Source organism: Corallococcus sp. Z5C101001 (assembly GCF_007352635.1).
In the GTDB taxonomy this organism is placed as follows: domain Bacteria; phylum Myxococcota; class Myxococcia; order Myxococcales; family Myxococcaceae; genus Corallococcus; species Corallococcus silvisoli.
The window spans coordinates 1-55,698 of record NZ_VKLU01000025.1 but is presented as its reverse complement, the minus strand read 5'-3'; the positions used below and the strand labels follow the sequence as shown (position 1 = coordinate 55,698).

The 55,698-nt window shown below is 70.4% G+C and carries 51 protein-coding genes, 6 tRNA genes and 1 pseudogene (1 of these 58 only partly in view); 15 read left to right on the top strand and 43 right to left on the bottom strand.

All coding sequences use genetic code 11. From position 1 onward, the window contains the following. Nucleotides 1-1,468: part of a non-ribosomal peptide synthetase coding region (locus FOF48_RS35390; protein ID WP_143909287.1), annotated on the top strand (this coding region is incomplete at its 5' end). 2,885 nt of the annotated region lie to the left of the window's left edge; the window shows 1,468 of its 4,353 annotated nt. A 14-nt stretch (nt 1,469-1,482) separates the two neighbouring features. On the opposite strand, the gene FOF48_RS35385 is transcribed toward FOF48_RS35390, so the two are convergent. Both FOF48_RS35385 and FOF48_RS35380 read right to left on the bottom strand, forming a co-directional pair. Next, nucleotides 1,483-1,758 (bottom strand): hypothetical protein, encoded by a 276-nt coding sequence (locus FOF48_RS35385; protein ID WP_143909285.1) that lies wholly within the window; start codon nt 1,756-1,758, stop codon nt 1,483-1,485. 12 nt (nt 1,759-1,770) lie between these two features. Continuing rightward, the gene (locus FOF48_RS35380) at nt 1,771-5,454 is read right to left on the bottom strand and encodes a type I polyketide synthase (RefSeq protein ID WP_143909283.1); all 3,684 of its coding nucleotides are present in this window, start codon (nt 5,452-5,454) and stop codon (nt 1,771-1,773) included. 113 nt (nt 5,455-5,567) lie between these two features. Between FOF48_RS35380 and FOF48_RS35375 the strand changes: the two genes are divergently transcribed. From FOF48_RS35375 to FOF48_RS35365, 3 genes are all read left to right on the top strand, one after another. Next, nucleotides 5,568-5,828, top strand: a complete 261-nt coding sequence (locus FOF48_RS35375; RefSeq protein WP_143909281.1) for a phosphopantetheine-binding protein — start codon at nt 5,568-5,570, stop codon at nt 5,826-5,828. A gap of 87 nt (nt 5,829-5,915) precedes the next feature. Next, on the top strand, nt 5,916-6,524 hold the full coding sequence (locus FOF48_RS35370; protein WP_143909280.1) for a 2,3-diphosphoglycerate-dependent phosphoglycerate mutase: 609 nt from the start codon (nt 5,916-5,918) through the stop codon (nt 6,522-6,524). A gap of 113 nt (nt 6,525-6,637) precedes the next feature. Next, nucleotides 6,638-7,327: a DUF4476 domain-containing protein gene (locus tag FOF48_RS35365; RefSeq protein WP_143909278.1), complete on the top strand. Its 690-nt coding sequence runs from the start codon at nt 6,638-6,640 to the stop codon at nt 7,325-7,327. Between the two features lie 10 nt (nt 7,328-7,337). Here the strand turns inward: FOF48_RS35365 and FOF48_RS35360 are convergent, their stop codons facing one another. Then, nucleotides 7,338-7,814, bottom strand: a complete 477-nt coding sequence (locus FOF48_RS35360) for a hypothetical protein (RefSeq protein WP_143909276.1) — start codon at nt 7,812-7,814, stop codon at nt 7,338-7,340. 188 nt (nt 7,815-8,002) lie between these two features. On the opposite strand from FOF48_RS35360, the gene FOF48_RS35355 reads away from it, so the two are divergent. Continuing rightward, on the top strand, nt 8,003-9,475 hold the full coding sequence (locus FOF48_RS35355) for a chondroitinase-B domain-containing protein (RefSeq protein WP_143909274.1): 1,473 nt from the start codon (nt 8,003-8,005) through the stop codon (nt 9,473-9,475). A gap of 96 nt (nt 9,476-9,571) precedes the next feature. Here FOF48_RS35355 and FOF48_RS35350 read toward each other — a convergent pair whose 3' ends face one another. From FOF48_RS35350 to FOF48_RS36690, 3 genes are all read right to left on the bottom strand, one after another. Beyond that, nucleotides 9,572-9,967, bottom strand: coding sequence for a hypothetical protein (locus tag FOF48_RS35350; protein WP_143909272.1), 396 nt, complete (start codon nt 9,965-9,967; stop codon nt 9,572-9,574). Between the two features lie 46 nt (nt 9,968-10,013). After that, nucleotides 10,014-11,132, bottom strand: coding sequence for a cytochrome-c peroxidase (locus FOF48_RS35345; protein WP_143909270.1), 1,119 nt, complete (start codon nt 11,130-11,132; stop codon nt 10,014-10,016). Between the two features lie 198 nt (nt 11,133-11,330). Further along, on the bottom strand, nt 11,331-12,122 hold the full coding sequence (locus tag FOF48_RS36690) for a hypothetical protein (RefSeq protein WP_186002204.1): 792 nt from the start codon (nt 12,120-12,122) through the stop codon (nt 11,331-11,333). Nucleotides 12,123-12,263: 141 nt separating this feature from the next. Here FOF48_RS36690 and FOF48_RS35330 point away from each other — a divergent pair, with 141 nt between their 5' ends. Further along, nucleotides 12,264-13,349: an acyltransferase family protein gene (locus FOF48_RS35330; protein ID WP_255443033.1), complete on the top strand. Its 1,086-nt coding sequence runs from the start codon at nt 12,264-12,266 to the stop codon at nt 13,347-13,349. Nucleotides 13,350-13,359: 10 nt separating this feature from the next. Here the strand turns inward: FOF48_RS35330 and FOF48_RS35325 are convergent, their stop codons facing one another. Next, a complete protein-coding gene (locus FOF48_RS35325; RefSeq protein WP_143909268.1) occupies nt 13,360-14,544 on the bottom strand; it encodes a tRNA-uridine aminocarboxypropyltransferase in 1,185 nt (394 codons plus the stop codon). 109 nt (nt 14,545-14,653) lie between these two features. On the opposite strand from FOF48_RS35325, the gene FOF48_RS37410 reads away from it, so the two are divergent. Next, nucleotides 14,654-15,505 carry a 16S rRNA (uracil(1498)-N(3))-methyltransferase gene (locus tag FOF48_RS37410; RefSeq protein ID WP_143909266.1) on the top strand — a complete coding sequence of 284 codons (852 nt, stop codon included), beginning with the start codon at nt 14,654-14,656 and terminating at the stop codon, nt 15,503-15,505. Here FOF48_RS37410 and FOF48_RS35315 read toward each other — a convergent pair. The 15 genes and pseudogenes from FOF48_RS35315 to FOF48_RS35245 form a co-directional block, all read right to left on the bottom strand. Beyond that, nucleotides 15,402-16,793 (bottom strand): annotated as a pseudogene (locus tag FOF48_RS35315) (DUF2914 domain-containing protein); the annotation flags it as partial. The gene FOF48_RS37410 and the pseudogene FOF48_RS35315 overlap by 104 nt on opposite strands. Before the next feature lie 102 nt (nt 16,794-16,895). Continuing rightward, nucleotides 16,896-17,213: a Grx4 family monothiol glutaredoxin gene (gene grxD / locus FOF48_RS35310; protein ID WP_143909264.1), complete on the bottom strand. Its 318-nt coding sequence runs from the start codon at nt 17,211-17,213 to the stop codon at nt 16,896-16,898. Nucleotides 17,214-17,230: 17 nt separating this feature from the next. Continuing rightward, nucleotides 17,231-17,488: a BolA family protein gene (locus FOF48_RS35305; protein ID WP_143909262.1), complete on the bottom strand. Its 258-nt coding sequence runs from the start codon at nt 17,486-17,488 to the stop codon at nt 17,231-17,233. Next, nucleotides 17,488-18,033, bottom strand: coding sequence for a YqgE/AlgH family protein (locus FOF48_RS35300; RefSeq protein WP_143909260.1), 546 nt, complete (start codon nt 18,031-18,033; stop codon nt 17,488-17,490). Before FOF48_RS35300 ends, FOF48_RS35305 begins: the two co-directional genes overlap by 1 nt. 60 nt (nt 18,034-18,093) lie before the next feature. Continuing rightward, complete coding sequence (locus tag FOF48_RS35295; RefSeq protein WP_143909258.1) at nt 18,094-18,543, bottom strand: response regulator; 450 nt, start codon at nt 18,541-18,543, stop codon at nt 18,094-18,096. A 65-nt stretch (nt 18,544-18,608) separates the two neighbouring features. Then, the gene (locus FOF48_RS35290) at nt 18,609-19,421 is read right to left on the bottom strand and encodes an ABC transporter permease subunit (RefSeq protein ID WP_143909256.1); all 813 of its coding nucleotides are present in this window, start codon (nt 19,419-19,421) and stop codon (nt 18,609-18,611) included. After that, complete coding sequence (locus FOF48_RS35285; protein WP_143909254.1) at nt 19,418-20,302, bottom strand: ABC transporter permease subunit; 885 nt, start codon at nt 20,300-20,302, stop codon at nt 19,418-19,420. Before FOF48_RS35285 ends, FOF48_RS35290 begins: the two co-directional genes overlap by 4 nt. Nucleotides 20,303-20,683: 381 nt before the next feature. Further along, nucleotides 20,684-22,345, bottom strand: a complete 1,662-nt coding sequence (locus FOF48_RS35280; protein ID WP_143909293.1) for a peptide ABC transporter substrate-binding protein — start codon at nt 22,343-22,345, stop codon at nt 20,684-20,686. Nucleotides 22,346-22,522: 177 nt separating this feature from the next. After that, nucleotides 22,523-24,979, bottom strand: a complete 2,457-nt coding sequence (lon, locus tag FOF48_RS35275) for an endopeptidase La (RefSeq protein ID WP_143909252.1) — start codon at nt 24,977-24,979, stop codon at nt 22,523-22,525. 194 nt (nt 24,980-25,173) lie between these two features. After that, on the bottom strand, nt 25,174-27,393 hold the full coding sequence (locus FOF48_RS35270; protein WP_255443029.1) for a prolyl oligopeptidase family protein: 2,220 nt from the start codon (nt 27,391-27,393) through the stop codon (nt 25,174-25,176). 161 nt (nt 27,394-27,554) lie between these two features. Then, a complete protein-coding gene (gene clpX / locus FOF48_RS35265) occupies nt 27,555-28,838 on the bottom strand; it encodes an ATP-dependent Clp protease ATP-binding subunit ClpX (RefSeq protein ID WP_014394869.1) in 1,284 nt (427 codons plus the stop codon). Nucleotides 28,839-29,069: 231 nt separating this feature from the next. Then, complete coding sequence (gene clpP / locus FOF48_RS35260; RefSeq protein ID WP_143909250.1) at nt 29,070-29,690, bottom strand: ATP-dependent Clp endopeptidase proteolytic subunit ClpP; 621 nt, start codon at nt 29,688-29,690, stop codon at nt 29,070-29,072. 47 nt (nt 29,691-29,737) lie between these two features. Further along, nucleotides 29,738-31,015 (bottom strand): trigger factor, encoded by a 1,278-nt coding sequence (gene tig / locus FOF48_RS35255; RefSeq protein ID WP_143909248.1) that lies wholly within the window; start codon nt 31,013-31,015, stop codon nt 29,738-29,740. A 104-nt stretch (nt 31,016-31,119) separates the two neighbouring features. After that, nucleotides 31,120-31,201 (bottom strand) — tRNA-Leu (locus tag FOF48_RS35250). A 138-nt stretch (nt 31,202-31,339) separates the two neighbouring features. Then, nucleotides 31,340-31,412, bottom strand: a tRNA-Lys gene (locus FOF48_RS35245). Between the two features lie 329 nt (nt 31,413-31,741). Here FOF48_RS35245 and bet point away from each other — a divergent pair. Further along, nucleotides 31,742-32,797 carry a phage recombination protein Bet gene (bet, locus tag FOF48_RS35240; protein WP_143909246.1) on the top strand — a complete coding sequence of 352 codons (1,056 nt, stop codon included), beginning with the start codon at nt 31,742-31,744 and terminating at the stop codon, nt 32,795-32,797. Nucleotides 32,798-32,960: 163 nt separating this feature from the next. Here the strand turns inward: bet and FOF48_RS35235 are convergent. From FOF48_RS35235 to FOF48_RS35175, 13 genes are all read right to left on the bottom strand, one after another. Further along, nucleotides 32,961-33,034: transfer RNA gene (locus FOF48_RS35235), tRNA-Arg, on the bottom strand. A gap of 14 nt (nt 33,035-33,048) precedes the next feature. Beyond that, a tRNA-His gene (locus FOF48_RS35230) sits at nt 33,049-33,122 on the bottom strand. A 94-nt stretch (nt 33,123-33,216) separates the two neighbouring features. Then, a tRNA-Arg gene (locus tag FOF48_RS35225) sits at nt 33,217-33,293 on the bottom strand. Between the two features lie 43 nt (nt 33,294-33,336). Next, nucleotides 33,337-33,410, bottom strand: a tRNA-Pro gene (locus FOF48_RS35220). A gap of 71 nt (nt 33,411-33,481) precedes the next feature. Further along, a complete protein-coding gene (gene rdgB, locus FOF48_RS35215; protein WP_143909245.1) occupies nt 33,482-34,069 on the bottom strand; it encodes an RdgB/HAM1 family non-canonical purine NTP pyrophosphatase in 588 nt (195 codons plus the stop codon). Beyond that, nucleotides 34,066-34,770 (bottom strand): ribonuclease PH, encoded by a 705-nt coding sequence (rph, locus tag FOF48_RS35210; RefSeq protein WP_143909243.1) that lies wholly within the window; start codon nt 34,768-34,770, stop codon nt 34,066-34,068. The genes rdgB and rph overlap by 4 nt, the downstream gene beginning before the upstream one ends. Before the next feature lie 46 nt (nt 34,771-34,816). After that, nucleotides 34,817-35,623 (bottom strand): N-acetylmuramoyl-L-alanine amidase, encoded by an 807-nt coding sequence (locus FOF48_RS35205; protein ID WP_143909241.1) that lies wholly within the window; start codon nt 35,621-35,623, stop codon nt 34,817-34,819. 52 nt (nt 35,624-35,675) lie between these two features. Beyond that, nucleotides 35,676-36,734, bottom strand: a complete 1,059-nt coding sequence (gene selD / locus FOF48_RS35200; RefSeq protein ID WP_143909239.1) for a selenide, water dikinase SelD — start codon at nt 36,732-36,734, stop codon at nt 35,676-35,678. Between the two features lie 13 nt (nt 36,735-36,747). Next, nucleotides 36,748-37,692, bottom strand: coding sequence for an FHA domain-containing protein (locus FOF48_RS35195; RefSeq protein ID WP_143909237.1), 945 nt, complete (start codon nt 37,690-37,692; stop codon nt 36,748-36,750). Nucleotides 37,693-37,729: 37 nt separating this feature from the next. Continuing rightward, nucleotides 37,730-38,452 carry a lipopolysaccharide assembly protein LapB gene (locus tag FOF48_RS35190; RefSeq protein ID WP_143909235.1) on the bottom strand — a complete coding sequence of 241 codons (723 nt, stop codon included), beginning with the start codon at nt 38,450-38,452 and terminating at the stop codon, nt 37,730-37,732. 38 nt (nt 38,453-38,490) lie between these two features. Beyond that, nucleotides 38,491-39,195, bottom strand: coding sequence for a hypothetical protein (locus FOF48_RS35185; RefSeq protein ID WP_143909233.1), 705 nt, complete (start codon nt 39,193-39,195; stop codon nt 38,491-38,493). Then, a complete protein-coding gene (locus tag FOF48_RS35180; protein WP_143909231.1) occupies nt 39,192-39,962 on the bottom strand; it encodes an outer membrane protein assembly factor BamD in 771 nt (256 codons plus the stop codon). The genes FOF48_RS35185 and FOF48_RS35180 overlap by 4 nt, the downstream gene beginning before the upstream one ends. Nucleotides 39,963-39,974: 12 nt before the next feature. Continuing rightward, nucleotides 39,975-40,481, bottom strand: a complete 507-nt coding sequence (locus FOF48_RS35175) for a regulatory protein RecX (protein WP_143909229.1) — start codon at nt 40,479-40,481, stop codon at nt 39,975-39,977. Between the two features lie 35 nt (nt 40,482-40,516). On the opposite strand from FOF48_RS35175, the gene FOF48_RS35170 reads away from it, so the two are divergent. After that, nucleotides 40,517-41,254, top strand: coding sequence for a hypothetical protein (locus FOF48_RS35170; protein ID WP_143909227.1), 738 nt, complete (start codon nt 40,517-40,519; stop codon nt 41,252-41,254). Nucleotides 41,255-41,393: 139 nt separating this feature from the next. Here the strand turns inward: FOF48_RS35170 and FOF48_RS35165 are convergent, their stop codons facing one another. The 4 genes from FOF48_RS35165 to FOF48_RS35150 all read right to left on the bottom strand — a co-directional run bounded on the left by FOF48_RS35165 (nt 41,394) and on the right by FOF48_RS35150 (nt 46,074). After that, nucleotides 41,394-42,812, bottom strand: a complete 1,419-nt coding sequence (locus tag FOF48_RS35165; RefSeq protein ID WP_143909225.1) for a type IV pilus twitching motility protein PilT — start codon at nt 42,810-42,812, stop codon at nt 41,394-41,396. Between the two features lie 143 nt (nt 42,813-42,955). Further along, nucleotides 42,956-43,357, bottom strand: coding sequence for a 30S ribosomal protein S9 (gene rpsI / locus FOF48_RS35160; RefSeq protein ID WP_120526842.1), 402 nt, complete (start codon nt 43,355-43,357; stop codon nt 42,956-42,958). Between the two features lie 9 nt (nt 43,358-43,366). Then, the gene (rplM, locus tag FOF48_RS35155) at nt 43,367-43,813 is read right to left on the bottom strand and encodes a 50S ribosomal protein L13 (RefSeq protein WP_143909223.1); all 447 of its coding nucleotides are present in this window, start codon (nt 43,811-43,813) and stop codon (nt 43,367-43,369) included. Nucleotides 43,814-44,007: 194 nt separating this feature from the next. Beyond that, complete coding sequence (locus FOF48_RS35150) at nt 44,008-46,074, bottom strand: ATP-dependent helicase (protein ID WP_143909221.1); 2,067 nt, start codon at nt 46,072-46,074, stop codon at nt 44,008-44,010. A 34-nt stretch (nt 46,075-46,108) separates the two neighbouring features. Between FOF48_RS35150 and FOF48_RS35145 the strand changes: the two genes are divergently transcribed. Continuing rightward, the gene (locus FOF48_RS35145; protein WP_255443026.1) at nt 46,109-46,669 is read left to right on the top strand and encodes a hypothetical protein; all 561 of its coding nucleotides are present in this window, start codon (nt 46,109-46,111) and stop codon (nt 46,667-46,669) included. A gap of 28 nt (nt 46,670-46,697) precedes the next feature. Further along, nucleotides 46,698-47,195: a caib/baif family protein gene (locus tag FOF48_RS35140; RefSeq protein ID WP_143909219.1), complete on the top strand. Its 498-nt coding sequence runs from the start codon at nt 46,698-46,700 to the stop codon at nt 47,193-47,195. Between the two features lie 24 nt (nt 47,196-47,219). Here the strand turns inward: FOF48_RS35140 and FOF48_RS35135 are convergent, their stop codons facing one another. Next, a complete protein-coding gene (locus FOF48_RS35135; RefSeq protein ID WP_143909217.1) occupies nt 47,220-48,398 on the bottom strand; it encodes a class I SAM-dependent rRNA methyltransferase in 1,179 nt (392 codons plus the stop codon). Nucleotides 48,399-48,406: 8 nt separating this feature from the next. Continuing rightward, on the bottom strand, nt 48,407-49,663 hold the full coding sequence (locus tag FOF48_RS35130) for a metallopeptidase family protein (RefSeq protein ID WP_143909215.1): 1,257 nt from the start codon (nt 49,661-49,663) through the stop codon (nt 48,407-48,409). Nucleotides 49,664-49,767: 104 nt separating this feature from the next. Here FOF48_RS35130 and FOF48_RS35125 point away from each other — a divergent pair, with 104 nt between their 5' ends. After that, nucleotides 49,768-50,349, top strand: coding sequence for a nucleoside triphosphate pyrophosphatase (locus tag FOF48_RS35125; RefSeq protein WP_143909213.1), 582 nt, complete (start codon nt 49,768-49,770; stop codon nt 50,347-50,349). A 17-nt stretch (nt 50,350-50,366) separates the two neighbouring features. On the opposite strand, the gene FOF48_RS35120 is transcribed toward FOF48_RS35125, so the two are convergent. After that, nucleotides 50,367-51,329: a hypothetical protein gene (locus FOF48_RS35120; RefSeq protein WP_143909211.1), complete on the bottom strand. Its 963-nt coding sequence runs from the start codon at nt 51,327-51,329 to the stop codon at nt 50,367-50,369. A 367-nt stretch (nt 51,330-51,696) separates the two neighbouring features. Between FOF48_RS35120 and FOF48_RS35115 the strand changes: the two genes are divergently transcribed. Further along, on the top strand, nt 51,697-51,945 hold the full coding sequence (locus tag FOF48_RS35115) for a hypothetical protein (RefSeq protein WP_143909209.1): 249 nt from the start codon (nt 51,697-51,699) through the stop codon (nt 51,943-51,945). A gap of 349 nt (nt 51,946-52,294) precedes the next feature. Here the strand turns inward: FOF48_RS35115 and FOF48_RS35110 are convergent, their stop codons facing one another. After that, nucleotides 52,295-53,782 carry a PD40 domain-containing protein gene (locus FOF48_RS35110; RefSeq protein WP_143909207.1) on the bottom strand — a complete coding sequence of 496 codons (1,488 nt, stop codon included), beginning with the start codon at nt 53,780-53,782 and terminating at the stop codon, nt 52,295-52,297. A gap of 122 nt (nt 53,783-53,904) precedes the next feature. On the opposite strand from FOF48_RS35110, the gene FOF48_RS35105 reads away from it, so the two are divergent. After that, entirely contained in the window at nt 53,905-54,702 is a 798-nt protein-coding gene (locus FOF48_RS35105; protein ID WP_143909205.1) for a TatD family hydrolase, read from the top strand. A 29-nt stretch (nt 54,703-54,731) separates the two neighbouring features. Then, on the top strand, nt 54,732-55,625 hold the full coding sequence (locus FOF48_RS35100) for a ThiF family adenylyltransferase (RefSeq protein ID WP_143909203.1): 894 nt from the start codon (nt 54,732-54,734) through the stop codon (nt 55,623-55,625). Nucleotides 55,626-55,698: the final 73 nt, after the last annotated feature.

Genomic DNA, 55,698 nt, shown 5'->3' with positions numbered 1-55,698 from the left:
GCCCGCGCTGGAGACGCAGCCGGACACCGCGCCAGACGTGCCGCTGGACGCGCGAGCGCTCGCGTACGTCATCTACACGTCGGGCAGCACGGGCCGGCCCAAGGGCGTGATGGTGGCGCATGGAGCCCTGGACAACCTCGTCGCGGGATTCCACGCCGAAGCAGGGATCACTCCGGTGGACCGGTCCTCGGTCGTGATGGGGCTCGCGTTCGACGCGGCCGTCATTGAACTCTGGCCGCCCCTCGCCCATGGCGCCAGCCTCCACCTGCCCCCGGAGGAGGTGCGCACGGAGCCAGCGCGGCTGGTGCGGTGGTTCGCGAAGGAGGGAATCACGCTCGCGCAACTGCCCACGCCCATGGCGGAGGCCGCGCTGGAGCAGCCCTGGCCCACGGGGATGCCCCTGCGCCGAGCGCACATCGGGGGTGACGTGCTGCACCGCCGTCCGGGGCCCTCCGTGCCTGGCCAATGGCTCAACTGCTACGGCCCCACGGAGAACACCGTCATCTCCACCTCCGGCGTCGTGGAGTCCGAAGCGCCGGACGGCGTGCTCCCCTCCATCGGCGGTCCGGTGCCCAACGTGCGGGCATACGTGCTGGATGGCGCGGGGCAACCCGTGCCCGCCGGGCTGTGGGGTGGGCTCGCGTTGGGTGGCGCCAGCATGGCGCGCGGCTACCTGGGCCAGCCCGCGCTCACAGCGGAGCGGTTCAGACCGGATCCGTTCTCGGGCGAGCCGGGCGCGCGCGTGTATCACACGGGCGATGTGGTGCGCTGGCTCGCGGACGGCACGCTGGAGTTCAGGGGCCGCGCCGATTCGCAGGTGAAGGTACGGGGCTTCCGCATCGAACTGGGCGAGGTGGAAGCGGCGCTGCTCGCCCAGCCGCAGGTGAAGGAGGCCGTGGCGAGCGTGCGTGCGGACATGCCCGGGCAGCGGCGACTGGTCGCGTACGTGGTGCTCCGCGAAGGCGCCACGCTCGAGGTGGACACGCTGCGGGCCACCCTGCGCCGGTGGCTCGCGGAGCACGCGGTGCCCTCCGCCTTCGTGGTGCTGGAACGGATACCGCTCACCGTGAACGGCAAGGCGGACCGCAAGGCCCTCCCCGCGCCGGACATGCACCGGCCCGACCTGAGCGAGGGCTACCGCATCCCGGAGGCCGGGCTCGAGCAGACGCTGGCGACGCTGTGGGCGCAAGTGCTGGGCCTGGAGCGGGTGGGCGCGAGCGACAACTTCTTCGACCTGGGTGGCAACTCGCTCCTGCTCCAAGCCGTCCACGCGAAGCTCGCGCCCTGGGTGGGTCGCGAGGTCCCGCTGGTGACGCTCTTCCAGTACCCCACGGTGCGCGCCCTCGCAGGACACCTGTCATCGCCCACCGACGCACCGCCCGCCGCATCCGCGCCCGACACGGGAGCCCAGCGAAGGGAGAACATGCGGCGAATGGCGCAGCGGCGAGGGCGGCCCGGCGCTGGCTGAGCCGGGTCGTCCGCTCATGAGGTTTGAAGGAAGGGGAACCAGATCCCCCGCCAGGTGACCACGCCGATGTTGGGGAGGACATGGTTGTCTTCAAGCGTTCTCACATCCACGTCCTCGGTGATGCGCGCGAAGGGCGGCAGAGGTATCCCCGGGAAGAGCTGCTCCTGGATGAGCCCGCGGGCATCGTCCAAGGAATAGGCGGTCACGCCGCAGCCCATGCCCAGCCCCCGCTGGCTCACGACGGCCTCCTTGGGGAATTCGATCCAATAGCGATGGAGGAGCGCTGACATGAAGGCCCTCCTTCAGGGAAGCAATGCCGCGAGCCGGGCCCCCAGGCCCGCGGCGTTCTCGCCGGTGAGCATCGACAGGTGATCACCCGGCACCGTCTCCACCCGGACCACCGCCCCTGAGTCCAACCACTCGAGTTCCACATGTCTTGGCATGTGCTCGATGACGGTCGCCGCGCGGAAGAACTGAAGGGTGCCCCCCTCGAAGCGAGGCATCCGGTATTCGCGAAGGGCCGTCATGTTCGCCTCCCAGACCGTCACGTAGCGCCGCTGCTGCTCGGGATCCATGGCAGCCGGCTCCCCGGCGAGGCCGACACCGCCCGCCCGGGCCTTCTGGACATCGCCGGGCCCCGGCGTGTCGAGCATCGCGCACAGCGGCACCTCATGGCCCTCCACCATCAACCGGCGCGCCATTTCGTAGACGACCGCGCCACCGAACGACGCGCCCACGAGGAGATAGGGACCCGCTGGCTGCAACGCGCGCAGGCCCTCCAGGTAGGCGGTCGCCATCGCGTCGACGGACGTGTGCAGCGGCCCGTCCGCCTCCAGGCCCCGCGCCTCGAAGGCATACGCCGTCCGGTCCACGTCGATGGCCTGCGCGAGCTCGCGATAGAACACGGCCTGCCCCCCCGCCGCGTGCACGAAGAAGAGCGGGGGCCCGCGCGAGCCCTGCTGGAGCAACGCCACCCCCGGCGGCAGGGATGGGGCCTCCTCGCGCCCTCCCAGCTTCCGGGCCAACAACTCCACCGTGGGCGCGGTCAGCATCTCCTTCAGCGCGAGCTGCTGGCCGAAGCGCTCGGAGATCATCGCCAGCAGGCGGAGCGCGATCAGCGAGTCCCCGCCCAGCGCGAAGAAGTCATCGTGAATGCCCACGTCCTGGATCCGGAACACCTGCTGGAAGCACTCGACGAGCCTCCGCTCCGTCCCATCACGAGGCGCCACACGCTCACCTCGCCGGGGACCGCGCTCTCGCGGGGAAGCCCCCGGCGCCCGCGACCAGCTCGTCTGGACTGCCGGAGCAGGGCCCCCTGCCCCCGGGCGTCGCGCGTCCAGCGGGACATCGTTCAGGCTGTAGTGCTCGCGGTCGAAGCTGTAGGTCGGCAGCTCCACGCGCCGGCGCCGCTCGCCCTCCCGAAGGCGCTCCCAGTCCATGTCCACTCCCGCGGCCCAGGCCTCGCCTTGCGCGGACAGGGCGCTCACGGGGGCATCCCCCTTCGTGGGCAGCGTGGCCAGCGCGGGCTGCGTCTTGCGCGCGGGGTGCTGCCGGGCCAGCGCGGTCAACGTCGTGCCGGGCCCCACTTCGATCAAGGCCCGGTCGCCCGACTCCAGCAGGCAGCCCAGCGCCTCCGAGAATCGGACCGTGTGCCGCAGGTGCCGGACCCAGTAGTCCGGCGACGTCGCCTCGCGCGCCTGCAACCACCGGCCGGTGAGGCTGGACACGACAGGCAGCGTGGGCTCGCGGAGCTTCACCCGGCCCACCTCGCGCGCGAAGTCCTCCAGGAACGGCTCCAGCATCGAGGAGTGCGCGGCACGCGAGTAGCGCACCCGCTTGTGCTCGATGCCCCGCGCCGTCAGCGTCCGTTCGGCGGCGTCCAGGGCCCGCAGCGGCCCGGAGAGGACACAGGTCTGAGGTCCGTTGATGGCCGCCACCGACACGCCCGGGCCCACGAGCGCCTCCACCTGCTCCACCGGCGCGAGCACGGACAGCATGCCGCCCGCGGGCATCGCCTCCATCAGCTGGCCCCGGGCGACGACGAGCCCCAGCGCCTCCTCCAATGTGAACACCCCCGCGAGGCACGCGGCCACGTACTCGCCCAGCGAGTGCCCCAGCAGCGCCTGCGGCTTCACGCCCCACGACAGCCACAGCTGGGCGAGCGCCCAGTCGCACACGAACAACGCGGGCTGGGACCACCACGGCCGGTCCAGTTCGGCGGACGCGGCGTCGAACCGCTCGGGGCCCGCGAACATCACCTCCCGCGGGTCCCCACCCAGGGGACCGCGAAGCCACTCCGCGCAGGTATCGATGGCCACACGGAACGCGGGCTCGCGGAGGAAGGACTCGCCCATGTTCACCCGCTGCGCGCCGCCCCCCGGGAACAGGAAGGCCACCCCGCGCGACTCCCCCACCTCGAGGACGGTGCGCACCCGAGAGGACGCGTCCGCCCCCCGCGCCCCTTCCAGCAGCGCCGCGGCCTCCTCGGGCTGACCGGCCACGACGAAGCGACGCCAGGGGAAGCGCGCACGTCCCACCTGGAGCGTGTGCGCGGCATCCGCGAGCCAGCCGGGAGCCCCGCCCGGGCCCGCCTCCTCGCGCAGCCGCTCCGCGAGCGCCGCGGTCATCCGCTCCAGCGCCCCCTCCGTCTTCGCGGACAGCAGCAGCAGCTCCTCCCCACGCCTGGGCGGATCCGCCTCGGGGAGGGCGGGCGCCTCCTGCAACACCACGTGCGCGTTGGTGCCGCCAATCCCCAGCGCGGTCACTCCGGCGCGCAGCGGCCGGGGCCCGTCCCACGCACGCGGGCTCGACACGACCCGGAAGGGGCTCTCCTCCAGCTCCAGCATCGGATGCGGCGCCGTGAAGTTCAGCGTGGGCGGGAGCGTCCGGTGCTCCAGTGACAGCACCGTCTTGATGACTCCAGCCACGCCCGCGGCCGAGTCCAGGTGGCCGAAGTTGCTCTTCACCGCGCCCAGGCCGCAGGCCCCCCGGGGGGCACCCTGGAACGCCTGCTTGAGCGCCGCGACCTCGATGGGGTCTCCCAGCGCCGTCGCCGTCCCGTGCGCCTCCACGTAGGAGACCTCCGCGGGAGACACGCCCGCCACCGACAGGGCTTCCCGGATCACCTCCGACTGCCCGTGGACCGACGGCGCCGCGAACCCCGTCTTCCCTCCACCGTCGTTGTTCACCGCCGTGCCGAGCACGATGGCGCGGATGGGGTCGCGGTCCGCCAGCGCGTCCGCCAGCCGCTTGAGCACCAGCACCGCCACGCCATTGCCCACCACCGTGCCCGCCGCATGCACGTCGAAAGGCCGGCAGCGCCCCTCCGGCGACAGGATGCCGCCCTGCTGGGCACGGTGCGCCGCCACCTGCGGCGTCCGGATGGACGAGCCCCCCGCGAGCGCCATGTCGCACTCCCCCGCGAGCAGGGACTGACTGGCCAGATGCAGCGCCACGAGCGACGTGGAGCACGCCGACTGCACCGTCATCGCCGGGCCCGTCAGGTCCAGCTCGTACGAGACCCGCGTGGCCAGGAAGTCCCCCGACAGCCCCACTGACGAAACCAGCCCCGCGGAGACGTCCCGCCCCCCATAGGTCGTGAAGCCCGCCCCCGCGTACACCGCCACGCGCATGGGCCGGCCCCGAGGGCCGTACCCCGCGGACTCCATCGCGGCCCACGCGCACTCCAGGAACGCCCGGTGCTGGGGATCCGTCTGCTCCGCCTCGCTCCGGGAGTACCCGAAGAAGGCCGCGTCGAACCCCTCCGGATCCGCCACCTCCCCCGCCGCGGTGATCCACCCGTCCCCTTGCGGCAGTCCCGCCCGCGCGCGCCCCGCCGCGTCCAGCCGGGTGATGGACTCCACCCCACCCGCCAAGTTGCGCCAGAACTGGCGGGCGTCCTCCGCCCCTGGAAAGCGCAGGGCCAGCCCCACCACCGCCACCGCCATGGGCACGCCGTCCGCGCCCACCTCGTTCGCGTCGTCCATGCCCCCAAGCCTGCCAGGGAATTCCGGAAACATGGGGATGACGGAGACCTCTGGACGCGGTAATTCTTCTTTTCTCAGTTTTCGGCCAATCCGCCCGGGAAGAGGAGTCCGCCATGAGCACGCAGAGCGCATCCCCCACGCCGATGGAGGCGAGGCTGGCCGGCTACTGGCAGGAGCTGCTGGGCGTGGACGCGGTGCGTCCGGAGGACCACTTCCTGGAGGTGGGTGGCAACTCGCTGCTGGCGACGATGCTGGCCAACCGCATCGAGGACGACCTGGGGCTCCAGGTGGGGATGGTGGACCTGTTCAACACGCTGAGCGCGGTGGCGGCCGTCTGCGAGCGGCTCCAGCAGGAGTCCCCGGCCACCGGATGACCGGCGTGGCCGGGAGCCAACGGGCCGGGCGGGTGGACGGGGCTTGCCTCTTTTCCGCCTCCCCCCGGTTGGGCTAGCAGGGAGGCCATGCCCATCCTCGCCCTCGTCCGTCATGGTCAGTCCCTCTGGAACCACGAGAATCGCTTCACCGGCTTCGTGGACGTGCCCCTCACCGAGCAGGGCCGCGGCGAAGCCCGCAAGGCGGCCGACGCCCTGAAGGGCCTGAAGTTCGACGTCGCCTACACCTCCGCGCTCAGCCGCGCGCAGGAGACGCTGTCCATCCTGCTGGACACGCTGGGCCAGCGCCCGCCGGTCATCCGCGACGCGGCCCTCAACGAGCGCCACTACGGCGACCTCCAGGGCCTCAACAAGGCGGACGCGGCCAAGGAGTTCGGCGAGAAGCAGGTCCACGTCTGGCGCCGCTCCTTCGACGTGCCGCCCCCCAACGGCGAGTCCCTGGAGATGACCGCGAAGCGCGTGCTGCCCTTCTACGACCGCGCCATCGCGGGCGACCTGCGCCAGGGCAAGAACGTGCTCGTCGTGGCGCATGGCAACTCCAACCGCTCGCTGGTGATGCGCCTGGACAAGCTGTCCGGTGAGACGGTGGTGGGGCTGGAGCTGGCCACGGGCGTGCCCCTCGTCTACGAGATTGGCGCCGACGGGCAGGTCGTCTCCAAGCGCGGCGCGACGCCCTGACGCCTCCCGCCGGGGGTCCGGGGCCGGCAAGGATGCGTCAATGGGGGGTTGAATGCCTGGCCCTTCGTCCCGTCAGATGGGGCGAAGGACGAACACCCCCAAGGATGCACACCATGAAGGCCCTGACCCTCGCTGTCGCGCTGCTCACCTCCGCCGCATCGCTCGCCCAGACCGCGCCTCGCCCGGAGGACAGCGTCAACGCCGCGGCCTCCGAGCTGCGCCGCGCGCCGCCCCCCGGCCACTCGACGCCGCGCCCGGTGCCGCAGCCCTCGCGCAACCTGGCCATCATCGACCGCGAGCAGATGGAGCGCCGCATCGACCGGCTGGAGAACGCGCTGCGCGACGCGATGTCCCGCACGCGTGACAACAAGGGCCGCGAGGGCATCCGCGCCGCGATGGAGGAGCTGGACAAGCTGAGCGAGTACATCGACGACGCCGCGCCCTACGGCACGGGCCTGCCGCCGCCGGGCAACATCCCGCTCCCGCCGGCGCCGCCGCCCCCGCCGCGTCCCGTCGCGGAGGCGCAGTTCCGCAGCATCTCCCAGGCGATGATCCGCGAGTCCAGCTCGCGCGAGAAGCTGCGCATCCTCTCGCAGGTGGCGCCGAACGAGAACTTCCTCGTGTCACACGTGCTGAGCCTGCTGGAGCAGTTCTCCTTCTCCAGCGACAAGCTGGAGGTGGTGCGCCTCATGCGGCCCACGCTGTTGGATCCGCAGAACGGCTACCAGCTGTACCAGGCGTTCGCGTTCTCCAGCGACAAGGCGAAGCTGCAGACCATCCTGGATAGCGGCGGGCGCTACTAGGCCATCCGCCTCACCTGGAGAGCGCGGCCCAGATGGACCGCGCCTCCGGGGAATCCGCCGTACCGTGCATGCTCGCGATGACGTGGCCCCGAGCATCGAGCGCCAGGACATAGGGCGTATGGCTGGGAGCAAGGTCCAGCACCTTGCCCATGTCGCCGTTCTTGTCGAGCCAGGTGTCCTTCCAGTAGGCCCGGGGCACCTGCTCCTTCGCCTTGCCGCGCGCGGTGCCCTCGCTGACGAAGAACGGCAGATGGAGGGTGATGAGCGACTGGCGGTGCACGGACTTCGGCATCCGCCGGTCCGCTTCCGCGAACCACTGCCGCATCCCGGCGCCCGCGTCCTTGTCGGTGATGATGACCACCAGGGCGGGCCGCCCCTTCAGCTCGTCGCTCGCGTGCGGGCCGGAGGTCAGGTCGCGCGCGGAGAACTCCGGAAGGGGCGCTCCCCGCGCAGGCAGGGCGAACGCCGAGGGCGACGCCAGCAGCATCCCAGCCAGCCCTGCCGCCGTGATGAGGGGACGTCCCCGCCGCGAGAGTCTGGGATGGCATGACATGGCAGGAGAGATGTCCACGCGGGCGCCGGTTCCCTAGCGGCCAGAGTGCCTGGGCCCGTCAGGCCGCCTGCCTTCCTGGGGAATCCGCTAGGGTCGCTGCACCCCTTCCCCCGGGAGTCCCCATGCGAAGTGTCCCCCTCGCGCTGCTCCTGCTGCCCCTCACGGCCAGCGCCGCGCAGAAGAGCGTCTCCTCCGTGGACGGCCTCCAGGCCGCGCTCGCCACCGCGAAGGCCGGAGACGACATCGTCCTGGAGGACGGCACGTACACCGTCAACGCGAACCTGGGCTGCTCCGCGGAGGGGACCCAGGACCAGCCCATCACGGTACGCGCGCGCAACCGCCACGCGGCGCTCATCCGCTTCAACGCGGTGGAGGGGTTCAAGGTGTCGGGCCGGTACTGGACCTTCGACAGCCTCACGGTGGAGGGCATCTGCGCGCGCGACGAGGACTGCGAGCACGCCTTCCACGTCACCGGCCACGCGGAGGGGTTCGTCCTGCGCGACAGCCGCGTGCGCGACTTCAACGCGCAGCTCAAGGTGAACGCGGCGAAGAACGCCAGCGGCGTCTGGGAGATGCCCCACCGGGGCCTCATCGAACGCAATGAAATCCACGACACGCACGCGCGGGCGACCGCCACGCCGGTCACCAAGCTGAACATCGACACCGGTGACGACTGGGTGGTCCGCGACAACGACCTGCATGACTTCTCCAAGCAAGGCGGCATCGCCTATGGCGCCTTCATGAAGAGCGGCGGCAAGCGGGGCCTCTTCGAGCGCAACCGCGTGGTGTGCGTGAAGGACTCGCCCGGGGGAGACACGCGCATCGGGCTGTCCTTCGGCGGAGGTGGCACGGCTCCGGAGTTCTGCGCGCCGGCCTTCGACGCGTCCGTGCCGTGCACGCCGGAGCACTCGGACGGAGTGCTGCGCAACAACATCGTCGCGAACTGCTCGGACGTCGCCGTCTATCTGAACAAGGCCGCGAACACGCGAGTGCTGTTCAACACGTTCATTGGCACCACGGGCGTGGACTTCCGCTTCGCGGCCACCACGGGCGAGGCCCACGGCAACGTGCTGTCGTCCGCCATCCGCACCCGCGACGGCGCCAGCTTCACGGCGGGCACGAACCGGGCGAACGTGGACACCGCCACCTGGACGTCCTGGTACGTGGCACCGCTCCAGGGGGACCTGACGCGAAAGGGCGACGTGTCCTCGCTGATCGGCGCGGGCACGAGGAACGCCCTGGTGACGGATGACTTCTGCGCGCGGCCCCGGCCCACGGTGGCCGCGTCCACGCTGGGCGCGCTGGAGCACTCGCTGGGGGACTGCACGACGGGCACGGCCGACGCGGGCACCGGCGGCGACGCGGGCACCGGCGTGGATGCGGGCACCGGCGTGGATGCGGGCACCGGCGCGGACGCAGGCACGGCCGACGCGGGCACCGGCGCGGATGCGGGCGTCGCGGATGGAGGGACGGGGCCCGTGAAGGACCTGGAGGTCGAGGGCGGCTGCAGCACCAGCTCCGGGCTGCTGCTTCCCGCCCTGCTCATGCTCCTGCCGCTGGCCTCGCGTCGGCGCTCGCGTCCCACGCGTCAGTGACGCGGGGGCGGGCCCCACGCAGCCATGAGGACAGGCGCGGGCACCGGCCCCGCGAGGAGCCGGCCTCTTCACCGCGCCCGTCACTGGAACGGGCGCTCAGAACGCGGTGGAGACGAACAGGCCCGGGCGGATGGCCAGGATGCCGCCCACGATGAACGCCAGCGACACCAGGGTGCCCACCAGCGGCAGCACGTAGCCCGGCGGCGTCCGGCGGCGGTTCGCGGACAAGGGGCCCTGGATGGCCCCCACCGCGAGCACCATCATCACGATGTGGCCGATGAGCGCCGGGTAGTACCCGCGCGTCACGAGCACCAGGATGCCCACCAGCATCTGCAACTGCACGAAGCCGGAGTAGGACGCGCCGATGATGCGCCCCACCTTGTCGAACGGCCGCTTCGTGGCGACCGCGAACGCGAAGTACGCGAGCGCGATGACGCCGGACAGCAGCACCAGGTAGCGAAGGCCCGAGTGGAGATGGAAGAAGAAGGTCATGGGCTGGAGGATCTAGCACCCGCGGGGTGGGACGCGACGTTTCACGCTACGACGGATCCGGCTTGGGCGTGCGTTTCGTGCTGGGGGGCAGGGGCGGCGCGGCGATGCGCTCCGTGGGCGGGAGCTCCCCGGTCAGGCTCTTCAGGAAGGCCACCAGGTCGTCCACCTCCCCGTCCTTCAGCGTGCGCCCCAGCTGGTAGCGGCCCATCAGGCGCACCATCGAGGGCAGGTCCTTCACGCTGCCGTCGTGCAGGTAGGGCGCGGTCTTCTCCACGTTGCGCAGGGTGGGCACGCGGAAGTAGCCCCGGTCGTCCTCGTTCTTCGTCGCGTCGAAGCGGCCCGCGTCGGTGAGGTTCGGATACGCCTCCACCAACCCCAGCTTCTGGAACGACGCGCCGCCCACCGCCGGGCCGTTGTGGCAGGTGGTGCAGCCGGTGGTGACGAAGGCCTCCAGGCCGCGCTGCTCCTGCGCGGTGAGGGCGGCGTGCTCGCCCGAGAGGAAGCGGTCGAAGCGCGAGGGCGTGGTGAGCGTGCGCTCGAAGGCGGCCAGGGCCCGGGCCGCGTGGGCCAGCGTCACCGGCCGGGCCTCCTTGGGGAAGGCGGCGCGGAAGCGCGCGGTGTACTCGGGCATGGAGGAGAGCGTGACCTCGACGCGCTTCGCGTCCGGCATGGCCATCTCCACCGGGTTCATCATCGGGCCTTCGGCCTGGGCCTCCAGCGTCGCGGCGCGGCCATCCCAGAACTGCGCGATGTGCCGGGCCGCGTTGTAGACGGTGGGCGAGTTGCGGCTGCCCTTCTGCCCCCGGTGGCCGTCCGACAGCGCCTTGTTGTCCACGCCGAAGGTGTCGAGCCCATGGCAGCTGTTGCAGGACACGTCGTGGTTCTTCGACAGCCGGGGCTCATGGAAGAGCATGCGCCCCAGGGCCACCTGCGCCTCGGTGTCCACGGGCAGCGGCGCTTCCCCGCGCGGCGCCTGGAAGAAGTGCGAGGCCAGCTTCGCCACCGCCGCGGCGTCCGGCGCCGCGGGCTTCACCGCGGGCGCCTCCGGCGCGGTCGGCGTCACGGGCGGGGCCTCGCGGGCTTCAGGAGCGCGCTCACAGCCGGGGAGCGGGCCCAGGCCCATGACGGAGAACGTGAGGCCAAGGAGCAGTCGATTTCGCAGCACGTGGGGAGCCTTCCGCGAGCGACACACAGCGGGGCGCACCGTACCAGCGCCCTGGCGGGTGGGCGCCGGGGCAAATCGCCGCACCCACCCTCCTGGCTTTCCCATTCCATCAGTCCAGCAACGCCTGCCCGGGCAGCGGCCCGGCGGACAGAGGGCGCTTCCCTGCGGAACACCCCTGGCGCCGCTACCCCTTGTCCATCACGGTGCCGGCGACGACAGGCCGGGCGCTCGGAGCGGCGCATCCGCCTGGAAGCGGTGCGCCTCGGAGGACGACGGATGCAGGACGACGACACGGGCGACAAGGGGCGCGAGGTGGAGGTGCTCGTCTGCCGCAAGTGCCTGACGAAGAGCGCCCGGGGTGGCGGTCAGGACCTGCCGCGCTGGCTCCAGGGCGAGCTGGCCGGGCGCGGACTCGGGGGACAGGTGCGCGTCATGCCCACCGGATGCATGAACCAGTGCCCGCGCGGGCAGGTCACCGTGCTCGTCTCCGACACCGATGATCCCGAAGGCCGCATGCTGCTCGTGGAGCCGCGCCTGCAGCGCGACCTGCTCCTGAAGTTCGTGGAGCGCCGCGCCCGTCCGGACGCGCCCGCGACCGCCGCGAGCGCTTCCGGCGACGCTGGGGGGCGGAGGCAGGAGCACCTCGGTGATGAAGCGGTCCACGAGGAACGCGGCCAGTAGCCCCGTGGCGGTGCCCGCCGTGTCCCACGCCAGGTCCTTCATGGAGAAGACCTTGCCGCGAGCGCGGTCGTACACCTCCTTGCCGACCCCCACGCCCAAGCCCAATCCCACGCCCGTGAGCGCCCGCGCGCCCGGCGAATCAAAGAGGACCGCGCCCGCGCCATAACCCACGCCCGTGACGGCCAGACACGCCGCGAAGTGCTTGGGCTTGTCACTGCCAAACCAGTCATCCCCTGACGCGGCATGGGCGGCAGGCGGGACGGCGAGGAGTCCGAGGGCGGCGGTGGCGAACGCGGTGCGAATGGACATGCATCCATCCTGTAGCATCCCCCTCGCGGGGTGCGACCTGGGCTGAGAGTGAAATCCGGGGTCTTTTCCGCGCCTGCCGACCCCCACGGTTGGTGCGTTTTGGAGACGAGGCCCGCGGGTGGGCTTATGCTCGGTGCCGCTTTGAACGGATTCGGCCCCGCGCTCAGCTTCCGGCAGACCCGGCACCCCGCGCTCGATGGCGCACGGGGTCTGGCGGTGCTCGCCATGGTGATGGGGCACACGCTGGATGCGCTGCTGGCGCCCGCGCTCCGCGACCACCCGTGGGTCCAGCAGTACTGGAAGCTGCGCGGCATCACCGCGCCGCTGTTCCTGCTGGTGAGCGGCTGGGCGGTGGTGATGGCGCTGGGCACGAAGCCGGGCGCGGCGAAGGACTCCTTCGGCCGCCGGTTCCGCCGGGCGCTCCTGCTGCTGTTCCTGGGCTACCTGCTGCACTGGCCGGGCTGGGGCGCGGTGCGCGACCTGGGCTTCTCCGACGCCATGCTGGGCAAGGTCTTCCAGTTCGACGCGCTCCAGTGCATTGGCGCGTCGCTGCTCCTGGGCGCCGTGGCGCTGGTCCTGACGCCGCACCAGGGCGCGCGGGCGCTGCTGCTGAGCGGACTGGCCGTGGGCATCCCGCTGGCGAGCGCCGTGCTGTGGCAGGCGGGCGCGCACCTCCCGGTGCCGGTGCAGCAGTTCATCGGCAATGGCGAGGGCAGCCGCTTCCCCTTCTTCCCCTGGGCGGGCTTCTTCTTCGCGGGCGCCTTCGCCGCCCACGGCCTGCACTTGTTGAAGCCGGGCCCGGCCCAGGGCTTCGCGCTGCTGGCGCTGGGTGGAGCGCTGCTGGGGGTCACCCACTGGGTCCCCGTCGAGTGGACGCCCACCAGCCCCACGATGGTGATGTACCGCGTGGCGCAGGGCCTGTTGGTGCTGGGGGCCGTGAACCTGCTGCCGCGGCGGCTGAGTGGCGCGCTGGCGCCGCTGGGGCGCCTCTCGCTGTGGATCTACGTGCTGCACCTGCCGGTGGTGTACGGCTGGGCGGACATCGCGGGCCTCTCGCAGCGCATCGGGCCCCGGCTGGGCATGGCGGCGGCGCTGGGCGTGTCCGTGGCCCTGCTGGCGGGCTGCTACCTCATCGCCCGGTTCGGGCGCTGGGTGCGCGAGCAGGCCCGGCCCTGGCGCTCCGGTTCGACGACGCTGGACGTCAGCAGCGCCCGCATGGGCCCGTAGGGCTCCGGCCTCAGCGCTCGGTGCCGGTGCGGGGCAGCTTCGCGGGCGGCTGGGTGGCGTTTCCACGGGCCACCAGCTCGCGCACCACGGACTCCAACGCGCTGATGCGCCGCCCAGCGCGGCCCCGGGCCCACGTCCCCACGTCCGGAGACTTGAGCAGCGCCACCGCCTGCTCCACGCCGCCCGCCTTGCCCTTGAGGGCCCGCGCCGCGGCGAGCCGCACGTTGCGCGCGGGCCTGCGCGACAGGCCCCCCGCCCAGAGCAGGTCCAGGGCGAACGTCGTCCACACCGTCAGCTCGTCCTCTGGCCGCAGGAACGCCTCGAAGCGCGCGAGCGCCTCCGCGCGCGGCTCACCGGCGAGCAGCGTCTCCTCCGGCAGCTCGACGTGCAGCGACGTGCTGTGCGCGAGCGGCTGCTCCGGCGCGATGACCGCCTCGAAGCGCTCCCCGGTGGTGAGGCGGCACGCGACCAGGTGCACCAGCTCCGGCGCGATGGCCGCCTCCAACGGGTGCGCGTTCGCCTCCGCGTAGAAGAGCACCAGCCGGTCCGCGGCCTCCGCCAGCGAGCGCAGCTCCAGCGGCGGCCGCCACTCGCTCTTGTAGAGCCGGCGGCGGCCGGGCCCCGTGCGCGACTCCTGCCGGTCCAGCTGCGTGTCCACCATGAACTCGAACGCCCCCAGCATGCGGTCGAAGTAGTCCGGCTTGCCCTCCAGCTGCCCCAGGATCTCCGCGACCGCCTCGATGGTGGAGACGCAGTGGTCGGCGGGCTCCGCGCGGATGCGGTAGTTGCTCGGGCGGCGCGGCACGAAGCCGATGCGCGGCAGCGCCGCGAGCACCGGGTTGCGCATCACCACCTTCTTCGCCTGCGGCCAGGTGCCATCCACGACGATGAGCGTCTCCGGCGGGTTCGCCTGGGCCTCCTCCACGGAGATGGCGTCCTCGCCGGGGAAGAGCACCGCGACGCGCTCCGGGCGGCGGGCCAGCTCCTCCAGCCGCGCGTGGCCGGTGAAGTCCACGCCCCGGTGCAGCTCCGAGTTGGGCAGCGACAGGTGGGCCATGCGCGCGGTGCCAATGGCCACGCGCCGCTCCCGGGGGTGCTGGAGGAACACCACGCGCGTGCGCGTCTGAAGCTGGGGGACGTGCGCGCAGTAGCACGCGCTCTCGGGACGCAGACACCGGATGCAGAAGGAACGCACGCCCGGCCCTTTATCACGGCCCCGCGGGGACGGGCCGGGAGCACGCGCCCCCCTCTCCTGGGGCCGCCCCCTCCCCTGCCCGCCCGGGAACGGCTAGATGGGGCCTACCGTGAACCTGCTCCTGCTCTTCGACGAGGACTTCCAGCCGGACGGCACCGCCCGGCTCACCGGGCGCCGCGCCCAGCACGCCCGCGAGGTCCTCAAGGCCGAAGCCGGCGAGTCCCTGCGCGTGGGCCGCCTGGACGGCCCCACCGGCGCGGGCGAGGTCCTGGAGAACGCCCCCGGCCTGCTCCACCTGCGCGTCACCCTGGACGAGGCCCCGCCCCCGCGCGCGGGCGTGGACCTGCTCCTGGCCATCCCCCGCCCCAAGGCGCTCAAGAAGGTGCTGCCCGCGGTGGCCTCCCTGGGCGTGGACCGGGTGGTGCTGGTGAACGCGGCCCGCGTGGAGAAGAGCTACTTCGACTCCAAGGTGCTCAACGAGGCCTTCGTGCGCGAGCTGCTCCACCAGGGTCTGGAGCAGGCCCGCGACACCCGCCCTCCCCAGGTGCTGGTGCGCGAGCGCTTCCGCCCCTTCGTCGAGGACGAGCTGGACACGGTCTTCGGCACGGAGGCCCTGCGCCTGCTGCCCCACCCTCCGGCCCGGCAGCCCCTCCAGGCCGCGGGCGTCGCGGGCGCCCGGCGCGTGGTGCTCGCCATTGGCCCGGACGGCGGCTGGGTGCCCTTCGAGGCCCAGCTGCTGGAGGCCCACGGCTTCCAGCCCTTCTCCCTGGGCCCCCGCATCCTGCGCGTGGAGACGGCGGTGCCCGTGCTCCTGGGTCAGGTGACGCTGCTCAAGGCGCCGGCGCCGTCGGAGCCCCGGGCGCAGGGGCCCCCTGCGCGCCGGGAGCCTCGTTCGCGGGCGCCGCCACCGCCGCCGGAGGCTGCGTCTTCTCCCACTCCTCCAGCGGCAGGGGCTCGATGACCTTGAGCGTGGACACGTCCACCTTCACGGGGCGCGGCTCCGTGCGCGTGTCGGCGGTGACGGTGAAGCCCAGGCGGTTGATTTCGTGCCCGTCCTCCGTCTCCAGCACGACGCGCCAGTCGCCCGGCTTGGGCGTGGTGCCCGGCTGCGCGTAGTAGCGGTAGCCGCCCTCCGTGCCGTTGCTGCTCACCGTGGCGAGGTAGCCATTGCCCAGCGCCGTCCAGCCCTTCTGCGGGTGGTCGAAGAACCAGCGCACGCGCACGCGGTACCGCTCGAAGCCCTTGGGCGCGAAGATGCGGAAGAAGTACACGGGCTGCTCGCCGGGCCGCACCGTGAAGTCCTGGTCGCCGTGGTGCCACGCCGTCCAGAACCGCCACCACGGCCGCGCCTCCGACGTCAGGTGATACACGCCCGGGGAGACGCGCTTCACCGCGTGGTAGATGCCGCTGTACTGCACCGCCAGCGGCACCGGCGGAATCACGCCCAGGAAGTAGCACCCCAGCAGCAGCGCCTGCACGCCGAAGCCGGGCACCGCCACCGTGCGCAGCAGCACCGCCGCGTCCGGGCGCCACCGCCGCAGCACGCGCAGGAGCCCGTAGACGCTCCCGCAGCCCATGGCCACGGAGAGCGTGAAGATCCACCACCCCACCCGGCCCAACAGCACCGGCAGGAGCGACGCGAAGTAGAGCGTCACGCACAGGCTGAAGAGGGCCACGCGGATGACGGGCCCCAGCTGCCGGAAGCGCGGCAGCTCGTTCGCCACCAGCAGCAGGAACATCCCCCCGAGGAACAGCAGGGACGTGATGCCCGAGGAGCTCTTGAACAGGAACAGCGTGAAGGCGCTCAGCAGGCTGCCCAGGAAGAAGTGCAGCGCGTCCTCGCGGAAGCGCCACACCTTCACCAGGAAGCGGGGCGGCTCCACGCCTTCGGGGTAGCGCTGCTCCAGCACCAGCAGGCCCGCGAGGATGGCCAGGTAGGCGAAGTTCTGCACCTCCGTGAGCGCATCGTCGATGGGGCTCAGCGTGAGGACGTCGTAGAGGAAGCCCGCGAAGAAGAAGAGGGCCATCTCCTGCCGCTCGTACTTCGCGCGGAACGCCTGCACCCGGTCCACCAGCGTGGGCGTCTTCTCCGTGGAGACCAGGTCGTCCGGGTCCGCCACCCCCGCCGTCGTGGCGACCGCGACGTTCGCCCCCGGCGGAAGCGGGCCCCCGGCTCCGGTGGCTGGCACTCCCGGCACTTCGGTGGACGCGTCCTGCGGCTTCGAATCAGGCGGTGTGACGGTGAGCACGGCGGCGGGGACCCCTCTTGGCGACCGCCGCCCATTCTACGCGGGGGACGGGGCCCGGGTCTTCCCCGGGCCTCGCGGCCCCCCGCTCGAGCCACGGGGCGCCTACTTGCCGCCGGCGGCGACCAGGTCCTGCAGCTCGCCGCGCTCGGCCAGCTCCATCAGGATGTCCGAGCCCCCCACGAACTTCCCGTGGATGTAGACCTGCGGAATCGTGGGCCAGTTGGAGTAGTCCTTGATGCCCTGGCGCACGGCGGGGTCCGCGAGCACGTCCACCGTGTGCACCGGCCCCAGCGGCTGCAGCAGCTGGAGGGCGCGCGCGGAGAAGCCGCACTGCGGGAACAGGGCATTGCCCTTCATGAAGAGGACGATGGGGTGGGACTTCACCGTGTCGTCGAACTGGGCCTTGAGGGTCGGATCCATGAAACGTTGCTCCTTCTTCAGCGGGGCCCGAGCTTCTTCCACTGCTCGGGCGAATAGGTCTTGAGCGCGAGCGCGTGCAGCTCTCCGGACTTCAACCACGGCTGCAGGGGCGCATAGACGAGCTGGTGCTGCTCCACCATCGTCTTGCCGGTGAAGGCCGGGGAGACGACGCGCGCCTCGAAGTGGTCCCCCGTCCCCGTGGTGTCGTTCAACTCCACCTCGGAGCCCGGCAGGGCATCGAGGAGGTAACGGCGAAGCGTCTCGGCGTCGAGCATCAGTTCATCCCTTTCCCCATCACCAACATGGCCGGGTCCACCCCCAGGCCGCGCAGGGTGGCATCCCACAGCTTGGCCGGGTCGTGTCCCAGCACCGCGTCCGCGGTGGCGTCGGCATACAGCCACGAACCGGCGGCGATCTCATTCTCCAACTGCTTGGGCCCCCAGCCCGCGTAGCCCAGGCAGAAGCGCACCCGAGGGCTCGCCCGCTGCAACAGGGGCCCCAGCGCGTCCAGGGTGACGCTCAGGTACAGGCCGGGCAGGACCGGGTGCTTCTCCGGCACGGTGTCGTCGTCATGCAGGACGAAGCCCCGCTGGGGCTCCACCGGGCCGCCCACGAACACCGGCTGCGACACGCGCTCCGTCGAGATGTCCATCGACTGACCGCGCGCCAGCTCACCCAGCGTCAGGGGCGCTCCCCGATTCACGACGAGCCCCATGGAGCCCGTCTCCCCGTGTTCGATCATCAGGATGACCGACCGGTAGAAGTTCGGGTCTCCAAGCTGGGGCATGGCCAGCAGGAAGCCGGAAGCGAGGTTCTTCACGCAGGGGAGCATCGGCCGTCCGGCGGGGGTGTGCAACCGGAACCCGCTCCCCTGCCGACTTCAGTGCCAGCTGTGGTGCTTGGACTTGAGCGCCTTTGCCAGCCGCTCCGGATCCAACGGCTTGCCGATGAAGAGGTCCGCGCCCAGGCCCTTGCACTTGCGCGCGGTGGCCGCGTCGCTCATGGCGCTCACGCCGATGAGGACCGCCTGCGGGAAGCGCTCCCGCAGCCGGGACATGAGCGTGGTGCCGCTGCGGCCGGGCAGGAACACGTCCACGATGGCCGCGTCCATGCGCTTGTTGCGCACGGCGAACTCGGCCTCCTCGGCGCTGCCCACGGGCATGGCCTGGTAGCCCCAGCCGCTCACCAGCTCCACCAGGAACTCGCGGTGGGCGGCGTCGTCCTCCACCACCAGCACCGAACCCCGAACGGTCTCCTTGCGCAGACCGTCGTCGCGCGGACGCTCATCACGGGCAGGGGCAAGGGGGATTTCTTCCGTCGGGAGGGACATGGTGTTCACCAGGGGGTAATGGGTTTCCGTCCGTGGGAAACCTTTGCCCCAATGTGCGGCATTCCTCACACTTGGCGACGGGTACCTCCCCCCAACGCCTGGGAAGCGAGCGAGGCGCCGAGCACGAGCAGGACCAGCAGCCCCCAGGCGGGAATCACCACGCGCCCCCCGCCCTCGTAGATGAGCGCCGCGTAGGACGTGCCCAGGTAGCGGCCCAGCGACATGGGCTCCATGCGGGCGATGCCGAAGAAGCTCACCGTGGACTCGGTGAGGATGGCGTTGGGCAGGCGGCTGAGGAAGACCGCCAGCACGAACGGCCGCAGCATGGGCCACAGGTGCACGCGCAGGACGTGCGGCCCACCGCCGCCCAGGGCCCGCGCGGCGGCGACGTACTCCTGGCCCTCCAGCGTGGCCAGGCGGTCGCGGAACATGCGTGCGGGGCCCGCCCAGCCCACCAGGGCCAGCGACGTCACCATCAAGCCGAAGGGGCCCAGGCCGCCGCCCATGCCCGCGTCCATCAGCGACTGGCCGGCGAGCTGGAGCACCATCACCACGAGCACGTCCGGCAGGGCGAAGACGGCATCCACGGCGCGCAGGAGGACCTGCTCCGTCACGCCGCCGGACAGCCGCGCGAGCGCCGCGACGCCCAGCCCCAACACGGTGGACAGGGCACCAGCCGCGAGCCCCACCGCCAGGGACACCCACAGGCCGCCGAAGGCCAGCTCGCACACGCTGCGGTCCGGGCGGTTCAGGTCCCAGCCGAGCGGGCAGGTGTGCGCGAGGGCTTCGGGGAACAGGCGGCCGGCCACCAGGCTCAAGGCGCCCAGGCCCACGAGGAGGAGCAGGCCCACCCAGGCGCGAAGCGGGATGCGGTTCACGCGCGGGCCTCCCGGGCGCGCGGATCCACGAGCACGCGAAGCAGCTCCACCGTGAGGCTCACGGCGACGAGCACGGTGGCGAAGGTGGTGGTGGACACGACGACGACGGCGACCTGCTTGTTGAGGACGGCGAGCACGTAGAGCTGGCCGAAGTAAGGCAGGCCGAAGACGCGTTCCGCGGCGAACGAGCCCGCGAGCAGCGCGGTGGCGACCGGGGTCACGGCGTCCAGGAGCGCCGGCCACACGTTGGGGAGGACGTGGCGGCGCAGCACCGTGCCGGGGTCCAGCCCCTTGCTGAGCGCGGTGCGCACGTAGTCGCGCGACAGCTCCGTCTCCAGCGCGTCACCCACCAGCGTGCCCAGGAAGGTCCCGGGCCAGATGGCGATGACGACCGCCGCGCAGAGCTCTGGCAGCAGGTGGCCGCGCTCCACCACGGAAGGGGCCAGCAGCAGCGCGGGGATGAACACCGGAGTCCCGAACGCGATGGCGGGAAGCGCGTCGCCCAGCACGGCCCACCGCCCGCGCCGCCAGCGGGTGCGCAGGAGCGCGAAGCCCAGCGCCCACGCGAGCGCCAGGGGCAGCGCGACCAGGCCCACGCCGACGCTGCCGGAGAGTTTCTGCAGGAGCTCATCCCCGGTGATGCCCTGGGCACTGGTGCCCAGCCGCTCCCCCGCGAACAGCTTCTGCCAGGGGCGGAGGAACCCGAACGGCTCCCCGATGCCCAGGTCGCGCTGGTACGACGCCGCCAGCTCCGGAGACACCTGCCGCTTGGTGTCGCTCTCCGTGGTGAGCGGCAGCGCGGCCATGAGGAAGTACGAGGCCACCGCCACCACCGGCACGAGCACGAGCTGCCGCGCGAGGCGCGTCGCGATGAGGCGCATGCGCTAGGCCCCCCGCCTTGAGGTCCGAGCCAGACGCGAGCGCCACGGCCCGAACGAGCGAAGGCCCTTGTCGCACAGGGGCCACCGCGGCGCCGGAGGCGAACACGAAGTCCCAGGCACGCGCCGACGCCACCAGGCCCGCAGGTCCATGGCGCGCGGACACAAGCGCTCGCATGAAGTGTCCCGGCCCACGGACACCCGCGGCCGAGGCAGCTCCGAGCGCCCGGGCTCCGAACGGCGCGCTCGCACGGCACGCCTCGGAGGGCTCCTGTCGGTCGAGCATCCGGGCAGGGCCGGGCGAGTCCCGCGCATCAGCCAGGGCGCCTCGGGGCCCAGACCCCCGGCTCGCATCGAACTGTCGGGGCGCACCCTGCGCATGCGCTAGGGCTCCTTGCCTTCCGCCTGGGCCATGGGCGCTTCATCCGGCCCCAGCCGCAGGGCGCGCAGCGCGAGGAAGTTGAACGGATCCACGTCCAGGCCATGCAGCCGCGCCCGCGCCCGGAAGTAGCGGTCCGGGTGGTACAGCGGCGCGATGACGGCCTGTTCGCCCACCAGCAGCTCCTGCGCCTGCGTGTACAGCTCGCGCGCGTGCGCGGGGTCCGCGTCGCCGTCCGCCTCCTCCAGCAGCTGCTCGAAGCGGCGCATCGGCTCGCCCGCGCCCTGTGTCTCCCAGCCCGTCTGGTGATTGCCCTGCCGCTCGAAGAGCGTGAAGAACGTGTTCGGGTGCGCGTAGTCCGCGCCCAGCCGGCGCAGGTACAGGTCATAGGCGCGCGCCCCTTGCGGCGTCCTTCGAGCCACCTCCGCGGAGAAGTCCGAGCGCGCATCCACCACGACCCGCACGCCCACCCGCGCCAGCTGCGCCGCGATGCGCTCCGCCAGCGCCTCCTCCGGCACGAACGAATCCCCCGCCTTCACCACCAGCCGCAGCGGCCGGTCCAGGCCCGTCACCCCCTCCAGCTCCGCCTTCGCTCGCTCCGGCTCGTAGCGCGGCAGCCGGGCGGCCTGCTCGGGCGAGGCCGAGTCCGGGAGCTCCGGCGGCAGCAACACGTTCGTCGCGCGCGCCGCGGGCAGCAGCCCCGCGAGCAGCGCCTCCCGGTCCAACGCCCGCGCCAGGGCCCGGCGCACCTCCGGCCGGTCCAACGGCGGACGCTCGGTGTTGAAGCCCAGGAAGTACGTGGACAGCAGGGGCTCGCGCTTCAGGTCCGCCGCGCGCATCCCGCGCAGCGCCGCCGCGCTGTCCACGAAGACGAAGTCCACGCGGCCCCGCTCGTACAGCGCGGGGCCGATCTCCGACTTCATCAGCGTCAGCACCGGGGCCGGCGTCTCCCCGGGCTCCAGGGGGGGCGCGAACGCGCTGCGCGGGTTGTAGACGAGCCGCACGCGCTCTCCCGCGCGGTCCCACCGCTCGACGCGGTACGGGCCCACGGCCAGCGGACGCCCATCGCGAGGCCGGTCGAAGTAGTCGCGCACCGCCTCGTCGGACCTGCCCTCCAGGTCCGCCGAGGGCGCCGGGAAGAACAGGTACACGTTCGCGAGCCGCGCCAGGAAGTAGCTGCGGGGCCGCGCCAGCGTCACCCGCAGCGTCCGCGCATCCACCGCCTCCACGCCCACCCGCGCCAGCGCGGCCTTCACCTCCGCCTCCGGTGCCCCCCGCTCCAGCAGCGCGAGCACCGCCTCCGCGCCCTCCAGGTCCGCCATCTCCCCGCGCTCGCGGCCCCGCAGCGCCCGGTGCCAGCCGAAGACGAAGTCGCGCGCCGTCACGGGAGCGCCGTCCGACCACGTCACGTCGGGGCGCAGGTGGAAGGTGTACACATCGTGGCCAGCGGCGTCCGCCTCGCGCTCCCACCGCTCCGCCAGCCCGGGTTGCACGGAGTGGTCCGCGCCCAGCGTGGTGAGCCCCTTCTGCGTGGCGAGCATCACCGGGTAGTTCACCCAGCTCATCGGATCCGAATGGCTCCAATCGAGCGTGGTGGGCATCGCCGGCACCACCACCTTCACGCCCGGCTCCGGCTGGAAGCCGCAGGGCCCGCAGGCCGCGACCATCACCAGCACCAGGGAGGACGAAAGGATTCGCGCGCGGGGAGCCACTGCCCGCGTTGTACCCCAGGCACGGTCCGAAAATAGAGAAGCCAGGAGACCGGCGACTCCTGGTCGGCCGGCATCCTGGCTTGAACCCCACGCATCCCGGACCCCTGGAAGGGCCCGGGGCTCAGGCCGTCATCAGGCCGGCGCGGAAGGCGTGGACACCGTCTCCGACACGGACAGCCCCGTCTTCAGGTTGTCCCCGGCGCCCTTGCGGCCGAACTCCTCCGGCTTCTCCAGGAGCAGCGCCTCGCGAAGCACGTCGTCCACGAACTCCACCGGGACGATGCGCAGCGCCTTGCGGATCTTCAGCGGGATGTCCTTCAGGTCCTTCTTGTTCGCCTTCGGGATGAGGACCGTCTTGATGCCCGCGCGGTGCGCCGCCAGCGTCTTCTCCTTCAGGCCGCCAATGGGCAGCACGCGGCCGCGCAGCGTGATTTCACCCGTCATCGCCACATCCCGGCGGACCGGCACGCGCGTGAGCGCGCTCACCAGCGCCGTGGCCATGGTGACGCCCGCGGACGGACCGTCCTTGGGGATGGCGCCCTCCGGCAGGTGGACGTGGATGTCGTAGTTCTCGAACACCTTGCGGTCGATGCCGAAGCGCTCCGCGCGGCTGCGCACGTAGGACATGGCCGCCTGCGCCGACTCCTGCATCACCTCGCCCAGCTTGCCGGTGATGATGAGCTTGCCCTTGCCCGGCATGGACGTGGCTTCCGTCGTGAGGATCTCACCGCCCAGCTCCGTCCACGCGAGGCCGGTGACGATGCCCACCTGGTCCTCGCGCTCCGCCACGCCGTAGCGGAAGCGGGGCGTGCCCAGGAACTTCATCGCCTGCTTGCGGTCCACCTCGATGAGGTCCCGCTTGCCGTTCTTGAGCACGTCGCGGGCGATCTTCCGGAACACGCCGCCAATCTCGCGCTCCAGCGAGCGCACGCCCGACTCGCGCGTGTACCGGTGCACGATGGTCTTCAGCGCGTCATTGGTGATGTCGATCTTCAGGTCCGCGAGGCCGTTGGCCTCCTGCTCCTTCGGGATCAGGTAGCGCCGCGCGATGGAGAGCTTCTCCGGCTCGGTGTACCCCGCGATGCGGATGACCTCCATGCGGTCCTGCAGCGGACCGGGGATGTTGTGCATCGTGTTCGCGGTGCAGATGAACATCACCTTGGACAGGTCGTAGTCCAGGTCCAGGTAGTGGTCGTTGAAGTTGTGGTTCTGCTCCGGATCCAGCACCTCCAGCAGCGCCGCGCTCGGGTCGCCACGGAAGTCCGTGGACATCTTGTCGATCTCATCCAGGAGGAACACGGGGTTGTTGCTGCCCGCCTTCTTCAGGGACTGGATGAGCTTGCCCGGCATCGCGCCGATGTACGTGCGGCGGTGGCCGCGGATCTCCGCCTCGTCGCGCACGCCGCCCAGGGACAGGCGCACGAACTTGCGGCCCGTGGCCCGCGCGATGCTGCGCGCCAGCGACGTCTTGCCCACGCCCGGCGGCCCCACGAAGCACAGCACGGGGCCCTTCAGCTTCTTCACCAGCTGCTGCACGGCCAGGTACTCGAGGATGCGCTCCTTCGGCTTCTTCAGGCCGTAGTGGTCCTCGTTGAGCACCCGCTCCGCTTCGGTGACGTCCAGCCGGTCCTGGGTCTCGTCGTACCAGGGCAGGCTGATGATCCAGTCGATGTAGTTGCGGACGACCGTGGCCTCGGCGCTCATCGGGCTCATCATCCGGAGCTTCTTCAGCTCTTTCTTGACCTTGAGCGTGGCCTCCTTGCTCATCCGCTTGTTCTTCAGCTTCTCTTCAATCTCCTGGATCTCGTTCTTGAACTCGTCGCGCTCACCCAGCTCCTTCTGAATGGCCTGCATCTGCTCATTCAGGTAGTACTCCTTCTGGGTCTTCTCCATCTGCTTCTTGACGCGCGTGCGGATCTTCTTCTCCACCTGGAGGATCTCGATCTCGCCCTGCATCAGCTCGTAGAGCTTCTCCAGCCGCTTGGCCGGGGACTCCGTCTCCAGCAGCGCCTGCTTGTCGTTCAGCTTCAGCGACAGGTGCGCGACGATGGTGTCCGCCAGGCGCGCCGGGTCGTCGATGCTGGCGACCTGCATCAGCATCTCCGGCGGGATGCGCTTGTTGAGCTTCACGAAGGCTTCGAAGACGGAGTGGACGGAGCGCACCAGCGCCTCCAACTCCACGCTCTTCTCCAGTTGCTCTTCGACTTCATCCACCTCCACCATGAAGAAGGCGTCGTTCGGGTGGAACTTCTTCACCTTCGCGCGGCGCACGCCCTCCACCAGCACCTTCATCGTGCCGTCAGGGAGGGGCAGCAGCTGGATGAGGTGCCCGATGGTGCCGAAGTGGAAGATGTCGTCGGGCGAGGGGTCGTTCGTCTTGGCCTTCTTCTGCGCGGCCAGCAGGATGACGGCCTTGTCATCCGGACCCTTGTGGGCCATCGCGTCCTTCAGGGCCGCGATGGACTTCTCCCGGCCGACGAACAGCGGCACCACCATGTGCGGGAACACGATGATGTCCCGAAGGGGCAAGAGCGGGATGGTGAGTCCCCGCTTCTGGGCTTCCTTCTTGTCGTCACGTCCGAAGAACATGTATCCGCCACCCGCTGGCCTGCCAGACAGACAGGCCCTTCAAGAGTTGCCCGCATGCCCGCCGAACGCGCATGCAGGGTGAAATACCGCTCTATAACACGCCGGTCACAGGCCCCGTTCCCGTCACAAGATTGGGGGTCCGCACCCTGCCTTCAAGGGAACACCGAGAGGCGGAACTGTGTCCTGCCTGGATTCTAGCGGCTCTCGGCCGCCACCCCGGCGTCCGGCCGGGCCACGCCCAGCACCTGGAAGAGGAAGGCGTACATGTCCGCGCTGGACTCGATGGCCTTCGCCACCTGGTCCGCCCCGCCGTGGCCCGCGTTCGCTTCGATGCGTAGCAATGCCGGGGATGGATTGCCCTTCGCGTTCTGCACTTCCGCCACGAACTTGCGCGCGTGCATGGGGTCCACGCGGTCGTCGTGGTCGGAGCCCATCATCAGCAGGGCTGGATACTTCACGTCCTGCCGCACGTGGTGGTAGGGCGAATAGGCGTACAGGGTCTTGAACTGCCCGGCGTCCTCCGCCGATCCGTACTCCGGCACCCACGTCCGCCCGCTCCCGAACAGGTGGTAGCGCACCATGTCCAGAAGCGGCACCCCGCAGACCACCGCGCCGTACAGCTCCGGGTGCTGGGTCATCGCCGCGCCCACCAACAGGCCGCCGTTGCTGCCGCCGTAGATGGCCAGCTTCGACGCCTGCGTGTACTTATCCTGGGCCAGGAACTGGGCCGCCCCGGCGAAGTCGTCGAAGACGTTCTGCTTGTTCGCGCCCCGGCCCGCCTCGTGCCACGCGGTGCCGTACTCACCGCCGCCGCGCAGGTTGGCCACCGCGTAGATGCCGCCTGAGTCCAGCCACGGCAGGATGCTGGCGCGGAAGGTGGGCTGCATGCTGACGAAGAAGCCTCCGTACCCGTACAGCAGCGTGGGCGCCGTCCCGTCCTTCTTCAGGCCCTTCTTGTAGACGAGGAACATGGGCACCCGGGTGCCGTCCTTCGACGCGTAGAAGACCTGCTCCACCTGGTACGCGTCCGGGTCCATGGGCACTTCCACCTTCGCCCACAGGTCCACCTTCCCGCCCTTCACGGACGTCCGGTACACCTGCCGGGGCGTGGTGAAGGAGCTGAAGGCGAAGTAGGCGTCGTCCTGGTCCTCCAGGCCCGCCAGGTTGGACGCGGCGCCCACGCCCGGCAGCTGCACGGTGCGCACCGGCTTGCCCTCCAGCGTGGCGATCCGCAGCTCCGTGGCCGCGTCCTTCAGGTACTCCAGCGCCAGGTGGCCGCCCACCAGCGACACGCTCTCCAGCGCCGCCTGGGGGTCCTCCGGCACCAGCTCCTTCCAGTTCGCGCGCTCCGGCTTCTTCGGGTCCACGCCGAAGACGCGCTGGCGCGGGGCGCCCTCGTCGGTGACGACGTAGAAGCGGTCCTTCCAGGGGATGACGTTGTACTTGGCGCCCTTGCCCTTCACGAGCAGCCGCCAGTCCTTCTCCCCCGGGTGCTTCCAGTAGACGTCGTTCTCGCTCCAGCCGCGCAGGATGGAGACGAACAGGTACTTGCCGTCCCGCGACAGGTCGCCCTGGAGGAACGTGGACGGGTCACCGGTGCGCTCGTGCACCACCACGTCGCGCTTCGGGTCCTGCCCCAGCACGTGGAACTTGAGCGTGGTGTAGCCGGGGCGCGCGTCCACCGGGATGGAGGCGTCCGTGGGCAGCCACTCGTAGTAGAAGCCCTTGCCGTCCGGCGTCCAGTGCGGCTGGGCGTACTTGGCGCCCTCGATGACGTCCACCTTGGACCACTCACCGGTGGCCACGTCCATCACGTGCAGGACGGCCTCGTCCGCGGCGTTGGGCCGCTGCGCGAAGGCCACGCGCTTGCCGTCCCAGGAGGGCGCCCACGTGCCCAGGGACACCGTGCCGTCCTTGCTCCAGGTGTTCGGATCCAGCAGCACCTTCTCCGGACCGGCCTCGCCCTGCTTCCAGTAGACGATGGCCTTCTCCTTGTCCTTGTGCGTGCGCATGAAGAAGTAGCGCTCGCCCCGGCGCGCGGGCGCCGACACGGAGTCCACGTAGAACAGCTCCTTGAAGCGTTTGGCGAGCGCGTCCCGGCCCGGCATCGCCTCCAGCGCGGTGCGCGTGAAGCCGTCCTGCGCCTTCATCCAGGCCTGGACCTCGGGGGACTTCTCGTCCTCCAGCCAGCGGTACGGGTCCGCCACCTGCTGTCCGTGCAGCGTGTCCACCACCGCTTCGGAACGGGTCGCCGGGTAGGCCATGCGGGAAGGGCCCTCCTGGGCCGGAGCGCTGTCACCCGCCGCGGACCGGGCCCCCGAGGACGCGGACGCGGGCACCTCTTCGCGCGTGGCGTCCTTCGAGGAGACACAGGCCACAAGTGACAACAGGGCGGGCATGAGGAGCTTTCTCATGGGGGACAGCAGATACAAGAAGGCCCCGCCCCCGGCCCGGAAAAAATCGCGGCCCGCTCCCACGCCTGGGCTGCCCCGCGAAGACGAGGGGCGCGCCCGGGTCCGCGACCCGTGTCGCGGCGCCCATGACGCGCCCCGTCATGCCCGATGAGGCTCCGGCGTTACGCCGATTCCTTCTTGGGCTCCGGCGTCTCCTTGTTGTCCTGCGAGTGCAGCACGACGGGCTCGCTCTTCTTGAGGATGACCTCCTCGGAGATGAGCACCTCGCGGGCCGTCTTGCGGGACGGGATTTCGTACATCACGTCCAGCATGGCCGTCTCCAGGATGGAGCGCAGGCCGCGCGCGCCGGCCTTGCGGCGGATGGCCTCCGACGCGATGGCCTTCAGCGCGCCGTCGGTGAACTTCAGCGACACGCCGTCCAGTTCGAAGAGCTTGCGGTACTGCTTGGTGAGCGCGTTCTTGGGCTCGCCCAGGATGTTCACGAGCGCGCCTTCGTCCAGCTCCTCCAGCGCGGTGATGATGGGCAGACGGCCGATGAACTCCGGAATCATGCCGAACTTGAGCAGGTCCTCCGGCTCCACGTGCTTGAGCAGCTCGCTCAGGTTGCGCTGCTTGCGCGATTGGATCTCCGCGCCGAAGCCCAGGCTGCGCCCGCCCAGGCGCCGCTCGATGACCTGCTCCAGGCCGCCGAAGGCGCCGCCGCAGATGAAGAGGATGTTGGTGGTGTCCACCTGCAGGAACTCCTGCTGGGGGTGCTTGCGGCCGCCCTTGGGCGGGACATTGGCCACCGTGCCTTCGATGATCTTCAGGAGCGCCTGCTGCACGCCCTCGCCGCTCACGTCACGGGTGATGGAGGGGTTCTCCGACTTGCGGGCGATCTTGTCGATTTCGTCGATGTAGACGATGCCCCGCTGCGCGCGCTCGATGTCGTGGTCGGCCGCCTGGAGCAGGTTGACGATGATGTTCTCCACGTCCTCGCCCACGTAGCCGGCCTCCGTGAGGCACGTGGCGTCCGCGATGGTGAAGGGGACGTTGAGGATGCGCGCGAGCGTCTGGGCCAGCAGCGTCTTGCCGGAGCCCGTGGGGCCGAGGAGCAGGATGTTGCTCTTCTGCAGCTCCACGTCGTCCATGGCGACCTTGGACTCGATGCGCTTGTAGTGGTTGTGCACCGCCACCGACAGCGTCTTCTTCGCCCGCTCCTGGCCCACCACGTACTCATCCAGCACGGCCTTGATTTCAGAGGGCCGGGGGATGCGCAGCTTGGTGTCCTTGGTCTCCTCGCGGTCGATCTCCTCCGCGATGATGTCGTTGCACAGCCCGATGCACTCGTCGCAGATGTAGACCGTCGGGCCCGCGATGAGCTTCTTGACCTCCTTCTGCGACTTTCCGCAGAAGGAGCAGCAGAGGGTCTGGTTGTCTCGCTTCTCCACGTTCTTACCCGCCATGAAATCCCTCGCTGCGCCTGAAAGGCCCCAACCCGCTTCGCGTCCGGTCCCCTGCTCTCGCCAATCTAGTCAGCCCCCATCCGGAACGTCCACGCACCTTCGGGGTACTTAACAAGGCGAAAATGCCGGCGACGACAGAAACGAGAAGGCCGGAGGCGCGGGAGAGAGTCCCAGCACCCCCGGCCACCGGCCGAGTCCCTGCCACCCCGGTCCGTTGGGTTTTCCCGCTGTCTACTTCTTCTCTTCCGCCTTCACGCCCACGACCTTCCGGGGGTCCTGGATGGCGTCGATGATGCCGTACGCCTTCGCCTCCGTGGCGCCCATGAAGTAGTCGCGGTCCGTGTCCTTCTCCACGCGCTCGATCGTCTGCCCGGTGTGCTTGACGATGAGCTCGTTGAGCTTGGCCTTCATCCGGAGGATTTCGCGGGCCTGGATTTCGATGTCCGTCGCCTGGCCGCGCGCGCCGCCCAGGGGCTGGTGGATCATGATGCGGCTGGACGGCAGCGAGTAGCGCTTGCCCTTCGCCCCGGCCAGCAGCAGCACGGCGCCCATGGAGGCCGCCTGCCCCACGCAGATGGTGGACACGGGCGCCTTGACGTACTGCATCGTGTCGTAGATGGCGAGCCCCGCCGTCACGGACCCACCCGGCGAGTTGATGTACAGGTTGATGTCCTTGTCCGGGTCCTCGGACTCCAGGAACAGGAGCTGCGCGACGATGGCGTTGGCCACGTCATCGTCGATCTCCGTGCCCAGCATGACGATGCGGTCCTTCAGGAGCCGGCTGTAGATGTCGTACGAGCGCTCACCCCGGTGGGTCTGCTCGATGACGTAGGGGACGGGCATGAAGGGCATGTCGGATGGACCTCGAGAAGGGACTCAGGAACCTTGAAGGAAAAGCCTCAAGAATACTTCGCCCGGCCCTTGAGGAATTCAATCGTCTTTTCCTCGCGGAGTCGCAGAGACAACCCAAGGCGCTCGTCCGGACCCTTGAAGTACTTCTTCACCTGGGCGACGGGCTGGTTGGCCTCGATGGCGAGGTCCTCGATGCGCTTCTCCACGTCCTCGTCGGACGCCTGGATGTTCTGCTGCTGGGCGATGGCCTCGAACAGGAGCGTCCCCTTCACCTCCAGGACGGCCTTCTCGCGCATCTCGTCGCGCAGCCGGTTGAAGTCCAGGTTGAGCTGGCGCGGGTCGATGCCCTGGCGCTGCATCTGGCGGAAGGCGCCCTCCATCATGGAGTCGATGGCGCGCTCCACCATGGCGCGGGGCACGTCGAACGCGTTCTTCTCCAGCAGGGCCTTGATGAGGCCGTCGCGCTCGTCCACCTGGGCCTGGTTCTTCTTGGCCTTCTCCAGGTCCGAGCGGACCTTCGCGCGCAGCTCGTCCACCGTCTGGGCGACGCCGGTCTCCTTGGCGAAGTCGTCGTTGAGCTCCGGCACCACCGGCTTCTTCAGCTCCTTGACGGTGATGTGGAAGATGGCCGCCTTCCCGCGCACTTCCTCCGCCTGGTAGTCCTGGGGGAAGGTGTACTCGACGTCCTTGGAGTCGCCGACCTTCACGCCCGCCAGCTGCGGGATGTTGCCCTGGATGAGGTCGCCGTCCTGCACGCGCACGCCAATGCCGTCCGCCTTGCTGCCGGGGAACGCATTGCCGTCGACCTTCGCCTCGAAGTCGATGGTCACCTGGTCGCCGGCGGCCGCGGTGTCACGGTCGGTGACGGGCTCGATGCGGCCCTGGTTCTGGCGCATGCGCTCGATCTGCTCGTTCACCGCGTCGTCGGAGATGGCGGTGTCGATCTTCGAGAGGCTCACGCCCTCGTAGTCCTTCGCCTCCACGCGCGGCTTCACCTCCACGCGGGCCTCGAAGTTGAAGGGGGCGTTGGGCTTGAGGCCGGAGTTGGTGACCTGGGGAGAGGCGACGGCCTCCACCTTGTGCTCGCGGACGGCGTCCAGGTAGGCCTTCTGGACGACGCGCTGGATGACGTCGTCCTCCACCTGCTCGCGGTACTTCTGCTCGAGGATGCGGCGGGGAACCTTGCCCTGGCGGAAACCGGGCAGCTTCACCTGGCCGCTGAGCGCGGCGTACGCGCGGTTGAGCTCCTCCGCCACGCGGGCGTTGTCGACCTCGATGGAGAGCTTCTTCTCGATGGGAGAAAGCTCCTCGACCTGGACCTTCATGCGGGCCTCGCTCGCCGCCTCCACGGGCCTACGCGTCCCGGGGCGGCAACCGGAAAGTGGGACGTGCGGCTTTAGGGGATAGGCACGAACGGGTCAACGCGAAATGGGCGAGGAGGGACTCGAACCCTCACACCTTGCGGTACCAGATCCTAAGTCTGGCGCGTCTACCAGTTTCGCCACCCGCCCGACGCGTCGCGCGACCGTCCTACCGCGAAACGTCCGTGGGCAACAGGGGCTTTCCCGCGCGCCCTCTGGCCCCTGCCGGAGGGGCGGATGCCGGAAAAGAAACAGGGCCCCTTCCGTTTCCAGAAGGGGCCCTGCGAGTGAGAGCGGAGGGAATCGAACCCACAACCTATGGATTAAGAGTCCATTGCTCTGCCAATTGAGCTACGCTCCCGGCTTTACTGGGGCCGCGTTGGCTGCGCGACGTCCGAGGTGGCGCGGTGAATACCGGGCGCCGCCCGCCCTGTCAAAACGTTTTTGCACACCCCCGTTCATTCCCCGCGTCCTGGGCGGATGCCCGCCCTGCTGCCGGCCGGTCCACGGTCCTGGAAGCGATGCGAAGGGTCCATCCGGCCCGCATGTTGATCCACGCCGCGGTTCGCGCTTCAGGCCTGTAGCAGAGGTTCGTCTGGCCCCTGCTTCGGGTCAGGGGTGCGTCCCGGGCAACCAGGTGGGCGGGCGAGGGTCGCCCGTCCTTTTCGAGTGGTGCGGGAGAAGACAGTGATGGAAGCCAACGTGAAGGCGGATGGAGTGACGTCGCCGCAGGGCGCGGCCTGGAACCGGGAGCGGGTGGACCTGGTGAAGCGGACCATCTGCCCCCGGGGAATCAGCGAGGACGAGTTCGCGCTCTTCATCGAGCAGTGCAAGCGCAGCGGGTTGGATCCGCTCCTGAAGGAGGCGTTCTGCGTGGCGCGTCGGCAGAACGTGGGCAACCGGGAGCGGCCCAACTGGGTGACGAAGTACGAGTTCCAGCCCTCGGAGGCCGGCATGCTGGCCCGGGCGGAGCGCTTCCCGGACTTCAAGGGCATCCAGGCGAGCGCAGTGTTCGCCGAGGACGAGATCGTCGTGGACCAGGGCAAGGGGGAGGTGGTGCACCGCTTCAACCCGGCCAAGCGCAAGGGCGCCCTGGTGGGTGCCTGGTCGCGGGTGGTGCGCGAGGGGAAGCTGCCGGTGGTGGTGTGGCTGGACTTCGCCGGCTACGTCCAGCAGACGCCGCTCTGGGCCAAGATCCCCACGACGATGATCGAGAAGTGCGCCCGCGTGGCGGCGTTGCGCAAGGCGTACCCGGAGGCCTTCGGCGGACTGTACGTGCGCGAGGAGATGCCGGCCGAGGAGTACGACGCGCACGGAGCCCACGACGAGCCGGCCCCCACGTCCGGGACCTACGAGGTGCTGGGAGCGAGGCCGGGCCAGATGAAGGCGTCCTTCCCCACCCTGGCGCCCACGCCAGCCACCATGGAGTCCCGGCCCCCTGAGAAGGAGGAGCCGAGGCTCGACGTCGACGTGCCGCTGGCGCCCCTGGCCCAGACGCCCGAGCGGCCGAAGGCGAGCGCGGTGGTGGTGGCGTTCGGTCCGTACAAGGGCAAGACGACGTCGGAGCTGTCCGACGACGAGCTGAGCGAGACCATCGACCTGGCGCACGAGAAGCTGATGGAGCAGCCCCGGGCCCGGTGGGCGAAGGCCATGCGCGAGAACCTCACCGCGCTGGAGGCGGAGACGGAGTCGCGCTGCCGCGTGCCGTCCGCCAAGGACGGCGCCGGGACGAACCCGGAGGCCTGAAGGTCGTCGTAGCCCCGAAATGAACAACGCCCGCGTTCCCTGTCTGGGGGCGCGGGCGTTTATGTCTACGGTGTCTGTGATTGGCAGCGCGAAGGCAGCTACGTCCCAGTCATGGGGGCAACCCTGGCCGACTTGCCTTCGTGGATTCGGAGGGTTGAGGAAGTGCGCCCAGAGGGACTTGAACCCCCAACCCTCGGCTTCGAAGGCCGATGCTCTATCCAGTTGAGCTATAGGCGCGGGAAGCAAAGAAGGGCGAATGACCGGGATCGAACCGGCAACCTCCGGAGTCACAGTCCGGCGCTCTAACCAGTTGAGCTACATTCGCCGTCACTTCGCACGTCACGGCTTTGATGCGGCGGTCTCCTACCGTGGAAACCGAGGCCGTACAAGGCCCAAATACACCCCCCAGCCTGCAGATTTGGCGCCCCAGGCAGGGCTCGAACCTGCGACCCCCGACTTAGAAGGTCGGTGCTCTATCCAGCTGAGCTACTGGAGCTGGTCGTTCCACGACGACTGCTGCTTCAACACGGCACTTCAAGTCGGGGCGAGAGGATTCGAACCTCCGACCCCCTGCGCCCAAGGCAGGTGCGCTACCAGGCTGCGCTACGCCCCGAGAAGTGCTGCATTCTTCGCCTAACGCGGACGGACGCGCAAGCTCGCAGTTCCTGACGCCCGTCCGCCCGGTCAAAGCGCCAACAGATGGCGCCGCATCAGCCCGAAGGCCTTCGCCCGGTGAGACACCCGCGCCTTCTCCTCCGGCGCCAGCTCCGCCATGGCGCGTCCGCTGCCGTCCGCCACCTGGAACACCGGGTCATAGCCGAAGCCGTTCGTCCCCTTCGGCGCGCGCAGGATGGTGCCCTCGCAGCGGCCCACCTCCACCCGGGGCTCGCCCTCCCCCGTCACCAGCGCCAGGGCGCAGTAGAAGGACGCCGTCCGCTTCCCGTCCGGCACGCCCTCCAGCTCCCCGAGCAGCTTCTCGTACCGGGCCCGGTCATCCCCCGGCGCGTACCGCGCGGAGAGCACCCCGGGCCGTCCATCCAGCGCGTCCACGCACAGCCCCGAGTCATCCGCCAGCGCGGGCAACCCCGTGGCCTTCGAGTAGGCGCGCGCCTTCAGCACCGCGTTGTCCTCGAAGGTGGCGCCGTCCTCCTCGGGCTCCGGCACGGGAGGCAGGTCCTTGAGGGACACCACCTCCACGGCGTCGCCCACGAGCGCGCGCAGCTCGCGCAGCTTGCCCGCGTTTCCAGTGGCGAAGAGCAGCTTCGGCTTCATCCCAGCACCTTCGCCTGCGCGGCCGTGAGCTGCTGGATGGCGGCCAGGCCCCCGTCCAGCATCGCGTCCATCGCCTTGCGGTCGAAGAGCTTGTGCTCCGCGGTGCCCTGCACCTCCACGATGCGGCCGTCGCCCGTGGCCACGAGGTTCAGGTCCACCTCCGCGGTGGAGTCCTCGTCGTAGTCCAGGTCCACGCGCACCTCGCCGTTCACCACGCCCACCGACACCGCGGCCAGCGGCGTGAGGTTCTTCAAGAGGCCCGGCTTGTTGAGCGAGCGCAGGGCCATCACCAGCGCCACGTACGCGCCGGTGATGGACGCGGTGCGCGTGCCGCCGTCCGCCTGGATGACGTCACAGTCCAGCGTGAAGGTGCGAACCCCCAGCGACGGCAGGTCCACCGCCGCGCGCAGGGCCCGGCCGATGAGGCGCTGGATCTCCATGGTGCGGCCGGACTGCTTGCCCTTCGCCGCCTCGCGCGAGCCGCGGGTGTGCGTGGCGCGCGGGAGCATCCCGTACTCGGCCGTCACCCAGCCGGAGCCCTTGCCCATCAGGTGCGGCGGGACGCGGTCCTCCACCGAGCAGGTGACGAGCACCTTGGTGTGGCCGAACTCCACCTGCACGGAGCCCTCCGCGTAGCGGTTGACGTTGGGCGTGAGGGTGACAGGCCGAAGCTCCAGCGCACCACGTTGGAAGGAACGCACGAGGGAAAGCTCCTGACGGGAGGGGACGTGAAGCCCCCACGCTTTATCAGGGCCCGGTGGATCCGGCCACCGGTTGCGAGGGCGAGGTGTCCCGCCGGCGCGTCTCCCGCAAGAAGGCCTGCACCCCCTCCGAGATGGCCTCCGCCAGCGTCTCCTGGTACCCGGCCTTCCCCAGCCGGGCGCCCTCCTGCGGGTGGGAGATGAAGCCCACCTCAATCAGCACCGCCGGCGCCTCCACGCCCGTGAGGACGAAGAACGGCGCCTGCTGCACGCCCCGGTCCGCCGCGCCGCTCTTGGACACCAGCCGCGGGTGGATGGCGTAGGCCAGCCGGGACGCATCCGAGTGCGCCTCCGTGCGCGCCAGGTCATCCAGGATGAAGGCCAGCGTGGAGTGTCCGCGCGCGGAGCGGGCCGTGGGCGCCTCCGCGTTCTCGCGGTCCGCCACCGCCCGCGCGGCCTCACCCGACGCGTTGGCGGAGAGGAAGTACGTCTCGATGCCCTCGGTGCGCTCGCGCAGCCGCTTCGTGGGCATGGAGTTGGCGTGGATGGAGAGGAAGAGGTCCGGCCGCTGGACGTTGGAGAACTCCACCCGCTCCGACAGCGCCATCAGCGTGTCGCGGTCGCGCGTGAGGAACACCTCGCTGCCCGCGGCCTCCAGCTTGTCGCGCAGGCGCTGGGCAATCTGGAGGGCGACCTCCTTCTCCCAGAGCTCCCCCGGCCCCTTCGCGCCCTCCTTCGCACCGCCATGTCCCGGGTCGATGACGATGCGCGCGACGCGCTCCCCTGCCCCGGCCAGGGCCGGAAGGAGACACGCGAGCGCGAGGAGACAGATGGGGGAGCGGCGAGGCGACATTCGCGCCCCGGATGTTAGCGGAGCCCCGGGCCGGAGGCGAAATCCGGCCCGCTCAGCCCACCACGTCGATGCCGGGACGGCCCGCCTGGACCTCGCCGATGAGGGCCGCGTCCACGCCCGCCTTCTCCAACGCCTGGAGGGCCTTCAGCGCATGGCGCGCGGGCACGCTGGCCAGCAGGCCGCCATTGGTCTGCGCGTCCGCGAGCAACCACTGGATGTGCTCCGGCAGCCCGTCCGGGAAGCGCACGTGCTTCTTCACGTGGGCGAGGTTCGTCTTCGTCCCGCCCGGGATCACGCCGGCCTCCGCCAGCGCCGGCACCTCCGCGATGAGCGGGATGCGCTCCAGGTCCACCGCCGCGCGCGTCTTCGCGCCGGTCATCATCTCCAGCAGGTGCCCCAGGAGCCCGAAGCCCGTCACGTCCGTGAGCGCGTTCACCTTGAAGGCGCCCGAGGCGAACACCTCACCCGCGGCCTTGTTGAGCGTGGCCATCTGCGCCGTCACGCGCTGGGTCAGCGCCTTGGACGCGAGCCCCCGCTTGATGGCGGTGGTGGCGATGCCCGTGCCCACCGGCTTGGTGAGCAGCAGCACGTCCCCCGGCTTCGCGCCCGCGTTGGTGAGCACCTTCTTCGGGTGCACCACGCCGGTGACGGCCATGCCGAACTTGGGCTCCGGGTCGCGGATGCTGTGGCCGCCCAGGATGGGGATGCCCGCCTCGTCCGCCTTGGACTGGCCGCCCGCGAGGATCTTCTGGAGCGTCTTGAGCGGCAGCTCGTCCGGGAAGCACACCAGGTTGAGCGCGAACAGCGGACGCGCGCCCATGGCCCAGATGTCCGACAGCGCGTTGGCCGCGGCGATGGCGCCGAACTGGAACGGGTCGTCCACGAGCGGCGGGAAGAAGTCCACCGTCTCCACGACGGCCATGCCCGGCGCCACTTGGTAGACGGCGGCGTCGTCGCTGGTGTTGAAGCCCACCAGTGCCTCGCGGGGGGCGGCCTTCTTGAGGCCGCCCAGGACCTTCGCCAGGTCCCCCGCCTTGAGCTTCGCCGCGCAGCCCGCGCAGTGGCTCATCTCGGTGAGGCGCTTCGGCTTCACCGACTTGTCACCCGCCATGGTGTTCCCCGCCCTACTCCGCGCGCACGTAGTCGCGCTTCATGAGCTGCACCACCGATTCGGCGGTGAGCACGTCGTCGCCGTCCGAGTGGTCCAGCACTCCGCCCAGCGAGCCATGGTTGTGCACCAGTTGCAGCACGTCCATCAGCTCCGGCGTCAGCTCCTTGAGCGGCACCGTCAACGGCTGCGCGATCCGCAGCGCCGTGGCCATGGGAGGAAGCTGCGGCTGCAGGCGCTTGAACTCGTCCAGCTGCCGGAGCGCGTCCATCAGGAGCGCTTCGGTGGACGAGTCCAGCTCCACCATGAACTCCTGGCTGTCCGCGGCGCGCAGCTCGAAGTCACCCTCTTCCCAGGTGACGATGCGGTTGAAGCTCTTCTGCGGGCCCAGGTTGTGGTTGTCGTCGATGACCGCGTAGTACACGCGTCCCTGGCGCAGGTAGATCTTCCCCTCGTGGGCGTTGTTCACCACGAGCACGCCGTTCTTCTTCGACGTGTGGAAGAGCTGGAGCAGGTCCGGGAGGGGGATCTCCTCGATCTTCCCCGTCATGGAGCTGGCCTTGGTGGTGCGCGCGGCCTGGGCGGCGGCGGCCTCCTCCAGCTTCTGCTTCACCACGCTCTCGTCCACGGCGGCGCTCTCCGCGCCCTGGTGCACGAGCTTGAGGATGGAGGTCCCGATGAGGATGCGGTCTCCCTCCTTCAGCTTGGCCTGCTTGACCTTCTCGCCGTTGACGAAGGTGCCGTTGGTGGAGCCCAGGTCCTCGATGGTGATGGCCCCGTCGGAGTACATGATCTTCGCGTGCTTGCGCGAGACCATGTCCTCCACGAGGACCATGTCCAACTCGCTCGACCGTCCGACGACGATCTGCTTGTTGGCCTTCAGCGGGAACTCACCGCCCTGGTACTTCCCGGAGATGAACTTGAGGGCAAAGGACTTCGCCGTACCGCCAGGAGTGCTCACGGTGCCGCGACCTCGATGATGGAAGTTGCCATGGTGCTCAACCCGTCACTTCCGCCTTACCCGGGTCCTTCACCAGGTTGAGGTACATCTGCGCGCTCTTGTTGCCGGGACTGCGCACGAGCACGTCTTCCCAGACCTTCACCGCCTCGTCACGGCGACCCGCCGAGTAGAGGGCGATTCCATAATTGATCCGCCCGGGAATGTACGACGGATTCTGCGCGATGACCTGTTCGTACTCCGCCAGGGCCGCCGCGTTGTCCCCGGCATCCCGCAGGGCGTTGCCCAGCTTGAGGCGGATGTCCACGAACTCGGGGAAGTGCGCCAGCGCGCGGCGGTACTCGTCGATGGCCTTCTGCCACACGCCGCTGGAGGCGAACACGTCGCCGATGTCGGCGTACATGTTGGCCACCTTCTTCATGACGTAGGGGTCGAGCTCGCCGGGGGCGCCCTTCTGGCGGGACAAGGCGGCCTGGTAGACCTCCTTCGCCTCCGCGTACTTCCCCATGTCGTTGTAGATGACCGCCAGGTTGAGCGCGGCCTCGGTGTACGCGGGGTTGAGCCGCAGCGCGGACTCGAAGGCCCGCTGCGCCCGGGCGAACTGGCCCTGGTCGTGGTAGATGATGCCAAGCATGTTGTAGACGTCGGCGAAGGTCGGGTTCTGCTCGACCACCTTCGTCAGGAACTGCTCGGCCTGGGCGTACTGCTTCTTCTCGAAGGAGCCTCGCCCGAGGGTCAGTAGCTGCTTGAGGGCTTCGTCCATGACTCGGCCCCGCGCGGGCCCCTGCCTCCTCGGGTAGCCTACATGAGCCCGGGCGAAAACAAGAATTGATCGCCCTCGCGCACGAGCAAAAGCGGACGCTCTCCTCGGGTGTCCACCGGCCGCGCCGGAAGGTCTCCTTCCACCCGGTAGTGCTCCGTCACCACTGCCTCGTCCCGCTCCAGCCGCGCGTACCACGCCTGCGCCGTCACGCGCCGCCGGCTCAAGGGGGCCACCTCCTCCCACGTCCGCCCCGCCCCGCCGTCCGAACCCGGTCCCGCCAGCCGTGACAGCGCCTCCGGCCGGCCCGCCGCCAGGGCCTGCCGGCGCGCCTCCAGCGCGGCCACCACCGCCACCAGCCGGGGCGCCACCGAGGGCGAGGCCTTCCACCGTCCGGACTCGCGGGTGAACGGCACGACCTCCACACCGGCGGTGCTGACGGTGGTGACACCCAGGGTGCCTTCGAAGTCCAGGGTGGCGAAGGCCTCCGCGCGCTGTCCCGCCGGATCCACCGACACCGCGATGCGGGCGTACTGGAGCTTCCGGGAGACGAGCGGCAGCGCGGAGCCGGGCACGGCGAGCGACACCCCGTCGTGCTCGGCCTCCTTGAGGGCGGTGATGATCTCCGCCTCGGGCCCGGCCGCGGCGCCCAGCAGGCGCGGCCCCAGGAAGAGGAGGACCCCAGCGGCCGCGAGCACGGCGATGCCGATGCCCCCCAGCCGCCCCCAGTCCTCCAGCCGTCTCACGAGCCCAGCATCTTCTGGGCGCGCTGGGCGGCGGGCGTGCCCGGCAGGCGCTTGAGGACCTCGCGCAGCGTGTTCTGCGCGCGCTCCGTGTCGTTGAGCTTCACGTACGCCTGATGGAGGTCGAAGAGGGCCTCCTCCTCCAGCGACGTGCCCGGGTAGTCCTTGAGCAGCCCCTCCAGGCGCTGGGCCACGGCCTTCCAACGCTCGCGCTTGGCGTAGAAGGAGGCGACGTACAGCTCGTGGCGCGCGAGGCGCTGGCGGGCGTCGTCCGCGTGCACCTTGGCGTCCTTCACGTACTGCGAATCCGGGTACTGGCGCAGGAAGAGGTTCATGGCCCGGAGCGCGTCGTACATGGGCTTCTGCTCCTTCTCGTACGAAGGCGGCAGGGCGAAGAACTCCGAGGGGAACTCCTGCACGTAGGACAGGGCCAGCCGGTAGGCGGCGTAGTCCACCTTGGGGTGCGTGGGGTGCAGCTTGATGAAGGAGTCGAACTTCTCGCGCGCCTCCGCGTACATCTCCCGGGCGAAGTCGAGGTCGCCGAGCTTCAGCTCCGCCTCGCGGGCCGCCTCCAGGTACGGGAACTTGGTGCGGACGTGGTCGAAGTACTTCTCCGCCTTGAGGAAGTCCTTGTCCTCCAGGGCGGCCTCCCCCAGCGCCAGATTCTCCGCGGCCTGGTTGGCGTAGTTCGGCTCACCCGCGGGCCCCTGGGTGAGGGAGGCACAAGCGGACAGCAACAGGACGGACAGGACGAGGACGGCGGAGCGCATCACGCCCCCAAACTATTCGTCCTGCCCGGAGGGGTCCAGCGAAGGTTCTCCCACCAGTTGGGTCACGATGTCCGGCGCGAAACCCCGGCTGAGGAGGAGCCGCCCTGCCCGTGCCTGTTCCTTCGCGTCCAGCGGGCGGCCAGCCAGGCGCCGGCGCTCCAGCACCTGACGGGCGGCGGCCAGCGCGTCGAAGCCCACCGCGTCCTTCGCCTCGGCCAGCGCCCGACGGGCTTGCGTGCCCTCCAGCCCGTGCGCCTGCAGCCGCTGCAGCACGGCGCGCGGCCCCAGCTTGCCCTTGCCCAAAAGGGCCGTGGCGCGGTCGCGGGCGAACTTCGCGTCGTCCAGGTAGCCCCACTCGGAGAGCCGCGCGAGGACCGCGTCCCGGACGGCCGCGGGGTAGCCCTTGCGCTCCAGGGCGAGCGTCAGCTCATGCCGGCTGCGGCCCCGCGCCTTGAGCAGGCGAAGGCAGGCGTCGGTGGCGCGCTGGACAGCCTCCGGTCCTTCGGGCTCGTCAACCATCGCGGAGTCCCTACCATGTGGTAACAGGCCCCGCCATGCACCCCATCCTCGCCCGCTTCCTCACCGCCGATGCCGCCAGGGAGACGCTCCGCAAGGAGAAGGCGGGTGAACCGCTGACTCCCGAGGAGCAGCACTTCGTGGCCGCCGCGGACGCCCATCCCAAGCAGCGCGCGATGCTGCAGGGCGTGAGTGGTCGCGCGCTGTCCTCGGACGCCCAGGCCGCGCTGGTGCTCCTGGCCGCGCACGCCTCCGCCCGGGCCCTGTCGGAAGACCCGAGCCTGGCGCCCGCCCTCCAGAAGGCGCGCGAGGCGCTGAAGGAGGAAGGCGCGAGCGACGAGGAGTCGGACGCCTTCATCGCCTCCATCCTCCTGGAGGAGGCCTTCGGGTACGAGCAGGAGGTGGACCACTTCGACGCGGACTACGTGAAGGAGTCCCTGGGCGAGGTGCCCGCCCTGGCCGCGCTGTCCAAGGAGTCCGTGGACGCGCTGTTCCTGGCCTTCGCCAAGGCGGCGCCCAACGACGCGGACCGCAAGGCGCGCGAGCACGTCGCGCGGGCGCTGTTCGACATCGCCTGGTCGGAGGGCCCCACGTCCATCAACCCGGAGCACCTGGAGACGCTGCTCGACAACGAGGTCGTCCAGGAGTCCGACGAGGTGCAGGACGCGCGCGTGCGCGCCACCGTGTCGCTGCTGCAGACGCTGGCGCACCAGGGCCTCGTGGGGCCGCTGCGCCTCACCCGGCTGCGCGCGCAGCTGGGTGACGACGACGCCTGAGCCGCTGCCCGGGCACAAGGCCCGGGGACACGCAGGGCAGGCCGTGAGCCGCCGTCGGACCCTTCTCCTCCTCGGGCGCGTCAGAAGCGCTCGAGTCAGGTCCTGAGCCGCTGTCGGCTCCTCCGCCCCCTCGGGCGCGTCAGAAGCGCTCGATCTGGAAGTCGTCGTCGCCCCCGGCCGCCGGAGCGGGCGCGGGCACCGGGGCGGGCGCGGGCGGACGAGGCGCCTGCGGAGGCAGGGGCCGTCCCTGGACGACACCCGGCGGAGGCCCCGCGGGGCGAGGAGCCGCGACACCGGGCGGAGGCGTCGCAGGCCGGGCGGCCATGGGCGCTCCGGGGCGAGGGGCCTGGGCCACCGGCGCGGGCGGCGCCTGGACGGGAGCCTGGGCCTGGGCGGGCGCCCCCTTCTGCGCGAAGGACGCCGAACCCGGGATGGGCCGCTCCTCGCCGGCCTTGGCGTCGAAGTTGTCCCACTTCGAGTCGGACGTGCCGCTGATGCCGGAGAAGCGCAGCGCGAAGTCGTCCGGGTTGCTGGCCTGACGGTGGGCCTCGTCGTACGTGACCAGCCCGTTGCGAACCAGGCTCATCAGCGACTGGTCGAAGGTCTGCATCCCGTAGGAGTCCGTGCCCTGCGAGATGGCGTCGTGGATCTCCTTCGTGCGGTCCTTGTCTTCAATCAGCTCGCGCACGCGCGCGGTGACGCGCAGCACCTCCACCGCCGCCACGCGGCCCTTGCCGTCCGCGCGCGGCACGAGGCGCTGGCTCACCACGCCGCGCAGCACGCTGGAGAGCTGCAGGCGCACCTGCTTCTGCTGGTGCGGGGGGAAGGCGGACACGATGCGGTTGATGGTCTCCGTCGCGTCCAGCGTGTGCAGCGTGGACATCACCAGGTGGCCCGTCTCCGCGGCGTGGAGCGCCGTTTCAATGGTCTCGTGGTCGCGCATTTCGCCCACCAGGATGACGTCCGGGTCCTGGCGCAGCGCGCTCTTGAGCGCCTGCGAGAAGCTCATCGTGTCCACACCCACTTCGCGCTGGTTCACGATGGAGCGCTTGTCGCGGATGAGGAACTCGATGGGGTCCTCGATGGTCATGATGTGGTTGGTTTCGTTGGAGTTGATGAAGTCGATCATCGCCGCCAACGTCGTGGACTTGCCGGAGCCCGTGGTGCCCGTCACCAGCACCAGCCCGCGCTCCTCGCCGCACACCTTCTCCAGCACCGTGGGCAGGAGCAGGTCCTTCATCGTCATCACCTTGAAGGGGATGACGCGGAGCACCGCGCCCACCGTGCCGCGCTGCTGGAAGACGTTCACGCGGAAGCGACCCAGGCCCGGCACGCCGTAGGCCAGGTCCACCTCGTTGCTGACCTTGAACTTCTCCTTCTGGAACTCGTTCATGATGCCGAACGCCATGCGCGCCACCTCTTCCGGCGGAAGGCGGCGGCCGTCCTTGAGCGGCACCAGCGAACCGTCCACGCGGAACATGGGCGGCAGGCCCGCCTTCAGGTGGATGTCGGAGGCACCGCCACGCAGGGCGATCTGCAGGATTTCGTTGAGTTCCATGGGAGGGCCCGGATGGTAGCAGAACGCCCGCGCCCGCCGCGACGGGGCACGCCCCCTTCACGAGCCCGCAAAGCACGACGGCGGAGGCTTCCCGAAGGAAACCCCCGCCGAAGAGCGGCCGGACCGCTGGCCGACAAGCGCGATTAGCGCTTGGAGAACTGGAACCGACGACGGGCGCCGGGCTGGCCGTACTTCTTGCGCTCGACCGCGCGAGCATCGCGGGTGAGGAAGCCGGCCTTCTTCAGCGCCGGACGGAACTCCGGGTTGAAGGCGCACAGCGCGCGCGCGATGCCGTGACGGATGGCACCGGCCTGGCCAGAGAGACCGCCGCCGCGCACGTTGACCGTGACGTCGAGCTTGCCCTTCTGCTCCAGGATCTCCAGCGGCTGGTTGAGCACCATCTTCGACGTCTCACGGCCGAAGTACTCGTTGATGTCGCGGCCGTTGATGACGACAGCGCCGTTGCCGGGACGCACCCAGACGCGAGCGGTGGCCTCCTTGCGGCGGCCCGTGGCGTAGAAACCGAGTTCAGGATTGATCGCCATGGCTGTTCCTTACGCCTCGACCTTGTACGCCACCGGCTTCTGCGCGGTGTGCGGATGGGTGTCACCAGCATACACCTTGAGCTTCGTCATCATCTGACGGCCCAGGGCGCTGCGGGGCAGCATGCGGCGCACGGCGTTGAGGATGATGTCCTCGGGGTGACGCTGGCGCAGCTTCTGGAGGTTGGTGATCTTCAGGGCGCCCGGGAAACCGGCGTACGGGTGACGGTAGTACTGCTTGTCCGTCTCCTTCGTGCCCGTCACCTTCACCTTCTCGGCGTTGATGACGATGACGTGGTCACCCGTGTCGATGGACGGGGTGTACGTGGGCTTGTGCTTGCCCTTCAGGAGGGTGGCGATCTGACTGGCGGCGCGACCAAGCACCTTGTCGGACACGTCGATGACGTGCCACTGGCGCTTGATGTCCCCAGCTTTGGCGCTGTAGGTCTTCTGCGACATTTCGTGCACTCCAGACTTCGGCGCGGCGCCCAGGTGCATGCCAGAGGCCGCGTGCTCGTGCGAAACCAACCGCGGGTCCTCTGCCAAAACTCCGACAGAAGCCCGGAAAGGCCGACCCTCCTAGTCGGACGCCGCGATCAAGTCAAGGTTGGGCGTACATCGACCGGGAATCCGGACCTTGGTGGCGGCCCGCGTCAGGGCGCCTGGCCCGGAGTGCCAGGACCCGGGCTGCCGGGCGGGGGCTTCTTGAAGCGCTCCTTCAAGTTGGCGAAGAAGTTCTTCTCCTTCTCGTCCGGGGGCCCCTGACGCGGCGCGTCCATGTCCACGTTCTCGAAGGCGTCCGGGGGGAGGTCCTCCAGGAAGCGCGAGGGGGTGCGGGGCACCTCCTTGCCGCGCTTCACGCGCACCGTGGAGCGGGTGAGGTAGAGCAGTTCCTTGGCGCGGGTGATGCCCACGTAGCAGAGCCGGCGCTCCTCCTCGAGGTTCTGCGCCTCGCCCTGCATGCCGCCGTGGGGCATCAGGTCCTCCTCCATGCCCAGGAAGAAGACGAGCCGGTACTCCAGGCCCTTGGAGGCGTGCAGCGACATCAGCGTCACGCGGCGGTTCTGGCCGGGGACGTCCTCCTCCTCCTGGCGCGTGTCCAGGCTGAGGCGGTTCAGGTACGTGAGGAGGCTGGCCTTGGGGCCCTCGCGCTTCTCGAACTTCTCCAGCGACGCGAGCACCTGGTCCACGCCCTTGAGCTTCTTGTCCGCGGCGGTGCCGGAGACGGCCTTGGCGCGGGTGGCCTCGCGGAAGCCGATCTCCTCCAGCAGCTTGTGCGTCGCCTCCGACAGGCGGGGCGTCTGGGTGAAGGCGTCGCGGTAGCGCTCCACCATCTCCACGAACTCCAGCACCTTGCCGCCCGCGCCCGCGGGCAGGTCCTCGTAGGTGTCCGCGCGGCGCATCACCGTCCAGAGCGTCACGCCCTCCGCGCGGGAGTGCGCGTGCAGCCGCTCCATGGTGACGTCGCCAATGCCGCGCGCCGGCACGTTGACGATGCGCATGAGGGAGATTTCGTCCAGCCGGTTCGCCAGGACCTTGAAGTACGCGATGACGTCCTTCACCTCACTGCGGTCGAAGAACTCGCTGCCGCCCACCACTTCGTAGGCGATGTTCTTCTCGCGCAGCGTCTCCTCCACCGGGTGGGCCTGGCCGTTGGTGCGGTAGAGCACCGCGATGTCGTCCGCGGGGATGCCCTGGGAGAGGTGCTTCTGGATTTCGTGCGCGACGAAGCGGGCCTCCTCCTCGTCGTTGGGACACGCCACCACCTTCACCAGCGGGCCGCCCTTGCGGTCGGTCCACATGCGCTTGTCCTTGCGCTCCGGGTTCTTGGCGATGACGGCGTTGGCCGCGTCCAGCACGCGCTGGGAGGAGCGGTAGTTCTGCTCCAGCCGCACCTCCTTGCCGCCCGGGAAGTGCCGGTCGAAGTCCAGGATGTTGCGCACCTCCGCGCCGCGCCACGAATAGATGCACTGGTCGTCGTCCCCCACCGCGCACACGTTGCGCGCCTCGCCCGCGAGCAGCTTGAGCAGGTCCAGCTGCGCGTGGTTGGTGTCCTGGAACTCGTCCACCAGCAGGTAGCGGAAGCGCTGGGTGTACTTGCGGTGCAGGTCCGGGTGCTCGCGCAAGAGGCGCGCGGGCAGCACCAGCAGGTCGTCGAAGTCCACCGAGCCCTGCGCCTTGAGCGCCAGCTGGTAGTCCGCGAACACCATGGCGGTGATGAGGTCGTAGTCGTCCCCCAGCCCCTCCGGCTTCGGCTGGGGCGCCTCGCCGGAGTTCTTCGCCTTGGAGATGAGGGTGAGGACCTTGCGCGCGTCGAAGGCGCGGTCGTCGATGCGCTTCTCGCGCATGGCGCGGCGGATGATGGCCAGCTGGTCGCCCATGTCCGCGATGGCGAACTTCTTCGGCCAGCCCAGCCGGTGGATGTCCTCCCGCAGGACCTCCGCGCCGAACGCGTGGAAGGTGCACACCAGCACGCCCTGGGCGCGCGGCCCGGCCATGTGGATGAGCCGCTCCTTCATCTCCGTGGCGGCCTTGTTGGTGAAGGTGACGGCGAGGATGTTGCGGGCCACGATGTGGCCCGGCCGCTCGTTGAGCAGGTGGACGATGCGGTGGGTGATGACCCGCGTCTTGCCGCTGCCGGCACCCGCCAGCACGAGCAGCGGGCCCTCGGTCGTCAGCACTGCCTCGCGCTGAGGAGGATTGAGCTTCGAAAGGTCCATTGCGCGCGGGCCAGGGATACCCTTTGATTCGTTCGTGCGCGACAAATTCCTACGGCTGGCCACCGCAATGCTCGCGCTCGGCGTGGGCGGCGGATGCCTTGACGGCGAACGCACGACTTCTCCCACCCCGCGCGACGTGGTGACCACCGCCGCGCCGTGCGTGTACTTCAAGGACCTGGCGCCCTTCCTGCCGGACACGCTGGAGGGCTTCACGGTGGGTTCCACCGCGGGCTCCACGGGCAAGTACGGCGACGTGTCGGTGTCGGAGGCGGAGCGCACCTACACCCGGGGCGAGGGCCGCGAGGTGAAGGTGCGCATCGTGGACACCACCATGGGGTTGAAGCTGGGGCAGGCCATCCGCGAGGCGGCGCAGAAGGCGCGGGGGCGCGCGGCCAGCGACCCCACGGCCCCCATCCAGTGGAAGGAGGCGGTGGGCTTCGTGCGCTATGACGCGGACGAGGCCGTCGCGGAGGCGAACCTCCTGGTGGGTGACCGGTTCGTGGTGGCCGTCACCAGCCGCGGCTTCCCCAGCACGGTGGAGGTGCGGCGGGTGGCGCGAGGCATCGACCTGGCCGGGCTGTCCCGGCTGCAGTGATTCCAGAGTCCAAGGAGCGTTTGTGGCGGTGAAGGAGAAGGGGTCCCGGCCCCAGACGACCCAGGAGTTGCTGGAGCAGGAGAAGGCGGCGCGCCTGGGCGTGTCGTCCCTGGGCAAGCGCGAGTTCCTGGAGCAGTTCCAGAAGCTGTCCAAGAGCTACGCGGTGGACCCGGGCAACCCCGGCTCCTACGCGTGCGAGGGCTGCCAGCGCTGCGCCAACTGCATGTTCTGCAAGGACTGCGACAGCTGCCACCAGTGCACGCACTGCACCCGGTGCGAGCTGTGCACCAACTGCTCGCACTGCGTGGAGTGCAAGAACTGCCACGCGTGCGCCTACTGCGTGCAGAGCGAGAACTGCTCCAGCAGCGCGTACGTGGTGCTGAGCAAGAACCTGCAGGACTGCAACTACTGCTTCGGCTGCGTGGGCCTGTCCAAGAAGGACTTCCACATCCTCAACGTGGGCTTCTCCCGCACCGAGTACTTCAAGGTCGTGGGCAGGCTGCGCAAGGACCTGGGCATTCCCTAGCGCGGCCCACCCCCGCGCCCTGGACTACAGGGCGCGCACGTAGAGGGCCTTGAGGTACTCCGTCTCCGCGAGGCCCGCGAGCACCGGGTGGTCCAGCCCGGCGCCGCGCCGCTCGAGGATCTGCACCGGGCGCTTCGCGTCCGCGGCGGCGTCCAGCACCATGGACTCGAAGCCCTCCCGGTCCAGCTTCCCCGAGCACGAGCACGTCACCAGGAGCCCGTCCGGCTTGAGGCAGCGCAGGGCGCGCAGGTTCAGCTCGTGGTAGGCGCGCAGCGCGGTGGCCAGGCCCTCGCGGCGCTTGGCCAGCCCCGGCGGGTCCAGGACGATGGTGTCGAAGCGGCGCCCCTCCTGGTCGAAGCGGCGCAGCACGTCGAACGCGTTGGCGTTCTCCACCTTCACGTGGGCGCGGCCGTTGGCCTCCGCGTTCGCCTGGGCGCGGGCCGCGGCCTTCGCGTCCTGCTCCACCGCGAGCACCGACGTGCAGTGCTTCGCGAGCGCGAGCGCGAAGCCGCCGTGGTAGCTGAAGCAGTCCAGCGCCTCGCCCCGGCCCAGCTCCCCCGCGCGCAGGTGGTTGTCCACCTGGTCCAGGAACGCCCCGGTCTTCATGTCGCCCAGGAGGTCCACTTCGAAGCGCGTGTCGCCCTCATGGTAGGTGAAGCGCGCGGCCCCCTCGCCGTGCAGCAGGCGCACCTCGCGGGGCAGGCTCTCGAAGTCGCGGCCGGAGGCGTCGTCGCGGCACACCACGTGGCTCGCGCCCGTGCGCTCCACCAGCGCGCGCGCGAGCATCTCCTTGCGCGCGTCCATTCCCTCCGACAGGGTCTGCACGGAGAGGCCCTGGCCGTAGCGGTCCACGAAGAAGCCGGGCAGGAGGTCCGCTTCTCCGTGGACGAGCCGCAGGCCGTCCCTGCCGGGGAGCACCGCGCGGCGGGCCAGCGCGGCCTCCACGCGGCGGATGAAGAAGGCGTCATCCACCTTCTCCTCGTTGGGGCCCTTGCGCGTGAGCAGCCGCAGGGCGAGCGGGGAGCGGCGGGCGTAGAGCGCCTGCCCGATGGGGTTCCCCTGGGGGTCCACCACCGCGACCACCGCGCCCGGCGTGTCGGTGGCCGGGGGCTCGGTGAGCTCCGTGCGGTAGACCCAGGGGGTGCCGCGACGCAGCGTCTTGGCGCCCTTCAGACTGACCCGGGCGGTGGGAAGGGAAGGCATGTCGGGGTTCACTCCAGGCCGCGCGCGGCCAGTTCCTCGTCGTCTTCCCCTCGCAGATGCCCGATTTCATGCAGCAGTGTCACGCGAATCTGTTCGCGCAGCTCCTCGGGCGTCCGCACCGCGCGGGCCAGGTTGCGCCGGTAGAGGGCCACCGACCGGCAGGGCGTCTCCGAACCGTCGCACGGCTCCTGGAGGGACGGGCCCCGGAACAGGCCCAGGATGGTGGGGGACAGGGGCGGCTGGTTGGCGAGCAGGTCGTCCTCGGACGGAATCTCCTCCGTGGCCACCGGCACGCCCGCCAGGTCGCGGCGCATGTCCGCCGGCAGGTCCGCCAGCGCCCGCGTCACCTGGGCCTTGAACTCGTCCGCGGACGGCAGGGGCGGCGGGGGGAAGTCCTCCGGCTCCAGCGCGCGGGCCTTCGCGAAGTGCTCCTCGGCCTTCGCCCACTGCCCCTCGCGCTCCAGCAGGAGCCCCAGGTGCTGGTGCGCGTGCGCCGCGCGCTCCTTGTCCTTCAGGAGCGACGCGAAGGCCGTCTTCGCCTCGCGGAAGCGGCACAGCTCGAAGAGGGCCAGGGCCTTCTCGTACTTCGCCTCGTGGTTGTCCGGCTCGCGGGCGAGGACGAGGGTGGCCCGGTCCAGCGCCTGGTCCGCCTGCCCCAGGTCGTTGAAGGCCATGGCGGCCACCAGCGCCAGGGACGGGATGAGCTCCGGAGGCGTGGAGGGCTGGGACAGGCCGCGCTCGGCGTAGAGCGCCCCCAGTTCGTCCCGCTCGCGCGTGGAGGGCAGTTGAACCGCGTACAGGTGCGCGGCGCCCAGGAGCGCGTCCGGGTCCCCCGGGTCGATGGCCAGCGCGCGGGCGAAGGCGAGCTGGGCCTCGGGCTCGCGGTGGAGCGCGGCCAGGGCGGAGCCCCGCTCCGCGTGGGCCGCGGCGAGGTCCGGCTCCAGGGCGGCGGCCTGCGCGGCGCAGGAGAGCGCCTCCTCGTAGTGGCTCTCGTCGTAGTAGCGACGGGCCGCGTCCAGGGGGGGCTCGCCCCGCGCGTCGCACACCGCCAGCGGGTGCACCTCCCCCATCACCGCGTCGTCAGGCGGCGCGACCGAGGACTGGAGGCCCGCGTCCACCAGCGACGGGGCGGGCCTCCCCGCGTCGGCGCTCGCGGCGAGGTCCGGCCCGCCCGCATCCGTCCCCGCGTCGGCGGCCGCCGGAGGGGTTCGCTTGCAGGAGACGAGCAGGAGCAGACAAACAGCGAGCAGACAGCGCCGCGACATGGGCGGGGAGGCTATGGCATCCGCCCCATCCACCGGAAGCGCGGACGTGCCTGCCCGCCTGAAGGGTCCCCCGCCCGCTCCGGCTGCATTACCCTGTCGCTCCCATGCGAACGCTCATCCTGGCATCGACCTCCAGCGCGCGAAGGGCCCTGATGGAGGGCCTGGGCTTGCCCTACCGCACCGAAGCCCCCGGCGTGGACGAGCAGGTCCCCGCCCACCTGTCCGCCGAGGAGGCCGTGCGGATGCTCGCGGTGCGCAAGGCCCGCGCGGTGCAGGAGCGCCACCCGGACGCCTGGGTGCTGGGCGCGGATCAGCTCGTGGAGGTGGGACAGGAGGTGCTGGGCAAGCCCCGGGACCGGGACGCGGCGCGGGCACAACTGAAGCGCCTGCTGGGCCGCACCCACGTCATCCACACCGGGGTGTGCCTGGTGGGGCCCGGCGGCCACCACACGGAGACCGCGGAGGACACGCGCCTCACGTTCTTCGACGTGCCCCCGGAGGAGCTGGAGCGCTACCTGGACACCGGCGAGTGGGAGGGCTGCGCGGGCAGCTACCGCGTGGAGGGCCGGGGTCAAGCGCTGCTCGCGAAGCTGGAGGGGGACCGCACCAACGTGCAGGGACTGCCCATGCTGTCGGTGGTGCGGCTCTTGCGGCAGGCGGGCTTCGACTTCTTCGCCCGCCCCTGACGCGCCGGAGCGAGGGCTCACCCCGCGCTGGACAGCTCCGCGAGGATCTCCTGGTACGCGGCGCGGGCCTTGTCGGCTTGATCCGCCTTGAAGCTCACCGCGGACACCACCGGGTGCCCGCCTCCGCCGTAGCGGCCGGCGATGGCGGCCAGGTCGTGCTTGCGCGTCTCCGGCTTCCACGGGTTGGAGCCCAGCGACACCTTGGCGCGGGAAGCGCCCTTCCCCACCCACAGCGTGTAGCGCGCGTCCGGGTAGAGCGCGTAGGCGATGAACTTGTTGAGGCTGTCCACGCCCTCGTCCACGAGGTCGAAGTGGACGACGCCGTTCTCGTACCGGGCCTTCTCGCGCACGAGGTCGATGTTGCGCTGGTGCCGGAAGAGCAGCGGCTCCAGCGGGGCGGCGATGAGCGGCGAGGCGGCGATGTCCGCGAGCGACTCCGACTGCATGCGCCGGATGACCTCCGGGATGAGCGTGTCGTCCTTGGTGGCCTCCAGCACCGTCATGATGCGCAGCGCGGGCTCCTCCAGCGCCACGGCCATCTGCGGGCTGGGGAACTGCGCGCCGTCGATGATTTCCGCCCAGTGCAGCAGGTCCTTCAGCGAGGACGCGTCCCAGCCGAAGCGCTCGCGCGCCACGTCCGCCAGGTACAGCGTGCAGCTCTTGCGGTGCGCGTCGTGGAACTTCCGGCCGCTGGCGTCGCGCTGGAAGTGGGCCTCGTCGCCGGGCTGCTGGAAGGCGGAGGCGTGGTGGTCGAACCACCAGGTGAGCCGCGCGTCCTGGCTGTAGCGGAAGTCGACGATGACGTTCTCGTCCCCGGTGAACACCGCCGGGTCGATCCCCTCCGCCCCCGGCTTGTGGGACAGGCCCCGGTAGCTGAACGTCGCGTCCCCGCGCACCCGCTCCCGGTAGAAGCGGGTGAAGACCGCGGCGCTGGCGGCGCCGTCGAAACAATTGTCGTGGAAGAGGACCTGGACTCGCATGGCGGTCCGCCCTCTACCCCGTTTCCCCGCCGGCCCCAACACGACCGCGGTCGCCTGGCCGCAGGACCGTGGCCACAGGGTGACACCTGACCCAGCCTTGGGTGTCCCAGGGCTCCTCCCGAGGTGCGAGCCATTGAACGATGCGTGGAAATCACTGCACTCGCTGAACGGAAAACTCGACAGAACGAGGAATGACCCTGAAGGGCTGAAAGAAAGTGGGCGCCTTCACCCCTCGGCAACCCACCATCTGGCAGGGAAACCCTTGGATTCAGGGACCTGACAGGGAGGCTGAGCCCTGGCACCTCGCCTGCATGGTGTCAGACCCACGGTGTACTCACCCGCGCAGCATGAAGTGGCGGGAGGAACCATGGCGAAGCAGACCGCAGGCAAGACGAAGGGTGGCACGGTGCGGCGGCAGGGTCGGCGGGTGATGCCGGCGCTGCGCCGCACGGCGAAGCGCGCGCGCGTGGCGGCCCAGAAGGCCCAGCTCACCGTGGGCGAGGTCATCGCGGCGGCGTTCGACACGGCGGGCGGTGAGATGAGCGGTGCGCTGGAGCTCGTCACCTCTCCGCAGATGGCCCGCGCGCTGGGCCGCCGCATCGTCGTCGTGGGCTGAGAGCAGCCGTCCCCTTTCGCGCGCCCCAGACCGTGCTCCGGAAACGGAGCGCGCGGGCGCCAGAGGTCGCGACACGGCTGTCAGCCTTCCTCCACCTGTCGCCGCGTTTCACGGGAGCGCGGTGGAGCCCCCCTCCCCTCCTCTTCTCTTCGTCCTGGAACCCGGACCCACGGGTGCGCTGGATGGATGCGCCCAGCGGGTTCATCCGGACCCCTTGGTGCCCGCGTTCGTCACTTCGCACAGGTGGGCTCCACGCTTCGCACCCGAAAAAACGACGGCCCGCATTCCCCAGCGAAACGGGGAACACGGGCCGGGAAGCCCCGGTGGCCGGGGCTCTGTGGGGCGACGATTAGCGGGGCTGCCAGCGCGGGCGGTGGTCGTCGCCCTCGTTGGTCAGCACGGTGTACGTGTCCTTCGGGTGGGTGATGAGCGCGCCGTTCGGCTGACCGGTGGTCGTGTCGATGGGCTGCACGTTGAGCTGGCCGCTCAGGATGAAGGCCACGAGCTGGCCGTCCGGAGAGAATGACGGCAGCGTGGCGTTCTCCTTGAGGGACACCGGATCCCCTTCCGGCGCGCCGGTGGCGGTGTTGACGTGCTGGAGGAAGATGACGTTGCCAGGGCGGTTGGCGCACAGGGTCGCGGCGGCGTTGCCACAGAGCACGGCCGCCGTGCCGACCAGTTGGTAGTAGGCGCGCACATACGCCACCCAGCTGCCGTCCGGCGCCCAGTTCGGGTTCGCGATGTACGAATCGATGGTGCCGCCCGCCACGGCCTCGGAGGTGCTGTCAGCCAGCAGCGTCGGGGTGCCGCCGCCCGTCACGGGCAGCGAGTACAGCCGGAGCACCGGGGTGGACTCCGTCCCGAAGAGCACCGTGCGGTTGTCCGGATTGGCCAGGAACAACAGCTGCGAGGTGACGCGGTTGAAGTGCGGCTGCTCCGCCGACGTGGGCGTGCCCGCCAGCGGAGTCGGCGCGCCGCCATTGAGGGAGACGAGGATGCCCGTGCCCGAGACGTTGTACGCGAGGTCCGTGCCGTTGGGGCCGAAGTCCGGGAACGTGCCGTTGACGGTGATCTGCGTCGGCGCGCCACCCGTGGGCGCGATGGTGGAGATGCCCGACGCCCCGCGCACCCAGGCAATCAGGTTGCCGGGATCCCACTCCATGTAGCGGATGCGCGCGTTGCCTGCGGCCGTGCCGGTCGTCAGCACCGTGGGCGCCACGGCCGCGAGCGGCAACGCCGCCACCGCGAGCTCGCCCGTGGGGGCGGTGACGTTCCCCTGGACGAAGGCGACCTGGGCGCCTCCCGGGCCAAAGCGCGGGTACGCGCTGGCGACGCCCTCGGCGCTGAGCGACATCGGCCCCGGCACGTCGAACGCCGTCACCAGCGCCCGGGTGCCCCCGTCGACGCCCGTCACGGCGATGAGGAGCGACTGACAGGTGGCGGCCTCGCAGCGCAGGCCCGCCATGCAGTCCGCGGACGCGGTGCACGCGCCGCCCTTGCCCACGGTCATGCCCGCGTCCACCGTGCCCGCGTCGACGCCCGCGTCCACCTCCGTGCCCGCGTCCTCCTCCGTCCCCGCGTCCTCCGTGCCGGCATCGACCTCCGTGCCCGCATCCACCTCCGTCCCCGCGTCCTCCTCCGTCCCCGCGTCCACCTCGGGGGAGAGGTTGATCGTGACCAGCTCGCACTTGTTATCCGCGTTGCAGATGAACTCCTGGCCTTCGGGCGGAGTCCCCTTGTCACGGCAGTCGAATCGATCGACACACTCGTCGCTACACCCCGTGACCAGAATCGCCAGCGCCCCGAACAGCACACCCCACACCACTCGCTTGGTCATTCCCATGCCTCCCATGTCAGGGGGCGGGTCATAGCTTTCCATCCATGTGAGCAGAGATGCCCTGAAGGGCAGATGATCCGAGCCTGTCGCTGATTGAACGGCTCTGTGAAGAAGGGTGCTCAATGATAGACACGCACTGCCATCTGGACGCCTCCCGCTTCGACCCGGACCGCGACAGCGTTGTCACACGGGCCTGGGCCGCGGGCCTGCAAGGCATCCTCATTCCCGCAGTAGGACCTGACACGTGGGAGCCGCTGTTGGAGCTGCCGCGCCGGGACGCGCGCATCCAGGTGGGGCTGGGCATCCACCCCCAGTTCCTGCCGGACCTCCCCGCCGAGGACGACGGCGCGAACCTGGAGCGGCTGGACGCGCTCCTCGCGAAGGGCGGCGCGGTGGCGGTGGGCGAGTGCGGCCTGGATGGCCCTTCCGTCACCGGCGCCCCGCTGGAGCGGCAGGTGGCGGTGCTGCGCGGGCACCTGGCCCTGGCGCGCAAGCACGGGCTGCCGGTGCTGATGCACTGCCACCGGCTCCACCCCGCGCTCATCGACCTGCTGAAGACGGAGGCGTGGCCGGAGGCGGGCATCCTCATGCACAGCTACAGCGGCGGCGCGGAGCTGGCGCGCTTCTACGTCCAGCGGGGCTGCCACTTCTCCTTCGCGGGCCCCGTCACCTGGGCGGAGGCGCGCAAGCCGCTGGACGCCCTGCGCGTGATTCCGCCGGAGCGGCTGGTGGCGGAGACGGACTCGCCGGACCAGGCGCCCACGCCCTTCCGGGGGCAGCGCTCCGAGCCGGGCTACCTGCCCCACATCCTCGCGGGGATGGCCCAGGCCCTGGGGGAGCCCTTGGACGCGCTCGCCCAGCGGACAACCGAGAACGCCCGTCGCCTGTTCCGGGAAGCTTTCCCCACCCCTTCGCGGTAGGCGAGCGTCGCGTGATAGAGGAGCCCTTCATGAACCCGCAGCCCACCCCCACCCCCACCGCCGAGACCGACGCGCCGCCCGCCTCCCCGGCCGCTTCGGACGCCGTCGCGACGTCGCTCGCGAAGCCCTTCAAGCTGTCGCGCCGCTTCGACCGGACGGCGCGCCTGCTGGGCGACACCGCCATGGAGCGGCTGGCCAACGCGCACGTGGTGGTGTTCGGCCTGGGCGGCGTGGGCAGCTTCACCGCGGAGGGCCTGGTGCGCAGCGGCGTGGGCCGGCTCACGCTGGTGGACCACGACGACGTGTGCGTCACCAACACCAACCGCCAGTTGCACGCGACGGTGAAGTCGGTGGGCAAGTCCAAGGCGGAGCTGATGGCCCAGCGCTGCCAGGACATCAACCCCCAGGCGAAGGTGGAGGCCCTGCGCGAGTTCTACCGCGAGGAGCTGGCGGAGACGCTGCTGCCGCCGGGCCGCTACGACTTCGTGGTGGACGCCATCGACAACGTGAAGGCGAAGCTGCACCTCTTGCACCGGTGCGTGACGCTGGGCCTGCCAGTGGTCAGCTCCATGGGCGCGGCGGGCCGCCTGGACCCCACGGCCATCCGCGTGGAGGACCTGTGCGAGACGCACATGGACCCCTTCGCCAAGGACATCCGCAAGCTGCTCAAGCGCAAGTACGGCGTGGAGACGGAGCGCCACACGGGCATCACCGCCGTGTACTCCATCGAGACGCGGCGCCAGCCGGTGGCGCTGAACTACGACGACGCGTCCGACGGCTTCCTCTGCGTCTGCCCGCAGGACAACGAGTTCCACACCTGCGACCACCGCACGCAGATTGACGGCAGCGTGGCGTTCGTCACCTCCGCGTTCGGGATGAACGCCGCGGGCGTGGTGGTGCGCAGGCTGGCGGCGGCGCGCTAGGCCGTGTCTGATGGATGTGGGAGCGCCGGTTGTTGTCTCCGCAAGGAGGCAAGGCGAGATGATGCGCTACGAG

Bases quoted from the DNA above. Each gene is read 5' to 3' on its own strand.
- FOF48_RS35175 (WP_143909229.1), bottom strand. From the start codon at position 40,481: ATGGTTGACGAGCCCGAAGGACCGGAGGCTGTCCAGCGCGCCACCGAC.
- rpsI (WP_120526842.1), bottom strand. From the start codon at position 43,357: ATGGCGATCAATCCTGAACTCGGTTTCTACGCCACGGGCCGCCGCAAG.
- tig (WP_143909248.1), bottom strand. From the start codon at position 31,015: ATGAAGGTCCAGGTCGAGGAGCTTTCTCCCATCGAGAAGAAGCTCTCC.
- grxD (WP_143909264.1), bottom strand. From the start codon at position 17,213: ATGGATCCGACCCTCAAGGCCCAGTTCGACGACACGGTGAAGTCCCAC.
- FOF48_RS35285 (WP_143909254.1), bottom strand. From the start codon at position 20,302: ATGCGCCTCATCGCGACGCGCCTCGCGCGGCAGCTCGTGCTCGTGCCG.
- FOF48_RS35120 (WP_143909211.1), bottom strand. From the start codon at position 51,329: ATGCGAGTCCAGGTCCTCTTCCACGACAATTGTTTCGACGGCGCCGCC.
- FOF48_RS35385 (WP_143909285.1), bottom strand. From the start codon at position 1,758: ATGTCAGCGCTCCTCCATCGCTATTGGATCGAATTCCCCAAGGAGGCC.
- FOF48_RS35165 (WP_143909225.1), bottom strand. From the start codon at position 42,812: ATGGAACTCAACGAAATCCTGCAGATCGCCCTGCGTGGCGGTGCCTCC.
- bet (WP_143909246.1), top strand. From the start codon at position 31,742: ATGGAAGCCAACGTGAAGGCGGATGGAGTGACGTCGCCGCAGGGCGCG.
- lon (WP_143909252.1), bottom strand. From the start codon at position 24,979: ATGTTCTTCGGACGTGACGACAAGAAGGAAGCCCAGAAGCGGGGACTC.
- FOF48_RS35100 (WP_143909203.1), top strand. From the start codon at position 54,732: ATGAACCCGCAGCCCACCCCCACCCCCACCGCCGAGACCGACGCGCCG.
- FOF48_RS35150 (WP_143909221.1), bottom strand. From the start codon at position 46,074: ATGGACCTTTCGAAGCTCAATCCTCCTCAGCGCGAGGCAGTGCTGACG.
- clpX (WP_014394869.1), bottom strand. From the start codon at position 28,838: ATGGCGGGTAAGAACGTGGAGAAGCGAGACAACCAGACCCTCTGCTGC.
- FOF48_RS35135 (WP_143909217.1), bottom strand. From the start codon at position 48,398: ATGCCTTCCCTTCCCACCGCCCGGGTCAGTCTGAAGGGCGCCAAGACG.
- FOF48_RS35110 (WP_143909207.1), bottom strand. From the start codon at position 53,782: ATGACCAAGCGAGTGGTGTGGGGTGTGCTGTTCGGGGCGCTGGCGATT.
- FOF48_RS35130 (WP_143909215.1), bottom strand. From the start codon at position 49,663: ATGTCGCGGCGCTGTCTGCTCGCTGTTTGTCTGCTCCTGCTCGTCTCC.
- FOF48_RS35205 (WP_143909241.1), bottom strand. From the start codon at position 35,623: ATGTCGCCTCGCCGCTCCCCCATCTGTCTCCTCGCGCTCGCGTGTCTC.
- FOF48_RS35170 (WP_143909227.1), top strand. From the start codon at position 40,517: ATGCACCCCATCCTCGCCCGCTTCCTCACCGCCGATGCCGCCAGGGAG.
- FOF48_RS35355 (WP_143909274.1), top strand. From the start codon at position 8,003: ATGCGAAGTGTCCCCCTCGCGCTGCTCCTGCTGCCCCTCACGGCCAGC.
- FOF48_RS35105 (WP_143909205.1), top strand. From the start codon at position 53,905: ATGATAGACACGCACTGCCATCTGGACGCCTCCCGCTTCGACCCGGAC.
- FOF48_RS35380 (WP_143909283.1), bottom strand. From the start codon at position 5,454: ATGGACGACGCGAACGAGGTGGGCGCGGACGGCGTGCCCATGGCGGTG.
- FOF48_RS35375 (WP_143909281.1), top strand. From the start codon at position 5,568: ATGAGCACGCAGAGCGCATCCCCCACGCCGATGGAGGCGAGGCTGGCC.
- rplM (WP_143909223.1), bottom strand. From the start codon at position 43,813: ATGTCGCAGAAGACCTACAGCGCCAAAGCTGGGGACATCAAGCGCCAG.
- FOF48_RS36690 (WP_186002204.1), bottom strand. From the start codon at position 12,122: ATGTCCATTCGCACCGCGTTCGCCACCGCCGCCCTCGGACTCCTCGCC.
- FOF48_RS35180 (WP_143909231.1), bottom strand. From the start codon at position 39,962: ATGCGCTCCGCCGTCCTCGTCCTGTCCGTCCTGTTGCTGTCCGCTTGT.
- rdgB (WP_143909245.1), bottom strand. From the start codon at position 34,069: ATGAAGCCGAAGCTGCTCTTCGCCACTGGAAACGCGGGCAAGCTGCGC.
- clpP (WP_143909250.1), bottom strand. From the start codon at position 29,690: ATGCCCTTCATGCCCGTCCCCTACGTCATCGAGCAGACCCACCGGGGT.
- FOF48_RS35305 (WP_143909262.1), bottom strand. From the start codon at position 17,488: ATGCTCGACGCCGAGACGCTTCGCCGTTACCTCCTCGATGCCCTGCCG.
- FOF48_RS35365 (WP_143909278.1), top strand. From the start codon at position 6,638: ATGAAGGCCCTGACCCTCGCTGTCGCGCTGCTCACCTCCGCCGCATCG.
- FOF48_RS35350 (WP_143909272.1), bottom strand. From the start codon at position 9,967: ATGACCTTCTTCTTCCATCTCCACTCGGGCCTTCGCTACCTGGTGCTG.
- FOF48_RS35115 (WP_143909209.1), top strand. From the start codon at position 51,697: ATGGCGAAGCAGACCGCAGGCAAGACGAAGGGTGGCACGGTGCGGCGG.
- FOF48_RS35125 (WP_143909213.1), top strand. From the start codon at position 49,768: ATGCGAACGCTCATCCTGGCATCGACCTCCAGCGCGCGAAGGGCCCTG.
- FOF48_RS35360 (WP_143909276.1), bottom strand. From the start codon at position 7,814: ATGCTGCTGGCGTCGCCCTCGGCGTTCGCCCTGCCTGCGCGGGGAGCG.
- FOF48_RS35295 (WP_143909258.1), bottom strand. From the start codon at position 18,543: ATGTCCCTCCCGACGGAAGAAATCCCCCTTGCCCCTGCCCGTGATGAG.
- FOF48_RS35280 (WP_143909293.1), bottom strand. From the start codon at position 22,345: ATGGTCGCGGCCTGCGGGCCCTGCGGCTTCCAGCCGGAGCCGGGCGTG.
- FOF48_RS35270 (WP_255443029.1), bottom strand. From the start codon at position 27,393: ATGAGAAAGCTCCTCATGCCCGCCCTGTTGTCACTTGTGGCCTGTGTC.
- selD (WP_143909239.1), bottom strand. From the start codon at position 36,734: ATGGCGGGTGACAAGTCGGTGAAGCCGAAGCGCCTCACCGAGATGAGC.
- FOF48_RS35370 (WP_143909280.1), top strand. From the start codon at position 5,916: ATGCCCATCCTCGCCCTCGTCCGTCATGGTCAGTCCCTCTGGAACCAC.
- FOF48_RS35190 (WP_143909235.1), bottom strand. From the start codon at position 38,452: ATGGACGAAGCCCTCAAGCAGCTACTGACCCTCGGGCGAGGCTCCTTC.